This window comes from Yersinia rohdei ATCC 43380, assembly GCF_000173775.1.
Taxonomy (GTDB): domain Bacteria; phylum Pseudomonadota; class Gammaproteobacteria; order Enterobacterales; family Enterobacteriaceae; genus Yersinia; species Yersinia rohdei.
Genome location: NZ_ACCD01000030.1, coordinates 1 through 48,994, shown reverse-complemented (window position 1 = coordinate 48,994; position 48,994 = coordinate 1). Strand labels below are relative to the sequence as shown.

The window sequence follows — 48,994 nt, the reverse complement described above, 5'->3', positions numbered from 1 at the left end:
CCATTACGCCGTTATGCAAGGTTGTATTGGTCGCAGTGGCACCTTTGGCGATATTAAACTGACCGCCATCAATAGAAGTACCTGTCGTTGCGGCATTTTCCGCTAAATTCAAGGTACCGTCTTTGCGGATATAGGTATTAGTAACAATGCTACCTTGAACCACATCAATAGTCCCGCTGACTAAGTCAGTTCTATCCGCCGTGGTATCAGAGGCAATGTTAAATTTACCGTGATTAACCACTGTACCTTCGGTTTTTGCTTTATCTTTCAGTTCAAAGACAGCACCTTGGTTTACTGTGGTGTTATTTGCGGTTTGATGTTCAGATAATGTTAAGACAGTTGCATTATTTAACGTGGTTTTATCGGCGATAGCGCCGTCGGCAATAGTAAATGTGCCGCTATTAACAATGGTGTTCTCTGCTCGCGAGCCTTCTTCCAGGGCAAAAGTCCCACCATTAACAGTAGAGTCGATCACTGTGGCATCTTTCTTCACAGTAACATTACCGTGAGATTCCATGCCTGTGGCTTCAGAGAATGCGTCTAAAATAGCACTCGCGTTTTCTTCAATTTTGGCATTGACAGATTTAGCCAACTCAGCCGCTACACCACTCAAAGTTAGCATGCCACCCTCTTTGACAATGCTATTGGTATCTGTACCGCGGGTGTTGACCAATTCGCCAGCAATCTGAGCACCAAACGAGTTGGCTCCTTCGGCTAATTCTAATTTGCCACGGTTATGGACAATACTTCCTTCAGCAATACCATCTTCTTCAACTTTTTGCGTACCAAGAATAATGCCGTCAACGGATTTGGCGTTGTTTTTGATAGTTTGGGTATCACCAAGTTTAACTTGCTGTTTTTTAGCCAGCTTACCCTCTTCAACATCTAGGGTGGCAATCTGTGGGGTTGCATTAATTATTTTGTCATCTACAGCTTTAATGTGTTGTGCTAGTTCTGTCAGTTTATCTTTAACAGTTTCATTGTTGTTGAGCTCAAGCTGATAGCTCTCATTTTTAGTTTTTTCAGCAGTTTTTAGTTCGTCTAATGAGCCCAAATTACCTATCAATGCCACTGCCGCTGCAGTCTCTTCTTGAGTCTTAAGTTGTTTTTTAAACTCCTCAGCTGAAGGCACGTATTTGCTATAGGCGTCAGTTACTGACTCATAGTTTGCTGTTAATTGTTCAAATTCTGCTTTAGTGTCATCTGGATCAAGATTATTATTATTAATAATATTTTTATATTCATCTGTAACTTCAGTGATGGCAGCCTTCAGTTTATTCTGCAAATCAGTTAAGTCGATGGCACCAAGTTCTGCCATAGGTGTTTGACCATTAAATTTAGTTAACCCCGTTTGTAGCTCTGTAGCAGCTGACTGGACAGTATTTATTGCCGTTTTTAGGTCATCTTGATTTGCGGTACTCATCTTCGCAGTTATTGCATCGATCAGTATTTTTGCTTCTGAATTATCTTCAGTTATCCCTTTAATTGTGGGAGTATCATTTTTTTGTTGAGTTAATTTATCAACCGCATTGTTAACGACTTCTGCCGCTGCCACTTGGCTTTCACGAACCTTATAGTGTTGATTGGCTAATTCATAAGCCTCTTTGGCATCTTTTATAGTAGTATTTTGGTCTAATAGCTCTCCGGCTTCTTTTTCTGATTCTTGTTTTTCCGCTCTCAGTTTTTGAATGGCATCACTATCCGCTGCATTCCACTCAATTTCATCTACGGGCACAGTTTTTATTGTTTCAAATTCAAGCTCATTACCGCCATTACTAATAAATACACCACCTTCTGCGATACGTTTGAAGTCGCCAGTGGGTGTATATATTAAATTTGGATTTTGTGCCGCTATTGCACCACCGGATACCAGTGATGAGATCAATAAAGAAAGTGGTAAAATACGCGTATTTAAAGTCTTACAAGGTTTCATATATATTTTCCTGTTCGCAAATAAGCAATTTATAAATATGTATCTAAACAGTGGTGTGAATTTCGAAATGGAATATAACTAAAATGAAATGCTTGAGTCACTAGCAGAGGTGGTATTTAAAAATAATATAATTTAAACTTAATTTAAGATTTTATTTTAATATTTAATTGATAATATAATTTATCGTAACACAATGATTTTGTTGGATTTATTATTATGTTTTATTGTTTTTTTTAAAATAAAATTATTAATTTATATTGTTCATATTTTGGTGTGGAAATAGTTTAAATATAAAATATTAGCGGTTATTTTCTTTGTGCTTTTATGATATTTTGTCGTTTTTTAATAGTGTTTTTTGTGCTTATCGTTGCTGATAATAACCTACAATGACATTCGCACTGGCGGGGATGAGATATCTTGGGTATTGGGTATTAGATGATGTTAGCTCCGGAGTTATGGGCTATTTTAGCTAACGGGGGCGCTCTAAAATCTATAACACTCTAGTGATTTAGGGACGACGGAGGGGGATTTATAAGCAGAGAGGATAAGTGGATAATCAGACCGGGTAGAAAAAATGTGAATCACGCCCAATACAATAACGAAAAATAATGCGTGCTATATTAAATCCGGTGAATGCTCTGCAACATAACCTGCATCTTTGTTTTCGCCCAGAAAACCCTCTATGACTCTGTTTTACTCAGAGCCATAGAGAAAATATCAATTTAAAAATGGATGATTAAATAAGCTATCACCCCTTCTTTTTCACATGACTAATTCCAGTTTCACCGGAATGTTCTTATAAGCAGGAATGCCACATTGAGGATCAAAATTATCTAATGAAATAAGATTATTAGCCTCTGGGAAGTAAGTGGCTACTGAATGCTCAGCCATATCATAAATAACAACAGTTAGGTTGTCTAAACGCCGGTCTGTTGAGTGATTATTACAATCCAATGCAATGACGTTTACTTTGTCACCTTGTTTGATTCCTTGTTTTGTGGATTCATTTTGGCTGATAAAGATCACGTCACGTTGACCAAACACACCACGATAGCGATCATTCATGCCATATATGGTGGTGTTATATTGGTCATGACTGCGCAATGTTGCCAATATTAATTCACTATTAACCGCAGATTCTGGGTCTTCAATAACGCCTTTTGTCGTCATAAAGTTGGCCTTGCCTGACTCGGTAATCCAATGACGATTAGAGGCGGCATTAGTGAGATGGAAGCCTCCAGGTATTCTGATGCGTGCATTATAATCATCAAATCCTGATAATACCGCCTCCATTGCATCGCGTATCAGGTCATAGTTATTAATAAAATTATCCCAATCAACTTTAGTTTTTGTGATTGTTGCTTTTGCAAGGCCGGCAACAATAGCCGGTTCTGACTTAAGATAAGGGCTAATAGGTTTTAACAGCCCTCTTGAAGCATGCACCATTGACATGGAATCTTCGACAGTAATACTTTGTGCTCCACCCAATTGCATGTCAATTTCACTACGGCCTAATACTGGGAATAAGAATGTATTCTTTGCCGTAAGTAAATGTGAACGATTAAGTTTTGTCGCAATATGTACTGCCATATCTAACTTTTTCATACCCGCATAACAAGCATCACGATCAGGCATTGCGACAGCCAGGTTACCTCCCATACAAATAAGTGCGTTAGCACTGCCCTGATAAATAGCCTTCATGCTCGCCACTGCGGCATGGCCAAAATCACTCGGAGGGCAGAAACCAAAGTGTTTTTCTATATTATCCAAAAATGTCTTACTTGGTTTTTCCGTAATACCTACAGTACGGTCACCTTGCACATTGGAATGCCCGCGTAGAGGACAAATCCCTGCACCATCACGACCTATATTCCCTTTTAATAATAATAGATTGACGAGTTGCTGAATATTTTGAGTGCCATGTTGATGCTGAGTTATGCCCATGCCATAACAAATGATGGTATTTTTTGCTGCAATATAAAAATCTGCTATTTCTTCAATGTGTTCACGAGAAATACCTGATACTCGCAGAATATCATCCCAGTTGCTGGATAAAATATTCTGCTCTAGTTTTTCATAACCATTTGTATGTTCAGCAATAAAATCAATATCTAACACTGAGGGTTGGTTGCTAGCTAATGCGGCATTGTGACGTTCAATAATGCACCGCAAAACACCTTTAATCAGCGCAGTATCACCACCAATACGCACTTTATAGTAATTTTGGGCTAATTTTGTCGATTCCAACGTTAGCATTTCGACAGGATCTTGTGGGTAAGTGAAGAACTCAAGTCCGCGTTCCCGCAACGGATTAATGGCAATAATTTTCACACCAAGTTTGGCCGCATCACGTAATGAACTTAGCATGCGCGGATGATTTGTCCCTGGATTATGGCCAATACAAATAATTAAATTGGCTTTTTCAAAATCTTCTAATAAAACAGTCCCTTTACCAACACCAATTGATGCCGCAAGCCCAACGCTGGTTGGCTCATGGCACATATTTGAACAGTCCGGAAAATTATTAGTTCCATATTCCCGAGCAAAGAGTTGATATAAGAACGCAGCTTCATTTGATGTTCGGCCTGAAGTGTAAAATTCGACAGTGTTCGGGTCAGAGTAACTGCGTAAGTGAGTGCCCACTTGCTGAAATGCTTCATCCCACTCTATTGGCTCGTATTTATCTGTTGTTGAGTTATATTTCATTGGATGGGTCAGACGGCCTTCATTTTCTAAATCATAGTCATCCCACTCTAATAGTTCGGATACTGTGTGTTTGGCAAAAAATTCAGGGGGAGTTCTTTTAGATGTCGCTTCCCAAGCCAATGCTTTTGCACCATTTTCACAGATATCAAATGACGCCGTGTGTTTAGGATCTGGCCATGCACAACCAGGACAATCAAAACCTTCCGGTTTGTTCATATCAAACATTGCAATGACATCATGGCTAATATTCATTTGCCCGCGTAATGCCTCTGCGACCCCTTTTACAGCACCCCATCCGGCGGCTGCACCTGTATAGTTTTCGATTTTTATTTTCATTGTCACGGCTCCATTACTCATAAATATAATTTATTAGTTACTTAAAATAGATTAGTGGGTTTGCTGAGTTAATCGAATTTTTCAGTCAAAAGCTGTGCTCGACCTTGCTGGGTAACCAAACAACCAATTGAAAATTAATATAAATTATTACAACTAAAATTCGGGGGCGTATGGGCTAGTGTTGCGTTAATACATAGCAACCGGTAAGATTTTCACTAAGGTATTTATAGGGCTATAATGAATCACATTCTTTAGGATCAAGGTAACCTCATGACGAACAAGCAAACTAATTTAGACCTTACAGAAAAACAAAAAGAAGAAATAGACATCATGGCGTTGCAAAGAGTTAGAGCGATGAACAGTGATGAATTCTTCTGTAACAGCATTGACCAGAAAGTTCATTCAATGGAAGAACATGTTAGAAACTATTTTCAGTCACGTTTTACGTTCCATTTGAATAAAGAAAAAAGCGATAAATAATTGAGCTTAAAACCGCCCATTTATTTTTAGCTTTATTGCGTTATAGCGAATGTCAGGTAACTTGTTATTTTTAGGATGTTACCTGACAATATAGCTAACAAGAAATGGATAAAACATAATTACTAACAAATTGATTTAATTGCAAAAATATGCTGGAAACTGATGGGTTGGTGCCCTAGGTAATTATTCTGAGTCATATTTATCTTTAACCCGAAACTATATTAATAAAGCCTATAAAAACACGCGCCTGGAAAGGAAGTTAATGGCGCAGTGTAAATTAATAATATTTAAAATATTATAATCTATAAAGGAAAATATATATTAACTCTCATGATGATTTTGCTGTTCAATTTTAATTAAATTGAAACTGTTTTTGAGAAAATAATACAGAATTTCCTTATATATAAACTCCTTCATAGCAATGCTACAATCGCCCGGTTGGATCTTTCAGGGAGCGATGTATGAATTATTTCGGTTTGCAGGGGTGGCAATCAGTGCTTAAAAATTGGCAGGTAACTATTTTGGCCGTAGCAGTCATAATGCTAGCCGCCTGTGATGATGGTAGTAATAAAGAAGCCGCCGATCCGGCGAAGCCTCCTGTCGCCACCGCCAGCCTACCCGTGGTGAAAAAACTCGATACAGCGTCATTGGCAGAGCTGGCAAAACGCCATGCAAATCAGCCACTAACATTACTGGATGCCTCTGAGTTACAACTCGATGGTGCCAGTGCGCTGGTGTTAACTTTTTCCATCCCCCTTGATCCCAAACAAGATTTTGCATCTCGCGTGCATTTGGTAGACAGCGTCACCGGTAAAATTGATGGCAGTTGGGAGCTTTCCGACAACCTCACTGAGCTGCGTATGCGGCATTTGCTGCCGGAGCGCAAGCTGGTGTTAACCATAGACAGCGGGCTAACCGGCATTAATGGCGCGGCGCTTTCGCAATCGCAGCAGCAAAATATCACCACCCGAGATATCAAACCCAGTGTCGGTTTTGCCAGTAAAGGCTCTTTATTACCGGGTAAATTGGCTCAGGGCTTGCCAGTAATGGCGCTCAATGTTGATAACGTCGATGTTAATTTCTTCCGTATTAAACAGAACAGTTTGGCTAATTTCCTGGCGACTTGGCAGAACCGCAGTGCGCTGTCTAACTGGGAATCAGACGAACTATTGAAAATGGCTGATTTAGTTTATACCGGCCGCTTTGACCTTAATCCCGCGGCTAACACCCGCGAAAAACTGTTGTTGCCACTTGCCGATATTAAGCCATTGCAAGAATCCGGTGTTTATCTGGCGGTGATGCAGCAAGCCGGGCATTACAGCTATACCAATGCCGCCACCTTATTTACCCTGAGTGACATTGGGGTGTCGTTGCACAGCTACCATAATAGGATGGATGTCTTTACTCAGGCATTGGCGGGTGGGGCGGCCTTGAAAGGTGTGTCGCTGCAAGTGCTGGATGAAAAAGGCCAAGTGCTGGTTCAAGCCGAAACCGACGGGCAGGGCCATGCACAGCTGGCAAAGAATCCCAAAGCGAAATTACTGTTGGCGGCGCAAAACGGGCAAACCAGCCTGATTGACCTTAATGCCCCAGCACTGGATTTGGCCGAGTTTGATATCGCTGGGCCGGAAGGTTTCCAAAAACAGTTTTTTGCCTTTGGCCCACGGGATTTATATCGCCCAGGAGAAACCTTAATTGTCAATGGGTTACTGCGGGATGCGGACGGAAAACCTCTCACGACTCAACCGGTAAAAGTTGATATTCTTAAACCGGATAACCAGGTGGCGCGCAGCTTTGTCTGGCAGCCACAGGATGGCCTGTATCAATACCAATATGCCATTCCTGAAGCTGGGCCAACCGGTGAATGGTCACTGCGTTTGGATCTGGGTGATAATCAACCGCGGCTGTATAAATTCAAAGTAGAAGATTTCCTGCCAGAGCGCATGGCACTGGAGATTGCCACCCATAAAGAACCTATCGCCACCGACAGCGAAGCCCGCTTTGCCGTGACCGGGCGCTATTTATATGGTGCACCAGCATCCGGCAATCGCCTGCAAGGCCAGCTGTTCTTGCGCCCACTGCGGGAAGCTGTCGCCGCGCTACCGGGTTTTGAATTTGGCTCGGTTACCGAAGAAAATCTGTCGCGCACTCTGGATGAGTTTGATACCACCTTAGACAGCGAAGGCGAAACTGATATTGCGGTGGATAACAGCTGGCAGGACGCGCAATCGCCGCTGAAACTTATTTTACAGGCCAGTTTGCTAGAGTCTGGTGGGCGGCCCGTGACTCGCCGAGCTGAGCAAGCATTATGGCCAGCCAGCGCACTGGCAGGTATTCGCCCGCTGTTCAATAAACAGCAAGTTTATGATTACCGCAGTGACAGTTATAAATCGCAAGCTATGGTAGACCAAGATACCCAAGCTGATTTTGAAATCGTTTATGCCAATGCAAACGGCGACAAACTGGCTGTTAATGATCTGAAAGTAAAACTGGTACGTGAGCGCCGAGATTATTACTGGCAGTGGTCAGAAAGCGAGGGCTGGCAGTCGCTGTTTGACAAAAAAGATCTTATTTTGGCAGAGCAGGCGATAGATATTCCCGCCAACGGCAGCGACAAAATTAGCTTCCCAGTGGAATGGGGCGCTTACCGCCTTGAAGTCAGCAATCCTAATAACCAACTGGTGACTAGCTCCCGCTTCTGGGCCGGTTATAGCTGGCAAGATAATACGGGCGGCAGTGGTGCGGTGCGGCCCGATCAGGTCAAACTGACACTGGATAAACCGGCTTACCGACCGGGCGAAAAAGTGAAACTGCATATTGAAGCACCGGCTGCCGGTAATGGTTATTTGCTGGTTGAATCCAGTGATGGCCCATTATGGTGGCAGGAAGTGACTATTCCAGCTGGAGGCACAGAGGTTGAAGTGCCAATTAATTCGGATTGGAATCGTCATGACCTTTATCTTAGCGCGACAGTGATTCGCCCTGGTGATAAGTCGCAGCAAGCCACACCAAAACGCGCGATTGGTTTGTTGCATCTGCCGCTAGTGGATGAAACGCGCAAGCTGGCGTTGCAATTGGATGCCCCAGCCCGTATTCGCCCGAATCAAACATTAACCGTCAAAGTGAAAGCCAATCGTAGCGGTGCGCCACTGCCAGAAAAAGTGCAGGTTTTGCTGTCGGCAGTGGACAGCGGCATCTTGAATATTACTGATTACGCAACCCCAGACCCCTATGATGCCTTCTTTGGCCGCAAGCGCTACAGTGCTGATCAATATGATATTTATGGGCAGTTGATTGAGGGGCAGGGGCGTTTGGCGAGCTTGCGTTTTGGTGGTGATGGCGATGACGAAGATGCGCTATCGCGTGGCGGTAAAAAACCTATTACCGAGGTCACGATAGTGGCGCAACAAGCCCAGCCGGTGACCTTAAATGCACAGGGCGAAGGCAGCATTGAACTGGCTATCCCTGACTTTAACGGCGAGTTGCGCTTGATGGCGCAAGCCTGGAGTGATGAAGATTTCGGCAAAGCAGAGTCCAAAGTGGTGGTTGCGGCCCCGCTAATTGCGCAACTGGCCACACCGCGCTTTCTTGCCGGCGGTGACCGCACGCAGCTGGCATTGGATTTGAGCAATCTGTCCGGCCAACCACAAACACTGTCACTTCAATGGGTTGCTAGCGATTTACTGGCACTTGATGGTGAGAGAACTCAGTCTGTTTCGCTGGCTAAAGGTGAACGTAAAACGCTGTTGATTCCGGTGCGGGCTTTGCCGGGTCTGGGTCAGGGTGATATTGGGCTGACCATCACCGGCATGGTCTTACCGGAGGAAAAACTGCCAGATTATCAGCATCATTGGAAAATTGGGGTGCGGCCAGCTTATCCGTCACAGACGCGCCATTTCGCCAATGTGCTGCGCAGTGGCGATAGCTGGAGCTTGCCAGCCGAAGCCATTGAGGGGCTGATACCTGAAACCCTGCAAGGGCAATTACTGATAACTAGCCGCCCGCCACTGAATTTGGCCCGCTATATCGCTGAATTATATGCTTATCCTTACGGTTGTTTGGAGCAAACGGTGAGCGGGTTATACCCTTCGCTGTACAGCAATAATGCCCAGCTGACCGCCATGGGTATCAAGGCCGACAGTGATGAAAAACGGCGTAAAAGTATCGATGTCGGTATTGAGCATCTGCTGGGTATGCAGCGCTACAATGGCAGTTTTGGCCTGTGGAGCAATAGCAGCCCGGAAGAGTTCTGGTTAACGGCTTATGCCACTGATTTCCTTTATCGCGCCAGTCAGCAAGGCTACAGTGTGCCGGCGGCGGCATTAACCGCTGCCAATAATCGCTTGCAGCGTTATTTACAAGACCCAAGTCAAATTGAAATTCGCTATAGCGAACAAGACAAACATACCCGTTTTGCGGTGCAGGCTTATGCCGGTTTAGTATTGGCGCAGCAGCAACAGGCATCACTGGGTGCATTGCGGCAACTGTATACCCGCAGCAATGATGCGCGCTCCGGCTTGCCGCTGGTGCAACTGGGGGTAGCACTGAAATTAATGGGTGATATGCCGCGAGCTAAAGAAGCCATTAATCAGGGGCTGAAGACTCACCGCAGTGATAAAGATTATTGGCTGGAGGATTACGGCAGTGCTCTGCGCGATGATGCGCTGATTTTGGCGCTGTTGACTGACAATAACCTACTGCCACAAGAGCGCGACTCCCGCCTGTTGGCGTTATCCAATGCGCTGGTGGGCCGTAATTATCTGTCTACACAAGAGAGTAACGCACTCTTCCTGGCGGGACGCACCCTGATTAATGGTGCTGAAACGCCGTGGCAGGTGACAATTGCACCGCAGTTAGCGCCGCTGGCAGGCAGCCCGACATTGACGCAAAATGCCGCACTGACTCAAAACTGGTCAGCATCACAACTGGCTGACGGGATGCAATTACAAAACCCGGGCGATGTCACCTTGTACAGTCGCCTGGATATCGTCGGGTATCCACAGCAGACGCCAGTCCCTTTCAGTAATAATTTACATATCACCCGCAGTTATATTGGGCTTGATGGTAATCCGTTGCAGTTATCACATCTTAAAAGTGGCGAACTGGTTCTGGTACACTTAGACGTCTGGGCCGATAAACGGGTGCCGGATGCATTAGTGGTGGATTTACTGCCCGCCGGACTCGAGCTGGAAAACCAGAATTTGGGCGACAGTAGCGCCAGTCTGGGGGAAAGTGCCAATAGTGTGACGGAGTTATTGCAGGATATGCAGCAATCGGATATCAAACATCAAGAGTTCCGTGATGACCGCTATGTTGCTGCGGTGAATGTTGATGCTTATCGCCACACGACCTTGCTCTATCTGGCGCGCGCGGTGACGCCGGGAGTCTATCAAGTGCCCGCACCACAGGTGGAATCCATGTATGTCCCGGATTGGCGGGCGCTCGGAAGCACTGTGTTGCAGCTTGAAATTTCTAAGTAAATACTGACTTCCCTGGTGCGGCTGATGGTCGGTCACCGCACCAGTTTGGGACTTAATGTTATTGATGCGCAACGTTTTTTTCTCTCGCCATCGCCGCAAAATTTGGGCGCTGGTGTTCATTGTTATGCTTATTCCGGCGGCTTTGTGGCTGGCAGATAAATGCTGGCCGCTGCCCTTGACGGAGGCTCAGGTGGCCCGGGTGGTTGTGGCTGAAGATGGCACGCCATTGTGGCGCTTCGCCGATGCTGACGGAGTCTGGCGCTATCCGGTTGCCCTACCAGATGTTTCCCCTTATTACCTGCAAGCACTGCTAACTTTTGAAGACCGCTGGTTTTACTCGCACCCTGGCGTAAACCCTTTGGCGTTGGTTCGAGCCACTTGGCAATATTTGCGCGCCGGTAAAATCCTCTCTGGGGGTAGCACGTTATCAATGCAGGTTGCCCGCCTGATTGACCCACATCCCCGCACTTTGACTGGTAAATTACGCCAAGTTTGGCGAACCATGCAGTTGGAATGGCATTTTTCTAAAGATCAAATTCTTGAAATTTATCTTAATCGCGCCCCTTTCGGCGGCACATTACAAGGAATTGGTGCTGCCAGTTGGACATATCTTGGCAAACCGCCCTCACAATTGACGCCAGCAGAAGCCGCACTACTGGCGGCACTGCCCCAAGCCCCAAGCCGCTTACGACCAGACCGCTACCCACTGCGGGCCAAAGCCGCGCGGGATAAAGTTTTAAGCCGGCTGGCTGATTATCAGGTCTGGTCGGCAGAACAAGTGGCTGATATAAAACAAGAAGATATCTGGCTGGCACCACGTCAGGTGCCGCAACTAGCGCCATTATTGGCCCGCCGCGTGACCCGTGGTAATCAGCGGGAAGTTATCCAGACCACTGTTGATGCGGGGTTACAGCGGCAATTAGAAGATATGGCGGCGGGGTGGCGTCACCAGTTGCCAGAGAAAACCTCCCTAGGATTACTGGTGGTGGAAAACAGCACGATGAATGTCCGAGCTTATCTCGGCTCGGTCGATTTTGAGGATAATAGCCGCTTTGGTCATGTGGATATGGTCAGCGCCTGGCGTTCGCCGGGATCGACATTAAAACCCTTCTTATATGCGATGGCATTGGATGATGGGCTGATTCATGCCGAATCACTGTTACAGGATGTGCCGCGCCGTTTTGGTGACTATCGGCCCGGTAATTTTGATACTGGGTTTCATGGCCCGGTCAGTGCCAGCGAGGCACTGGTTCGCTCACTGAATCTGCCCGCAGTGCAATTACTGGAGTCTTTTGGTCCAAAACGCTTTACAGCTAATTTGCGCAATGGCGGTTTAAATTTACGTTTCCCTCCACACAGTGAGCCGAGTTTGGCGGTGATCCTTGGGGGGACTGGTGCGCGCTTGGATCAGTTAGTGGCCGCCTACAGTGCTTTTGCTCGTGGTGGAATGGCCGCCACATTACGTTTTGAGCCACAACAGCCAGTGCAGGAGCGGCGGTTATTCTCCGCCGGAGCCGCATGGATTACCCGACGGATTATGGCGGGTGAGGCGCGGCCGTTACCGGATGATATTTTACCGGCTATTGTCCCGTTGGCGTGGAAAACCGGCACCAGCTATGGCTACCGTGATGCCTGGGCGATAGGTATTAATGCCCGTTATACCCTCGGTGTCTGGGTTGGGCGGCCTGATGGCACGCCAGTCGCCGGTCAATTTGGTTACGCCACCGCCATCCCTATCCTCAATCAGGTCAATAACCTGCTGATGACCCGCTCTCAGCAAGCTGTTCAGCAGTTACCACGCGATCCCCGACCCTCATCTGTTAGTCGGGAAGAAATTTGCTGGCCGGGCGGCCAACCATTGGCCATCGGGGACAGTAATTGCCGCCAGCGGCGTCAAAGTTGGGTTCTTGATGGGACGCTGCCCCCGACAATGCCCGCTCCAGGGCAGGAAAATCTGCAAGGGAGCCAACTCAGCCTGTGGCTAAATGCGCAAGGGCTGCGAGTGGCAGCCGATTGCCCGGATGCAAAACCTGTGCAATTAACATTATGGCCACTGCCACTTGAGCCGTGGTTGCCGCCGACAGAGCGCCGCAGCCAGCGGTTACCCGCCGCCAGTCGCGAATGTCCACCTCAAGGTAATCTCAATGTGGCTCCACTGCTTATTTTGGGCATCCGTGACGGTGCGGTAGTGAAACGCCTACCGGGCCAACAGAGTCTTGACCTTCGTTTGACGGCTCAAGGAGGCCGAGGGCAACATTGGTGGTTTTTAAATGGAGAGCAAGTTGCAGTAACAGAAAATAATCAATCATGGGTGCAAAAGTTATCTGCGCCCGGCGCTTATCAGCTCAATGTATTGGATGACAGTGGTCTGGTCAGTAATCTGACCTTTAGGTTGGAGTAGCAGCCGGTTTCGATTGAGTTAATTGCACGCCACAGCGATTCAGCTTTGGGAATCCAATATCACCCGTGAGCCCATCAGGTCTTGTGAAAAAACCGGTGTTAAGTTTATTCCTACGTGGTAATTATTTGCATTCCTGCCGCTATTTTATTGCGCCTAACTTCAAGGCAGAAAACTGATTTTTATGAGAATTGTGAGTTGTGCATAAAAATAGGCAATTAAGATAAATATTTTTTAATGAAATGTTGTAATTCCCGTATGCAAGCGCCAATCACACACATATAATCGGCGGCCACTGTACAGGGTCGGCATAATTTTGTAATAAAGGAACTGTCCGTCAGCCGAGTTTAACTGCTGTTAAGAGAGTTATCGCGGCGGGTTCCAAGTCCGGTCAATATTATATACCCAATAGGTTTCGAGAAGCAGATTGGCGGTAACCGAATGATTCCAATGAGTTGATGTAATTCAATGAGTTGGGGTTGATGGAAACCAAAAATCCTCTATATTGAAAGACGATGGGTAGAAATCCAATAGAGGTTATCATGGCTTTAGAACGTACTTTCTCCATTATTAAACCAAATGCTGTTGCCAATAATGACATTGGTGCCATCTATGCGCGTTTTGAAAGTGCTGGTTTCAAAATTATTGCTGCCAAAATGTTGCATTTGACCAAAGAACAAGCTGAAGGCTTTTACGCTGAACATAAAGGTCGCCCATTCTTCGATGGTCTGGTTGAGTTTATGACTTCTGGCCCAATTATGGTTCAGGTTCTGGAAGGCGAAAATGCCGTTCAACGCCATCGCGATATTATGGGCGCAACTAACCCAGACAATGCACTGGCCGGTACTCTACGTGCTGATTTTGCTGATAGCTTCACCGCGAATGCGGTACACGGTTCTGATGCTGTTGAATCAGCTCAACGTGAAATTGCTTATTTCTTCGCCGCAGATGAAATTTTTCCTCGCAGCTAATTAATTGATTCAGTTTAGGAATGGCTGCTATTTAATCAACTGAAACAATAAAGTTGGCCAGGCCCCTTTCTAAACATGGAATCCATGCATTAAAATTCGTACAATGCCGCGCCCTGGTGGAGACATCTCTGCCGGGGCGTTCTATTATTTATTCATCATCGCCGTTTCGAAAGCCGTACCCGGTTTAAAGCGCAGCGCCGTAAAGTGTAACAACGAGGCCACGACAACTCATGTCTGAACAATTATTAACTGCATCAATGCCGACTGATGCTGCTCCTCTGTCTGACAGCGCGGTTGAAACCGCAGCTCCTGTCACCGGCAAAATCAATCTGCTTGATTTAAATCGTCAGCAAATGCGCGAATTCTTTGCCAAAATGGGCGAAAAGCCTTTTCGTGCCGATCAGGTCATGAAGTGGATGTATCACTATTGCTATGATGATTTCGAGCAAATGACCGATATTAATAAAGGGCTGCGCGCCAAGTTACAGCGTGTAGCAGAAATCCGCGCACCGGAAGTGGCGGAAGAACAGCGCTCAACAGATGGCACTATCAAGTGGGCCATTAAGGTGGGCGATCAGCAAGTCGAGACGGTGTATATCCCTGAAGGTGAGCGCGCCACATTGTGCGTTTCATCTCAAGTCGGTTGTGCATTGGAATGTAAATTCTGCTCAACTGCCCAGCAAGGTTTCAACCGCAACCTGCGAGTCTCTGAAATTATCGGCCAGGTATGGCGAGCGGCGAAGATTATCGGTGCATTAAAATCAACCGGAACCCGGCCAATCACCAACGTGGTTATGATGGGTATGGGCGAACCATTGCTGAACCTGAATAACGTGGTACCCGCGATGGATATCATGATGGACGATTTTGGCTTCGGCTTATCTAAACGTCGTGTGACGCTATCCACTTCAGGTGTGGTGCCTGCACTGGATAAATTGGGTGACATGATTGATGTGGCGTTGGCTATCTCGCTGCATGCACCGACAGATGATATCCGCGATGAAATCGTGCCTATCAACCGCAAATACAATATTGAAACCTTCTTGGCTGCGGTTCGTCGCTATTTAGCAAAATCCAAAGCTAATGGCGGGCGAGTTACGGTTGAATACGTTATGCTGGATCACATCAACGACAGTACTGAGCAAGCTCATCAACTGGCTGAATGTTTGAAAGACACACCTTGTAAGATTAACTTGATTCCATGGAACCCGTTCCCAGGGGCACCTTATGGCCGTAGCTCCAATAGCCGGGTGGATCGTTTTTCTAAAGTATTGATGGAATACGGTTTTACGACCATAGTCCGTAAGACTCGTGGCGATGATATTGATGCGGCATGTGGTCAGTTGGCCGGTGAAGTGATTGACCGAACCAAGCGGACATTGAAAAAGAAAATGGCGGGTGAACCTATTGCTATTAAAACAGTCTGATTTTTAATGCCGATTATTTGTGTATAACTATTTGTTATTAAACTTATAATTTGTAAGCTAATCAGTGCTGAAAAATTATTTAACCGTCAGATATAGGCATAATATGAGTGCCTGTTTATCTGGCGTTTAAAGTTAACGGGTATCTTCACATATAAGGACAATTAAGAAAGCATGAAGCTGACAAAACTGTGGAGAGTTTGCCTGATAGCAACTGTATTGGCGGGTTGCTCCGGTTCATCACCAGAAAATGCAAGCCAACCGGCGGCAGGGCAGACACGTTTACAATTAGGTTTAGAATATCTGGCGCAAGGTGATCTTAAGGCCGCGCGGCAGAATCTTGAAAAGGCTGTAGCAGCGGATCCACAGGATTATCGAGCTCAATTAGGTATGGCTTTTTATGAGCAACGTATCGGTGAAAACGATGCGGCAGAGCAGCGCTATCAACAAGCAATGAAATTGGCGCCTGGAAATGGCACTGTACTGAATAATTACGGTGCGTTTCTGTGTAGTTTAGGGCAGTATGTACCGGCCCAACAACAGTTTAGCGCCGCGCTGTTGTCACCTGATTACGGTCAGGTTGCAGATAGTCTGGAAAATGCGGGATATTGCTTTTTACGGGCAAACCAAAATGATCAGGCTCGAGTACTCTTGAGCCGAGCATTGAAGTATGATCCGGACAAAGGCGAGCCGCTGCTTGCAGAAGCTCAACGGCATTTTGGAGAAGGGAATCGCGCCCAGGCGCAATTATTACTGGATGTTTATCAACATGTACTTCCAGCCAGTGCTGAAAGTTTATGGTTACAAATTCGTTTCGCCGCGCTAGCAGGCCGTCAAGATAGTGTTCAACGCTATGGCAAGCAGCTTGCGCGAAGTTTTCCTCAATCCAAACAGTACCAGCACTTTCTAGCTAATGAATACTGAAGCCTCCCAAGATCAAACTGTTCCAGAGACGACAGGTGTGCGCCTGCGTCAAGCCCGCGAAGCACTAGGGCTAACTCAGCAGATGGTTGCAGAACGTCTGTGTTTGAAAGTATCCACAATCCGTGATCTTGAGGAGGATAAAGCGCAAGCTAATCTCGCCTCAACATTCCACCGTGGTTACATTCGTTCTTACGCTAAATTAGTTCATCTTCCTGAAGATGAACTGTTGCCAATACTGGCAAAGCAAGCACCAATCAGAGCGGCAAAAGTCGCCCCAATGCAAAGTTTCTCATTGGGTAAAAAGCATAAAAAACGTGATGGCTGGTTGATGAGTTTCACCTGGCTTATTGTGTTGGTTGTGCTCGGTCTGACTGGGGCATGGTGGTGGCAAAATCATCAGGCACAGCAAGCAGAAATAGTCACTATGGCTGATCAATCTTCTGCCCAATTGTCGCAAAATGGCGGGCAATCTGTGCCGCTGGCTGATGATAATAGCGATCCTGAGGCCTCTGCGGATGCCCAGGCTCAGGCTGCCAATAACCCGCCTTCTACTCCAACAGCAAATGGTACTGCGCCTGTGACCAACAGTGCAGCACCAGCGGATGCGGTGAATAACCCTGTCGGCACAACAGCCCCTCAAGGAACAAGTTCAGCGGAATCTGTCGTTGTTTCTCCAAGTCAGGCGCCATTGCCTGATGTTTCTACCCCGCAATCGCCCTTACCTACAGCAGACGCTGGGGTGAATGGTGCTACATCATCTGTGGGTTCATTAGTCATGAACTTTAAAGCTGACTGTTGGTTACAGGTTGTTGATGCGAGCGGAAAGACATTGTTTAGCGGTATCCAAAAAGGGGGCGCGACCCTCAATCTGTCCGGTAAAGCTCCTTATAAGTTAACCATTGGTGCACCAGGTGCATTAACGATTACCTATCAGGGGAATCCAGTAGATTTGAGTAAGTTTATTAAGGCTAATCGCGTAGCCCGCCTGACTGTCGGTGTAGAGTAATATTGTGTTTTTGACAAACAACGTCGTGGTTCTAACAAAGCATTATTGCGGTTTTGAAAGACGACTTCGTTGCAAAAACTACACGACTGTAAAGGAGAGAGTGTAATGCATAACGAATCCCCAATTATCCGACGTAAATCTACCCGGATTTACGTCGGTAAAGTGCCCATTGGTGATGGCGCACCGATTGCAGTGCAATCGATGACCAATACCAAAACCACGGATGTTGATGCGACTGTTGCCCAAATTAAGGCATTGGAACGTGTCGGCGTGGATATCGTGCGAGTCTCAGTACCAACTATGGATGCGGCTGAGGCATTTAAGTTGATTAAACAGCAGTCAAATGTTCCGCTGGTTGCCGATATTCACTTTGACTACCGTATTGCCTTGAAAGTTGCGGAATATGGTGTTGATTGTCTACGAATCAATCCTGGAAACATCGGTTCCGAAGAGCGAATTCGGTCTGTGGTTGATTGCGCTCGTTACAATAATATCCCTATTCGTATTGGTATTAATGGTGGATCACTGGAAAAAGATATTCAGGAAAAGTATGGCGAACCTACGCCAGAAGCCCTGCTTGAATCCGCGATGCGCCATGTCGATATCCTTGATCGTCTCAATTTTGATCAGTTTAAAATCAGTGTAAAAGCCTCCGATGTTTTCCTGGCTGTTAACTCCTACCGTCTGTTGGCCAAACAAATTAATAATCCATTGCATTTAGGGATAACTGAAGCTGGCGGAGCGCGCAGTGGCTCAGTTAAATCTGCGATCGGTCTAGGTTTGTTGCTGTCCGAAGGGATTGGCGATACTTTGCGTATTTCACTGGCAGCAGATCCGGTTGAAGAAGTTAAAGTCGGTTTTGATATTCTTAAATCTCTGAGAATTCGTTCCCGTGGGATTAACTTTATTGCGTGCCCAACCTGTTCCCGCCAAGAATTTGATGTTATTGGTACGGTAAATGCGTTGGAACAGCGGTTAGAGGACCTGATTACCCCGATGGATGTTTCTATCATTGGTTGTGTAGTTAATGGGCCGGGTGAGGCGTTAGTGTCAACCATTGGGGTCACTGGCGCACGTAATCATAGTGGTTTCTACGAAGATGGCGTTCGCCAAAAGGAACGTTTTAATAACGAAAAAATGATTGATCAGCTAGAAGCGAAAATTCGTGCCAAAGCATCAATGCTTGATGCAAATAACCGAATTGTTATCAATATGCTGGATGATAAATAAACGTTATTAGCGATGTATTGTAGAACAGAGTGAAAAAAGCGGGCGTGGCCCGCTTTATATTGCGCCAATAGAGGTAACAAATTGTCGCCATTGAATATATGGACGGCAAACCTCTATAATCGGCTTTATTTTTTGCACTATGCCCAATGTTATTGGTGTTGTTGCTCAAACTGCGGCAACATCAAGTCAACCGGTATAAAACTACAGAGAACAGACGTGGCAAAGAACATTCAAGCCATCCGTGGTATGAACGACTACCTGCCAGCCGATACGGCAATATGGCAGCGGATTGAAGGCATCTTAAAGCAAGTGCTGGCAGGCTACGGTTACAGCGAAATCCGCATGCCGATTGTAGAGCAGACCCCGTTATTCAAACGCGCAATCGGTGAAGTTACCGACGTGGTTGAGAAAGAGATGTATACCTTCGACGATCGCAATGGCGAAAGTCTGACACTGCGTCCGGAAGGGACGGCAGGGTGCGTACGTGCCGGTATTGAACATGGTCTGCTGTACAATCAGGAACAGCGTTTGTGGTACGTCGGCCCAATGTTCCGCTATGAGCGTCCGCAGAAAGGCCGCTACCGCCAGTTTCATCAGATGGGGGTGGAGGTTTTCGGTCTGCAAGGGCCTGATATTGATGCTGAATTGATTCTCTTGAGTGCCCGTTGGTGGCGCGCTTTAGGGATTTCAGAACATGTGAAACTTGAGCTGAACTCCATTGGGTCATTGGATGCGCGCGCAGATTACCGTGAAGCGCTGGTGGCCTTCTTGGAACAACATGTTGAGGTGCTGGATGAAGATTGTAAGCGCCGCATGTACAGTAATCCATTACGAGTGCTGGATTCCAAGAACCCGGATGTACAGTTGTTGCTTAATGATGCACCTAAGCTATCTGACTATCTGGATGAAGAATCCAAACAACATTTTGCGGGCTTGTGTGAACTTTTAGACCAGGCCAGTATCCCATATACCGTCAATGAACGTTTAGTTCGTGGTTTGGATTATTATAACCGCACGGTATTTGAATGGGTTACCAGCAGTTTGGGCGCGCAGGGCACAGTTTGTGCTGGTGGGCGTTATGACGGGCTGGTTGAGCAATTAGGTGGACGTGCAACCCCTGCTGTAGGTTTTGCTATGGGACTGGAACGTCTGGTTCTATTGGTGCAGGCGGTTAATCCTGAATTCAAAGTACCTGCGACAGTTGATGTATATCTCATCTCCTCAGGTGAGGGGACACAAAGTGCTGCAATGCAACTTGCTGAGCATTTGCGTGATGAGTTAGCAACGCTAAAGTTAATGACTAACTACGGCGGTGGTAATTTCAAAAAGCAAATTACCCGCGCTGATAAGTGGGGTGCCCGTGTTGCTTTAATACTTGGCGAAAGCGAAGTCGCGGCACAGCAAGTGGTCGTAAAAGATTTGCGAAATGGTGAACAAGAAACGCTGGCGCAAGCGGATGTTGCTGCGCGTCTGGCTTTGATGTTGGGTTAAGGAGAGAGACACCGTGGAAGTCTATACCACTGAAAATGACCAGGTTGATGCAGTGCGCCGTTTCTTTAGTGAGAATGGTAAAGCGCTGGCCGTGGGTGTGGTGCTCGGGATTGGTGCATTAGTGGGCTGGCGTTACTGGCAGAGTAATCAGAATACTGCCATGACGGAAGCCTCCTCTGCCTATCAGCAAGCCAGTGATGCTCTGTCAGCGAATAGTGCTGATGGTGTTGCTCTCGCTGAAAAATTTGTTCAGGGCAATAAAAATAACTACGGCGTATTGGCTGGGTTGGAACTGGCTCACCATTTTGTTGAGCAGAACGAGTTTGATAAAGCAGCACAACAGCTCACCCAAGCATTGGGCCAAACAAAAGATGAAAACTTGCTGTCGCTGATTAATCTGCGTCTTGCCCGTTTGCAACTGCAATTGAAAAAACCAGACGAAGCATTAAAAACACTGGATGCGGTGCAAGGAGAGGGTTGGACAGCAATGGCTCAAGATGTTCGTGGCGATGTATTATTAAGCAAAGGTGACACCGCAGGTGCGCGCGCAGCTTACAGTAAGGGCATCGAATCAAATGCATCTCAGGCGCTGCAAGCTTTGCTACGCATGAAATTGAATAACTTGTCCAACTAAGGGGTATTCCCATGCAATTGCGTAAAACACTCTTAGTAGGACTGGTTTCTGTTGCCCTATTGAGCGGTTGCTCACTTTTTAATAGTGAAGAAGATGTGGTTACCATGTCGCCACTGCCAAAAGTTGAGAACCAATTCACACCAACCAAAGTGTGGAGCACCTCTGTTGGTGGCGGTGTCGGCGATTATTACTCTCATCTGCGTCCTGCATGGCAGGGAACATCTGTCTTCGCCGCAGACCGTAAAGGTCTGGTAAAAGCGATGGAGGCAGACACCGGTAAGCAAATTTGGCAAACCGACCTGTCAGAGAAAACTAACTTCCTCTCCAGTAACCGTTCTGCGATGTTATCTGGTGGCGTAACAGCTTCTGGTGCGCATGTGTATGTTGGCAGTGAGAAAGCAGTGGTGTATGCGCTGAATTCTGACGATGGCCAAGTGGCATGGCAAACCGTGGTTGCGGGCGAAGCATTATCACGCCCAGTTGTCAGTGATGGCGTGGTGTTAATCCACACCTCAAATGGCATGCTGCAAGCGCTGAATGAATCTGACGGCGCTATCAAGTGGACATTAAATCTGGATACCCCAGCTTTGTCTCTGCGCGGTGAATCTGCTCCTGCGGTAGCATTTGGTGCAGCAATTGTTGGTGGCGACAATGGTCGTGTCAGTGCCGTGATGATGGAACAAGGCCAGTTAATTTGGCAGCAACGTATTTCCCAAGTGACAGGGACTACTGAGATTGACCGTCTGAATGATGTTGATACTACGCCGGTTGTTGTTGATGGTGTGGTTTATGCATTGGCATACAATGGCAATTTGACTGCCTTGGATTTGCGTTCTGGTCAAATTCTGTGGAAACGTGAAATGGGGTCAGTTAATGACATCATTGTCGACAGTGGCCGCATTTATCTGGTTGACCAAGATGACCGCATTATTGCCTTGAAAGCTGATGGCGGAGTAACCCTTTGGAGTCAAAGCGATTTATTACATCGTAACTTGACGGCTCCAGTGATGTATAATGGCTATCTGGTTGTAGGTGATGCCGAAGGTTATCTGCACTGGGTGAATACCGATGATGGCCGTTTTGTTGCTCAACAGAGTGTCGATAGCTCTGGCTTCCTGAGTGCACCAGTGATTGCAAGCGATAAGCTACTGGTTCAGGCGAGAGGCGGCACGGTGTACGCATTCACCCGTTAATTCTGACTTAGCGCCTGGTAACAGGCCAGTTATACCCCAAGTCATTGGAGTTGCAGCCAAGGCAGCAAACGAATGACAAATTGGTTGTAAACCGATTTGAATTGCGTTTGTGCTGGCCCATGAATATCGACAAACTGGCTTAGGTCAGTTATTCGAGTGAGTGAGCGCCGCTAATACCGCTGTAATTTCAAGGACGAAGGGTCTAAAGCGGCTCCTGAGATTCAGGGGCCGTTTGTCTTCTAAAAAACTGCGCTGTTGAATGTGAGATACAGCGCTGTAATGATTTGAAAATTAAGTAATGAGGCTTCAACAATGATACCTGTCATCGCGCTGGTCGGGCGCCCGAATGTGGGTAAATCCACACTATTTAACCGCTTAACGCATACCCGAGATGCGTTAGTTGCGGATTTTCCCGGGCTAACGCGTGACCGTAAATATGGTCGTGCCGAGGTCGAAGGTCATGAGTTTATTGTTATCGATACCGGAGGTATTGATGGCACAGAAGATGGCGTAGAAACTAAAATGGCCGGCCAATCGTTATTAGCGATTGAAGAAGCTGATATTGTGCTGTTTATGGTCGACGCCCGTGCTGGATTGATGCCAGCGGATCAGGGGATTGCTCAACATCTGCGCAGCCGCGAGAAAGCGACTTTTCTGGTTGCGAACAAAACTGATGGTATTGACCCAGATACAGCAACAGCTGATTTCTATTCATTAGGCTTGGGTGAAGTTCATGCTATTGCTGCTTCCCATGGCCGTGGTGTGACTCAGCTGATTGAAGATGTTATGGCTCCTTATATGGATGCCGAAGAGCCAGAAGTAGAATTAACCGACGAAGAAGCTAATGCTGCCTATTGGGCTGCACAGGAAGAAGACGAAGACGCTATTCCTGAAGATGAAGAGGATGATTTTGATCCACTGAGTCTGCCAATCAAGCTGGCCATTGTCGGGCGTCCTAACGTAGGTAAGTCCACACTAACCAACCGTATCCTCGGTGAAGATCGTGTGGTGGTTTATGATATGCCGGGCACAACGCGTGACAGCATTTATATTCCAATGACCCGCGATGAGCGCGAATATATTCTGATTGATACTGCCGGTGTGCGTAAGCGCGGCAAGATAACTGAAGCGGTTGAAAAATTCTCGGTTATTAAAACCTTACAGGCCATTGAAGATTCCAACGTTGTGCTGTTGGTTATTGATGCCCGTGATGGGATTTCGGATCAGGATTTGTCTCTATTAGGCTTTATTCTTAATAGTGGGCGCTCACTTGTTATTGCGGTCAACAAATGGGATGGCATGTCTGAAGAAGCCCGTACACAGGTTAAAGATATGCTAGACCTGCGTCTTGGTTTTGTTGATTTTGCCCGTATTCACTTTATTTCTGCTTTACATGGCAGTGGTGTGGGTAACCTGTTTGAATCCATACAAGAAGCTTATGATTGCTCTACCAAGCGAGTGGGTACTTCCTTACTGACCCGTATCATGCAAATGGCAGAAGAAGACCATCAACCTCCTTTAGTACGTGGTCGCCGCGTGAAGCTGAAATATGCTCATGCCGGGGGATATAACCCGCCGATTGTGGTTATCCACGGTAATCAGGTGACTGACTTGTCAGACTCTTACAAACGCTATCTGATGAATTACTTCCGTCGTTCACTGAAAGTAATGGGTACGCCAATTCGTATCCAGTTTAAAGAGGGCGAGAACCCGTTTGCAGGCAAACGTAACACGTTAACGCCAAATCAAATGCGTAAACGTAAACGTTTGATGTCGCATCTGAAAAAAGCTAAGTAATAGCAGCAAAGCGCGGGTTATCCGCGCTTTTTGCATTTTGGATGTTATATAACAGTAAACGGTAGGGGGTGAATGTCAGCCATGTCTTGGGAAACCTGGAGTTTTGCATTTAGTGTAACCGTGCCTAGCTTATTGATGATGTTACTCGGTGTGCTATTACGGCGTTTTGGTTTGATGGATGACCGCTTCTGTGATGGCGCGACCAAATTAGTTTTCAATCTGGCGCTCCCCTGCCTGCTATTTTTCAGTGTTGCCACCAATCACGTCAGCTTGCTGGATAACTTGCCTCTGGCTATCTATGGCGCAGTTGGCACCTTAGTCACCTTTTTATTGCTTGAAATCGCCGCTAAGCGGCTGGTAAAAGACCCACGAGAGCGAGGTGTCTTTGTGCAGGGCGGTTTTCGGGCCAATACCGCGATTATGGGCTTGGCTTTTGCTATGACCGCTTATGGCGCTGAGGGGGTTGCTCTCGGGTCGATGTATCTGACGGTGACAGTATTATTGTTCAATATGTTATCGGTAATAACACTGACCCGCAGTTTGCAAACCGGGCAGGGCGGGGCAATCAGCAAAATGGCATTATTGCGCAGCATTGTCACTAACCCATTGATTATTGGGTTGCTGTGCGGTGTGGTTTATGCTCAAACCCACTTACCTATTCCTCAAGTGATTGTACAAACTGGCAGCTATATCTCAGCTTTGGCACTTCCGCTGGCGTTACTCTGTACTGGCGCGAGCCTCGATTGGCATGCCATGTTCCGATCTTCTAATGTGGCAGCATTATCCTCGGTGGCAAAACTCTTCGTGGTGCCTATATTGATGACTGTGGGTGGGTTATTTATGGGATTCCGAGGCGCAACCTTAGGGATCATTTTCTTGTTTTCGGCTACCCCAACCGCCGCTGGTAGCTATGTCATGACCCGTGCGATGGGGGGAAATGCGGTGCTTGCCGCAAATATTATTGCACTCACCACCGTCGGTTCATTCTTTACCACTGCGCTGGGTATCTATTTCTTGCGCTCGTTGGGTGTGATGTAAAATTCAGGAGGAATTTATGGCGGCGTTATGTCCGGTTTGTCAGCAGGTAATGGAGCAAGTGAGTGACCACTTTCATTGCTCTCACTGCCACGGCTACTATCGACAGGAGGCTGAATGCCCTGATTGTGGCAAGCCACTGCAAGTATTGAAAGCTTGTGGTGCTGTGGATTATTTTTGTCAGCATGGTCACGGGCTGATTTCGAAAAGTCGCGTCCACTACAGTTATCTGCCGAGGGTGTGACCGGGTTTGTTTGGCCAGCAAAAAATCGTGCTGGCCTGGTGGTGCTAAGCTGTTTTATTGCGGCGCTGTTTTACGACTCGGCAGCTTTACGCTGGCGTGGTTTCTTGGGCGCATCATTTTTTGCCATAGCGTTTTTTGTCACCTTAATCTGAGTGATTTCACTTTCTACCCAGCCATCTTGCAGCCGGGTCGTGAGCTTATCACCGGCATGCACTTGTTGGGTGGTTTTGAGTACCGCGCCCTTTGGGGTCTGGGTGACACTGTAGCCACGGGCCAGTGTTGCTAATGGGCTGACTGTCTCCAGTTGTGAACAGGCGATGCCAAAACGCTGGCGATAGCCGTTTAACTGGCGTTCCAGAGCTTGGTGTAAACGGTATTCTTGCTGTTGCACCCGCTGGTTATAGCGGTGGATTTGCCCTTGTGGTTGAACCTGAATCAAACGTTGCTGAAGCCGTTCAGTGCGCCGATATAGTTGGCGAATTTGAGCCTGTGCGCTCTCTGCTAACCGGCGTTGCAGTTTTAATAACAGCGTTTGCTGGCGAGCTAAACGCAAATGCGGATGCTGCTGCTGAAGCCGATGTTCAAGGCGAGTGAATTGCTGGCTACGTTGCGCCAGATAGTAATCCATCGCCATTTCCATCCGCTGTTGCTGGCCCTGAATTTGTCTCATCAGCTCTATTTGGTTACGGCTGACTAACTCAGCGGCAGCGGACGGAGTCGGGGCGCGCAAATCAGCAACAAAGTCCGCGATGGTGACATCGGTTTCATGGCCGACAGCACTGACAATAGGAATGTGGCTGTTAAAAATGGCGCGGGCAACCCGCTCATCATTAAAACTCCACAAATCCTCCAGTGAACCGCCGCCACGCCCGACGATTAACACATCACATTCAGCGCGCAGGTTAGCCAATTGGATAGCTCGCACTATCTGCAACGGCGCATCAACGCCTTGTACTGCGGTGGGATAAATAATAACCGGCAGTGAGGGGTCACGACGTTGTAAAACTTGCAAAACATCGTGCAAAGCGGCACCGCTGGATGAGGTAATCACCCCGACCTGCTTGGCTGGGCTGGGGAGTGCTTGCTTGTGAGTTTGGTCAAAAAGCCCTTCTGCGGCCAGTTGCTGTTTAAGCTGTTCAAACTGTTGTTGCAGTAATCCGTCACCGGCAGGTTGCATGCTTTCGGCAATTAATTGGTAGTCACCGCGCGGTTCATACAGGGTAATTGATGCCCTGACCAAAACTTGCTGGCCATTTTGCGGGCGAAAAGTGGTTCGGCGATTAGTGTTGCGGAACATCGCGCAGCGCACCTGCGCCCGGTCGTCTTTTAAGGTGAAATACCAGTGACCCGATGCCGGTTGAGAGAAATTGGAAATCTCGGCCGTGAGCCAAATCTGGCCCATTTCCATTTCCAGCAGTTGCCGTACCGTCTGATTCAGGCGGCTGACAGTAAAAATTGTTGACGTAGAAGATTGCGACATGTGACCTGGATCAAGTTTTTAAACAAGCACTTAATTGATCGATATTACCTTCCTCAAACCACTTAGCAAGAAAAATAATGAGAAAGTGCTGGAGGCAACCGATTACGCTCTGTATAATGCCACGGCAATATTTTATCTTTTTACATTCACCTTGGTGAGATATTGCCCATGCTACGTATCACGAAAGAAGCTCTTACATTTGACGACGTTCTCTTGGTTCCAGCCCACTCCACAGTCTTGCCTAATACGGCAGAACTTGGTACTCAACTGACTGCAACTATCCGCCTGAATATCCCGATGCTGTCCGCAGCAATGGATACTGTTACCGAAGCTCGTCTGGCCATTGCGCTGGCACAAGAGGGCGGTTTAGGCTTCATCCACAAAAATATGTCTATTGAACGCCAGGCTGAAGAAGTCAGTCGGGTGAAAAAACACGAAAGTGGCGTAGTGACCGAGCCACAGACTGTGACTCCAACCACAACCCTGCGCCAAGTTAAAGAACTGACCGCCCGTAACGGTTTCGCCGGTTATCCGGTAGTAACCGAAGATTACGAGTTGGTTGGGATCATTACTGGCCGTGATGTTCGCTTTGTTACCGACTTAGAGCAACCTGTGACTGCGGTTATGACACCGAAAGATCGCTTGGTTACTGTCAAAGAAGGCGAAGCCCGCGAAGTTGTGCTGCAAAAAATGCATGAAAAGCGTGTCGAGAAAGCATTGGTTGTTGACGACAGCTTCCACCTGCGCGGCATGATAACCGTAAAAGACTTCCAAAAAGCAGAACGTAAGCCGAACGCCTGTAAAGACGAACATGGCCGTTTGCGTGTGGGTGCTGCTGTTGGTGCGGGTGCCGGTAACGAAGAGCGTATTGATGCTCTGGTGGCTGCTGGTGTTGATGTGTTACTGATTGACTCATCTCACGGCCATTCCGAAGGCGTTTTACAGCGTATCCGCGAAACGCGTGCTAAATATCCTAACCTGCAAATCGTGGGCGGTAACGTCGCGACAGGGGCTGGAGCTAAAGCTTTGGCTGATGCCGGTGTCAGCGCGGTCAAAGTGGGTATCGGCCCAGGTTCAATCTGTACAACCCGCATTGTTACTGGCGTTGGTGTTCCGCAAATAACCGCTATTGCTGATGCGGTTGAAGCGCTGGAAGGCACTGGTATCCCGGTGATTGCGGATGGCGGCATTCGTTTCTCTGGTGATATCGCTAAAGCCATTGCGGCGGGGGCTTCTTGTGTCATGGTCGGCTCTATGCTGGCGGGTACTGAAGAATCTCCGGGTGAAATCGAACTCTATCAAGGCCGTTCATTCAAATCTTACCGCGGTATGGGTTCGCTGGGTGCGATGTCCAAAGGCTCTTCAGATCGCTATTTCCAGACCGATAATGCAGCCGATAAATTAGTCCCTGAAGGTATTGAAGGGCGTGTGGCGTACAAAGGTCTGTTGAAAGAGATTGTGCATCAGCAAATGGGGGGCCTGCGCTCATGTATGGGGCTGACTGGCTGTGGCACCATCAACGAGTTACGTACCAAAGCGGAATTTGTCCGTATTAGTGGTGCGGGTATTCAAGAAAGCCATGTGCATGATGTGACGATCACGAAAGAATCCCCTAATTATCGGATGGGCTAATTTCAGTGGCTTGAACCGGCGAGTTTGGTCATCGTCCGCTGCTAGCAGTGCTTATTGACCTTGTGTCAACTGTACATGCTGTGTGGCGGGCGTTAACCAACGGTTTGGTTTCGCTCACTGGTATACTTTCAATTATTTGATTTTATTAAAAACCCTGGACTTGCCTCACATGACAAAAAATATCCATAAGCATCGCATCCTTATTCTTGATTTCGGCTCGCAATACACCCAATTGGTGGCGCGTCGTGTTCGTGAAATCGGAGTCTATTGTGAACTATGGGCGTGGGACGTGACCGAAGCCCAAATCCGTGAGTTTAATCCCAGCGGTATTATTCTTTCCGGTGGCCCCGAAAGTACCACTGAGAATGACAGCCCACGCGCGCCTGATTATGTGTTCACCGCAGGTGTTCCGGTGCTGGGTGTGTGCTACGGCATGCAGACGATGGCTATGCAGTTGGGCGGCAAAGTTGAAGGTTCAAATCAGCGCGAGTTCGGTTATGCGCAGGTTGAAATTAAAACTGACAGCGCACTGATTCGTGATATCAAAGATGCCATCAATCCTGCCGGTGAAGCGGTATTGGATGTTTGGATGAGTCATGGTGACAAAGTCACGGCGATCCCTGCTGATTTTGTGACAGTTGCCAGCACTGATACTTGCCCGTTTGCCATTATGGCCAATGAAGACAAGCATTTTTATGGTGTGCAGTTCCATCCTGAAGTGACCCATACCAAGCAAGGCCAACGTTTGTTAGAACGTTTTGTGTTGGATATATGCGCCTGCGAAGCATTGTGGACTCCCGCGACCATTATTGAAGATGCAATTGTTCGCCTACGTGAGCAGATTGGTGAAGACCACGTGATTCTTGGTCTGTCCGGTGGTGTAGATTCATCCGTCACCGCTATGCTGCTGCATCGTGCCATTGGCAACCGCCTGACTTGCGTATTTGTTGATAATGGCCTGCTGCGATTAAACGAAGCCAACCAAGTATTGGAAATGTTCGGCGATAAATTCGGTCTGAATATTGTCCATGTGGCGGCTGAAGATCGTTTCCTGACCGCATTGGCGGGGGTTGATGAGCCAGAAGCAAAACGTAAAATTATTGGTCGCGTGTTTGTCGAGCTATTCGACGAAGAAGCTTGCAAGCAAGAGCAAGTTAAGTGGCTGGCACAAGGCACAATCTACCCAGATGTGATTGAGTCTGCGGCCTCTGCTACCGGTAAAGCACATGTCATCAAATCTCACCATAATGTGGGCGGCTTGCCGAAAGAGATGAAACTTGGGCTGGTAGAACCGCTGAAAGAACTGTTTAAAGATGAAGTGCGAAAAATTGGTCTGGAACTGGGCCTGCCGTACGACATGCTGTACCGTCACCCATTCCCAGGCCCTGGTTTAGGGGTGCGAGTCCTTGGCGAAGTGAAGAAAGAGTATTGTGATTTACTGCGCCGCGCCGACGCCATCTTTATTGAAGAGCTGCATAAAGCGGATCTGTACAATAAAGTCAGCCAGGCCTTTACCGTCTTCCTGCCGGTTCGTTCTGTCGGGGTGATGGGCGATGGGCGTAAATACGACTGGGTTGTTTCACTGCGAGCTGTTGAAACTATTGATTTTATGACGGCACATTGGGCACATTTGCCATATGACTTCCTGGGCCGTGTTTCAAATCGTATTATTAATGAAGTAAATGGTATTTCTCGCGTAGTTTACGATATCAGTGGTAAACCACCTGCGACTATTGAGTGGGAATAAATCCCTTTTCTTGATAAGAAATTTCATCTGATATAAACGAAGCCCTCGAGATATTCTCGGGGGCTTTTTAGTTTGTGTGTCAGTTGTGATAAAAACGAAATCTTTGTTTTTATAATAAATAACCCATAAAAAATGGATTTATTTCTAATGAATTATTCTATTAATTAAAATCTCTGTATGTGAGTATGAAAAGGTAAATCATGACGTATCCACTCATGCAAAAATAGCATGTCTCTACATACTTCTTCTTTAAAGGTGAAGCATGAATAGAAACTGTAATATAGGTAAGCTGTGTTATGTGGTGATATTTATCTCTTTCAATGTAATGTCTGATAGTTTTCATGCTGAGAATGTCTGTTTTTACTCTGGAGATAATTATACTGAAAAAGGTGACTCGAGAAAGTTTTGTGTCCCAATTTACACAGAGGATGAATGGCTATTTAGGCAATGGAATAATAATATATCCTCTATTAAAATCCCACCCCATATTAGAGTCGATATCTTTAGTGATTTTTCATTCACTGGACAATCAGCCTCACTTTACCAAGACACTAATTCGGCGGATTTGAGAGCTAACGGGTTGATTGCGAATATAAGTTCTTATCGCGTATTGCCTAAGAATTTATATCCTGACGACAAGCGGATTTCTTTTAAGTATAACTCTAACTTATTCTCGGAAAAATATTTTGGCTATAATTATTATGCAAGTCGTGGGCATAGTATTATCTTAACCAGAAAAAAAACACCCATAGATATCGATGGGCGAAGCTCCTCAATATTTTATAGCCATAGTGGGCAGATAATGACGGCATTTTCTGGCGAAGGCTTTGATCGTAATATCTATTGCTTGCATCCAGAAAGTCTGAGGAAGGGGGGGAGAGCCGCCGATGTGGGATTTACTTATTGTGATATTGCAAATCCTGGGCAGAGCTGGCTGCCAAAAAAAATAAATGAAAAGTTCGTTTTGGTGAATCAGGGGACAGAGACTAACTTATCACTAGATAATAATGGTTTTTATATTGATTTAACGCTCGTAAATAATTCTGCTAATCACTTGCCAGGCCGGAATAGACAATATCATCAACCAACATCTCATATGAATGCAGACAGTATATGGTTTGATGAAGAGTATATTGAAAATCTTAAATCATCTGCAGTTAGACCCTTCCTACAATATAAAGAAACACTCGAAGTAGTAGATGAATTAGAATATCGTGATGTTGTCGTACAGCATTTGAATGAGCCAGATGATATTAATCTCTATTTGGGAGGGAAAGGTTACGAAGAGGATATTTACTATAATGCTGAGAATAATTATTTAATCGCTTACAACAAGTTATCTGATGGGCGGGCATTAACAGAAGCATCCTGTCTGTCATTGATTAATATCGGACTTGCACCTTACTCATCTGTTTTTTTTACCTATAGCCGCAGTAGTTACAGTGATTACTCTATTGGCTATCGTTGTGATAATGCCACTTCTTATCATATGCACTCACACCGGTGGTATTTTATCACTGATAGTGATCATCGCTACTTAGTCAATGGGCATGAAAATAAGGTTTTACATTTTTATCTAAATGATAAACCACAAAAAATGAATTTTCGTGGTGTTTTGACCGGGCCTAAATTAGGTGAGCGCATTGGCAAAGTAATTAATTTCAGTGAACGAAACTCACAGGATGCCATATTTATTAATAATCAGGGATTACGTTATGCACTGGATGTGGAAGCCGGGGTTTGTGGGCTGACAGGGGCAAGTAGTGGTCATGGCACTTATTGTGGGGCACTGAATACATCCTGGTCTGCAACCGATGCCAGGGTACAGAGTTCCCATCTTCATCATTTCTATATTCCTTGGTTGCTAGCACAAATAGTGACTAAGTTGCAGGAGGGGGCAGGGGCAGATGAGACTGATGCATTTCTGCAAAAAATTGAGGTGCTGCAAAAACAGGTTGAAAAAAATAGTCAGCCACCAACCGATAACAAAATTTTACGGCAAACCAAAGTATTATTAATTGAATTTTTGCACACTTATAACTTAATTAAATACACTGAGATATGGCATCAAGTCGCTTATGTCCTTAATCGTGTTGATGCTTTTCTTGAGCTGGATAAGAGCTAGATAATATGGTGGAGGAATATATTTATTTTTAATTTTTCTTGCTGTTTGTATTTGCGCGATATTATTAAAATAAAACTAAATGTTTAGTGCTTTAATTTGTTGGTAAATATAACAGATGATGTTGTAAAATTATTGTGCGGTGAGTGGTAACATTTATCGATCTTTTAAAATAAGGGAGTTTAAGCTCCCTTATTTTTTGTTGGTTTATCGATGCGGTGAGATGATAGTTGTTAAAATAGCGGAGATTTTGGTGAAGAATCTACTGATAAAATTATCATTTTCTTTGTTTTCTTCTAAATTTAGGACTATGGGCTTATCAAGTTCTCCCATTTCTAGTTGTGGATTTGGTGTTTCACTTATTAAGTCTTTATTATCTGTTGCTGTTATAACTATCGCCTCCATATTACTATGGTTTGATGTTTTTACTAGGTGTTCTGTCGCTGATTGAGCTTTTGTAACATCAGTTTGAATAGCTACATCAGCTTGAATAGCTACATCAGTTTGAGTAGCCACATCAGTTTGAGTAGCTACATCAGTTTGGACAGCCACATCAGCTTGAATAGCCGCATCAGGTAAAATGTTGTTAATAAAGTTCTTTAAAGTTTGTAGACTACTACTTGCTGTTTCTTTGTTTAGCACCGAAAAATCAAACTGATGAGTATTTTGGATCTCTTTTGCTAGCTCAGCCTTGTTATGAATATCATTTTTCCCTGAAAAATACTCAACAAGCCGAGTGGCGGTATTAACTGATTTATTTTGCACTTCGTCATCAGCAACATAATTAAGGTTACCGCAAATGTTCATAATATGAATCATTGCTGCTTTTTCTATGCTGTTCTTTTTGTCTTGGTCACCATTTTCATAGTGAAATTTTAATTCATTAACAGCATTGTTCTTCAATAATGTTTCTGGTGAGTTAGACCAAGTTGATTGAGCCATAGGTGGCCTATCTGATGATATTGCTGTTGTAAAGTCTGCCATTTTTAATATCCTTTTAACTGGTCAAGTTTTTACTATAGCATTGACCTTTTCCTTAAATAAATATTTCACTTTATAAATCAGTGCTTAACCTTATTATGTTTTTTGGTAAATGTTATCGATATTAAACTTATTTAATTTTTACAATATGTCTCTATTTTATAATTTTTGATGTAAATCCAAAGCATTTATTGCCATCGCTGATGAGCTGAATTTTCTCTTCAATATCTGTTTGGTGTTAAAAACAGGAAAATGACGTCAGATTTTTATAGTTGTTTTATATAATACTTAAGACTTTATGCTACCTTGTGGAAAACACTGAATAATGCCAGCCTAGGGGCGTTGCGGTGCCGCAGAGCACCACATTCTTGGCGGCTGGTTAGGAGGAGTATGTACGTTCAACTCACTGTTTTCTCTTCAATTATGACCTTTAACACCCCATTTTTGACCATAAAAAATACCAATATAAGTGCTGGGGTGAATTTATGAAGCGAATTAATGCACTCACTATTGCCGGAACTGACCCAAGCGGCGGTGCCGGTATTCAAGCTGATCTGAAAACCTTCTCTGCATTACAGGCCTACGGCACCAGTGTTATCACCGCATTAGTGGCGCAAAATACCCGTGGCGTGCAGTCGGTCTATACCATCGAGCCGGCTTTTGTGGCGGCCCAATTAGATTCTGTATTGAGTGACGTGCGGATAGATAGCGCCAAAATAGGCATGCTGGCAAATGCCGCTATTGTTGAGGTGGTTGCCACACAGCTACGCCGCTATCCCATCCCATTTGTGGTGTTAGATACCGTGATGGTCGCCAAAAGTGGTGACCCGTTGCTGGCACCAGAGGCGGTTGATGCGGTACGCCAGCTGCTGCTACCTAAAGTTTCCTTAATTACACCCAATTTACCGGAGGCAGCAACATTACTCGGCTGTCAGCACGCCAAAAATGAGCAAGAAATGTGTGAGCAAGGGCGGGCACTGTTGGCTTTAGGTTGCCAGGGCGTGTTGATGAAAGGCGGGCATCTGAGCGGCGAAGACAGCCCAGACTGGTTGTTTACCGCCCAAGGAGAACAGCGTTTTGTTACTCCTAGAATTGCGACCCGAAATACCCACGGCACCGGTTGCACCTTATCCGCGGCACTGGCAGCATTGCGGCCACGGCACACCAACTGGGCCGAGACCCTAAATGCCGCCAAGCAGTATCTGCAAGGCGCGCTGGAGCAGGCCGATACCCTCGAAGTTGGTGAGGGGGTCGGGCCGGTGCATCATTTTCATCAATTCTGGTAATCCCCTTCGCCCTTGACGCGGCGGCGGTGTTAGCGGCATTCGTGCGCCCGAATCACTTACTTGAGTAAGCTCATCGGGACTTACTCACTGGCTGCCTTGCCGTCACGCCAATGTCTTTGGGGATGTTATTTGCCCTTAGTCATTCTTACTGGGCCAGCAAATAGCGCTGAGCCATTGCAAACATCGCGATGGCGCGCTGTAGATGATTGGCATCAAAACGGTTAAGCAGGTAGCTGTCGGCTCCTTTGCGTGGGCGAATGCGCAATGAAAGTTTCGGCTCGCCAGTTTCATCCTTGATAAGGTCGAACTGGTAGGTGCCGATGTCTTTTTCATCCTCTCGCCAGGAAATCTGTACCGCAGGTAATGGATTTTCCGCCGTCGGTTTCCTGATGGCGAAAAAGTATTCACCGGCCCAGAACCCGGCGTAATCCCCGTCAGCTTGTAAATGTTTGGTTTTGAAAATCGGGGCGGAAATAAGCTGGCTAATGGCATCAACAGTGATTTCTTGCTGTGTTTGCTGCCACAATGGGGCGTCATTTTCTAACTGCCAGCAGGCTGCACCCAGATAATCATTAAGTTCACGCCAATCATTATCCCATTGTTGCCGTAACTCTTCGTCGAGCACATTGCGATATTGCTGCATACCGCTGGGTTGATCTCCCAGGGCTTCGTAAGTGATTAACTCCATCGTGCGCGGTTTGCGGCGAAAACTCATCCACAGCACCATTTTAGGAATACGAAACTCAATCGACTGAATACTTAACCGATAGCTATCGCCTTTATTCACCACAAAACCATTGGCGGTGCCGCGTTTATTCTGATAATTCCGTATCACCACCACGCTATTTAACCCCATCCAGCCGGTAACATAGTGTTCGCTGTCAGAGTTAGCGACATCCAGGTCAATCACCATCTGGATGATTTTATCACTCTCAAGTTTGCTAAGCGGATGGACATCTCCGGCAGAGTAATACAGCGTCTTGGGTGCTTCGGGTAACTCAAGGGTTAACATGGCATGGCCTTTATCGGAAGTTTGTGCACGAGAGAGTTAGCGGCTCATCGTTATATGGTTTATAGCTTACCTCAAGCTGTCATACAGATTGTGGTATAACGAAAATTAGGATGAAAATTCGTGCTATGGATCAACTTTTCCTCCCGTTGAGGGTCATAGACATGCAAACTAATATCACGCCTGCAAATTTACCATTCAATGTCTGGCGAGTAGATTAATCAGATAATAAGGATTTTCGATAATGAAAGGTCATAAAACCGGCCATTGTCTTGCTGCTGCGGTGATACTCACTGTCAGTTCTTGGGCGGTGGCACAACCCGCCACCCCTGTTGCGCCACTACCTCCTCAAACAGTACCAGCCAAACTCCTTGCGACCACTGGCGACCTTATGCAACAGCCGGTGTATAAAAATAGCTGGCAAAAAATGGTAAAGAGTCAGAAAAACTTGCCGACATGGGCGCGTAAGGGCGTCGGAACATCCGCCCCTTATGAAGTAATAAATTGGCAAGGGCAGCAGTATAAAGTGGGGCGGATCTGTAAACCCCATGATTGCAGCAATAATTTTATGTGGGTTGCATTTAGCCGGGATAAAAAACAAACTATGCAAGCATGGGGCATGCGCGTTTCGGTAGATGATAAACCCCAAGCGCTTGATAATCCGAGCCAGTTTGCCACTTATCAATGGCTGGGCCGCCCCAGTGAGCATGTTCAGCTCATGCTGAAAAAACAGTTACAACAAGACCCTAACTGGCACTAACTCATTGTCATGCTTTTTAAAAAAGTCTGTATCTTATAGATTGCGAGTTGCAGGAGGGCGGCAAAGGACATTACCCCAATGACTTTACAGCCTCATGTGAGTCTGGGTTATTGGATGTCGCCAGCACTCCTGCAATGTCAACATGAAGAAAAGTATCAGCCCACTCCGGCCTGATGTAAGTCATGCAGATTGATAGCGCCGACCAGCTTCCCATCCAGATTTACCACAGGTGCAGCACTGATATGATGCTGGTGCAGTGCTTCCAGTGCTTCACCGGCGCGCCATTGCTCGGGTAATCGGTAACCCGGGCGGGTAATGGCGGGTTCGAGAGGTTGTTGCAAGGTGCCCCCTTTGACCAACCAGCGGCGTAAATCGCCATCGGTGAAAACACCCACTACCCGCTGCTGTGGATCGCAAACTGCTACCAGTCCTAATCCGGTGCGGCTTAGCTCCAGCATAGCTTCCATGACAGTGTCGGACTCTTTGACCACCGGCAAGCGCTCACCGGTTCTCATTAAATGATGGACTCGGTTAAGCAATCGGGCACCCAAACTGCCGCCGGGGTGGGAGCGGGCAAAATCGTCAGCATTAAATCCACGATGGCGCATTAATGCCATGGCCAGCGCATCTCCCATCATCAATGTATTGACGGCGCTGGAGGTCGGCGCTAATCCCATTGGACAAGCTTCGTGTTCAACACTGATATCCAGCACACAGGCTGCGCCCTGTGCTAAGGGTGATTCTTTACTTCCGGTAATGGCAATCACCGGAATGTGGCTATCTGCCAATAACGGCAGGATCATATCTAGCTCTTTGGCCCGGCCCGAATAGGAGATAAAAATCAACACATCTTGCTGGCCAATCATGCCCAAATCACCGTGTAATGCTTCGGCAGGATGCACGAAAAAGGCCGGAGTGCCGGTGCTGGCCAATGAAGAGGCGATTTTTTTGCCAATATGACCGGATTTGCCGATTCCAGAAACAACGGCCTTGCCAGTGCAAGCCAACAATAATTCACAGGCGCGCACAAAGTTGTCATCTAATCGTGATAACAAGCGCTGTGCTTCGGTCAGTTCAATTTCCAGTGTTTCTCGGGCATAGGTAAGCAGTGGGTTAGTCATCTTTATCAACCAGAATGATGTTAATGCCCTTATCCTGTAGTGCCTGCAAGTATTCGTCACTGATACCTTTATCTGTAATCAGGGTATCGACGGCACTGAGTGCGCATACAACATTTGGGCTTTTACGGCCAAATTTGGAAGAATCGACCAGGAGAATGATGCGACTGGCGGCGTGACACATCGCGGTGCTGACATGATAAACTTCGTTAAACGTGGTGACACCGGCATTAAGATCAACACCATCTGCGCCAATAAACAGCTTATCAAAACTAAACTTATCAAAAGCAGATTCTGCCAGGCTACCATGAAAAGAGGCGGAGCCTTTACGGTAAGTCCCGCCCGGCATCAAGATTGTCTGATCGTTATCCAACTCAACCAGTTCGTTGACGATATGCAAACTGTTGGTCATCACCGTAATATTGTTGAATTGTGTCAGGTGCGGCACCATTTGCAGTACGGTGCTGCCGGCATCAAAAACCAGGCTATCACCGTCTTTAATCAATTTACTGGCAGCTTTAGCAATTTGTTTTTTCTTTTCGGTATTAATATGCGTTTTACGATCAATGGGTTGCTCAATATCGTCGCGATTTAAGACCACCCCTCCGTAAGTGCGGATCACCGCCCCTTCATGTTCTAGACTGGTTAAATCTTTACGGATAGTGGTGCCCGTAGTTGAAAAATGCTCGGCGAGTTGATCGACTGCCGTTTTACCGTGTTGCTGGAGATATTCCAGGATAGCGACTTGTCGCTGCTTTGGTTTCATAGCGATACCTGCTCAAGTATTTTCATTGCCCCTTTTTCAGGTATTACTTTCACATGAAAAAGAATAGCTTTCATTGTGAAAATATCATGATTTCGGTTTAATCGCTAATGATAGTGCAGTTTGACATGCAGTATCCGCAGGGAAGATCACATCCGGGATTAAATCCTGTTGATGTAACCCATGAAGGTGAGTTAGTGGGCGCGGGCGGGCAAAAACACTGATTCCGCGCATGATCATGCTGTCACTGACGCGCATATTTTCATCAAAAGCCAGCGCCATCACTACTCTGGGTTTAAAACGCCCACCAGAACGGCCAACACCAACCGATTTACTGTGCTGGCATAACCGGTCAAAAGCACGATTAAACTGATTGATTTGCCACCAACCAAGCAAGCTTTGCAGTACCCAGGCGATGATGACAATGGTGATTAGTGCAGATGTGGGAGTCATATCTCTCTCTTTGCTTTTGGTGTTCCCGAATCACCGGTGCGAGTCAGTAATTCGGGATTCTCCGGCGGCTGGGTTAAAACATAACCTGCCCACCCGTGATATTAATTGATTGGCCGGTGCAATATGCCGCTTTATCACTGGCGTAGAACAACAAAGTATTTAATACATCTTGATAATCGCAGCCACGTTTTAGCGGCACTTTATCGGTATAGTATTTCTCAACTTCGTCAGTCTTAATGCCCAACTTTGCAGCGTATTGTGGCAAAAGAGACTGGAACATCGGCGATTTAAGCAAATTACCCAGCATCAGAGAATGCACCGTGATACCGTAATCAGCCAGATCCAGTGCCAATGATTGTGTCAGGCCGACACCGCCAAATTTTGCAGCACTGTAACCAGAGTTGTGTTTGCTGCCCACTTTACCTGATTTGGAATTGATTTGGATAATACGCCCAGCAATACCATCACGAATCATCAGACGGGAGAATTCACGGGCACATAAAAAGTAACCCACCAGGTTTACTTGCAATGAGCGGTCAAAATCATCCAGCGGGAAATCAGTAATAGGTGCGGCTTTGGCAATACCGGCGCTGTAAACCAGTAAATCAGTTTGATGAAAGCGCAGGTCGACGGCTTTTGCCAGCATTTGTACGCTATTTTCATTAGTCGCATCAACCTGGAAACCTTGTGCGCTGCCGGCACCATATTCCGCATTAATCTGAGCGGCTACCAACTGGGCATTATCTGAATTTAAATCAGCAACAGCCACTTTATAACCGGCTTCTGCCAGACCCTGGCATAAAAATGCCCCTAAAGTTTGCCCACCGCCGATAACTACTGCTACTTGTGTCATATACACCTCCAATGCCTTTGGTACTTAACGTTGCGCTGGTGAATGGTTACCATGCTACAACGCCAGTGACCTTGGGTATAACTCAATAAATTAACGAATAAATTTCAATGAACTGCCGACAGAAATATCACTGGGTGTTGGGCCTGCGACATGAATGGATCCGGGGAACTCAGGTTGCTCATCACCATTAAAACGAATAGTGACGTGGCCCAGTTCGCGCAGATTCTGGGTGGCAACTTCCCCCACCGCCGTGATGACATAGCGCTGTTGTGCTAATTCCATGATGTTTCCTGCCTGTAATTCCCCATCGGTAGTGCTGTGCTGGTGAATAAAACAGAACTCTTCAATATCTTTGGGCGCGCCTTCACGGAAGGTGATGAGCATGTCATCCAACAGCGCCTCGCGGGCGCTGTCACCGATATTGATAATTGTTGTCTGATAGATAGTATTCATACGTAATCCTTAACCGTTGAATGTATTACAGAAATTTTGTTTGAATCTGGTTGCTGTTATTAGTTTTACTGATAAATAAAGGCTGAGGCGGCCCAGGCAATCAATACTGTTGGTGCCCCTGTCAAGAAGCGTCCCACCAGCACTGATGGAACCCCGACCCGCACGGTATCTTGCTTTGCTTCCGCCAAAGACAGGCCCACCGGGATAAAGTCACACGCCGCCTGAGCATTAATCGCAAATAACGCTGGCAGGGCTAATTGTGGTGGGATATTCCCCAAACCAATTTGAACCCCAACCAATACGCCGATGACTTGCGCAATAACAGCCCCTGGGCCTAAGAAGGGTGATAACAATGGGAAGGAGCAGATCAAGGCTAAGAGCACCAACCCGATTGGGCTGCTAGCCAAAGGTGTTAAGCCGTGGGCAATAAAATCACCCAAGCCAGAGGCCATGATGATGCCGATTAATGCCGACACAAAAGCCATAAAAGGCAGAATGGTTTTCAGCACCGTATCAATGGTGTCACGACCGGACTGGAAGAACACGGCAACGACAGAGCCCATGCCCATGCCAACTTTTGCCAGCAAACCATCACTTTGTTCGGTGATTTTCTTACTGGTGTCGTAATCACGCGCCCCTTTGGTGGCGGTGGTTTCGGCGGCTTTAGGTGCCACTGGTGCTGAACCAGCAGCCACAGCAGGGTCAGTTGCAGTCACTTTGTGGATGTTTTTCTCACGCACTCCGGAAACATAAATATCTTCCAGTATGTATTGCGCCATCGGCCCGGATTGACCAGTCGAATGGATATTAACTGTCGGAATACGGCGCTTAGGATAAAGGCCGCAGCGCAAGGTGCCGCCGCAGTCAATAATAGCGACCGCGATTTCCTCTGCTGGAGGCTCGCCTTCTTTAAATCCATCAACCGCTTCCCAGCCCGTCAGTTCGCTGATGAGGTCGATAATGGCCGGACGGGTACCGGCGGTGATATAGACAATTTTTTTACCTGGGACGATTGGTAATATTAATGGGCCACCCCAGCCGCCTTCGCCTTTTTCAATCCGGATAAATTCACTCATGATCTGCTCCACACGTTAAGTATTTAACTTAAATATCAAAGTTGTACGGTGCGATCCAAACGGATGCCCATCTTGCGTTCAAAGATAGATGTCGTCAGATCAGTAACCCAGCCACGGAAGAAGTTGGTGAACAACCCGACCAAGAAGTAGCTCACCGCCAGTGGGCCCAATGGCAGCCCCAGTGTGGTTAAGCCGCTGGCGATACCGAGGAAGACGAACAATTCACCTGGGTTAATGTGTGGGAACAAACCATTCATTGAGTGACAGCTATAAGAGGCCGCTGCGTAATAACTTGGTTTGTACTTTTCTGGCATAAAGCGCCCAAGACTTAATGTCATTGGGTTACAGAATACAAAGGTACCGATCAGGGGGAGTAATAAATAACGGGAGACGGGGTTGCCCGCGCAACGTTGTGCTAATCGTTCAATTCTGTCCTGACCGACAAACTTAATCAGGGCATTCATAATAACCAACAAACTGATTAATAAAGGTAAAATCCCGGTGACCATGCCAACAAAAACTTCTCCCCCTTTTTGGAAGAGACCGATAAACCATTCGGCTCCATGGGTGATAAGTTCAATCATTTTTCTTCTCCTGTAATCGAGGTTATGGCTGTTTTTTATAAAAATAAATATCATGTTCTGTGTGATAAAAGAGTTCAAAATGCGAGGTGTCAAAATGAACTTCAGCATCTTGTCTGTCGCCATGTGCACTACCATAATCATTTTTTAGATCTATTTATCGCATATAGATCACACTTTGAAAGATAAATCTTTCAAATAATGAATTTAAAATGAAAGAAAAAAAGATTGAAATGAAAGATTTTGTGGGGAAAAGTAAAGAAAATAGAGCTAATACACTGTCGATGCGGGGTTTTATACCAATAGGCGAATTAATAAAGTAGAGGATAATCAGGGGCTAGCCAATGCCAGCCCATGTCAAATTCATTACCCTAGCAAATCACAATTGGGTGGAAGACGGCATTGAATAGCATTGGGGATGACTTCAATGCGAAAATGTTTACCTGAGAGGGGCTCACCATCCAGATTAAAGGTGATGTCGTGAGGGGCTGTGATGTCGAGCCAAGGTAAGGATGTTTCAACCACATTTTTGTTTTTCTCACCACTAAACACGCTGGCGAGCAAGGCGGGCAATAATTCTTCGGCGGTGAGTAAACGTAATTGCAGCAGGCCATCATTAATCAGTGCATCCGGGCAGAGCGGTTGCCCGCCACCGGCTTGCCGGCCATTGCCTATCCCTATCACTAAGGCATCACCAGACCATGCGAAATCAGGGCCACGTATTTCACAGCTGTCTGCTTTAATGGCATCCATGCGCATCAGGCCATGAATAAAGTAAGATGCGCCGCCAAGCACTGCTTTGAGTTTGTCGGGCGTTTCGGTAGTGATGCGGGTGCCAAAGCCACCGGTCGCCATGTTGATAAAATAGTGCTCGCCATTAACTTGTGCTAAATCGATATCAACCGCTCGGCCTTTAACCGCCAATTGCATTGCATTTTCTATTGGCAGTGGAATATTACAGCTGGTGGCAAAATCGTTGGCGGTACCCAATGGTAAGATACCCAAACTGGGGCGGTTAGCGGCGGGCACGGCCATCAGCGCATTTGCCACCTCATTGATTGTGCCATCTCCACCACCGGCAATGACAGTATCGACACCCAGTTCGGCAGCTTCTTTAACATACCGCTTTGCATCTCCTTGTTCCCAAGTGACGCGAACATGCAGTGTTAGCCCTTCTTCGCGCAAGTTTTTGACGGCATTACGAACATCCAGATTTCCCGATTCCTTACCATTAAGGATTAGAAGTGTATGTGGCATTGGCGTCATAACTTGCTCCAGATCATTTCTACAATAAGGATAACAATACTCCATACTTGTTTAATTTACCTATTAGATTATTCCAGAAATAGCCGTAAGTATTACAGCTAGTTTGGCGTAATAAACGCAGGTTTAATTTCGCTGGGGATATTTTTTGCGAGGGAATATTTATTATGCTGCGTGAAATAATTGATAATATTAGAGTACGTTATTATTAACGAATCGCTTAATAAATACCATTAATAATAAATCAATGAAAAACAATGAGTTGAAATGCCAAAAGAAAAGGCCAGCCCAAGGGAGATTGGGCTAGCCAAGGAGGTGGTTCCTAGTCTTGCTTTAAACCTTTTTTAGTTCTTTATTGTACTCGAACCATGCTACCCCAATGTAATTATAATTGATGTGATCCATTTCTAATATTTGCTAAAAATGCCACCTTGGTGATGGCATTATTTTTTATTGTTTTTTGTTACGCTTTTTCATGGGGATTTCGGCTATTTGTCCCATTTAGATTACGTATCAGTAAGCCATATTCTACATTAATATCCTCTGGGATCGGCAAATACATGATATGCCCATTACCCGGCGCAATATCGGCTGGCTGGCCTTTTTTATCCTGCATGCTTTCGAGTGTAAACTGGATATTACCGCCTGGCGTCATCAGTTCGACGCTGTCACCGACAGAGAATTTGTTTTTAACCACGACTTCAGCCAGGCCATCACGGCGCACACCAGTAAATTCCCCGACAAATTGCTGACGTTCTGAAACTGAATAGCCATATTCGTAGGTTTGCTGTTCTTCGTGCACATGGCGGCGCAGAAAGCCTTCGGTATAACCCCGGTGAGCCAGACCTTCCAATGTGGTCAGTAAGGTGGGGTCGAACGGCTTGCCAGCAACCGCATCGTCGATAGCGCGGCGGTATACCTGGGCGGTACGCGCGCAGTAATAAAACGATTTAGTCCGGCCTTCAATTTTCAGCGAATGCACGCCCAACTGAGTTAAGCGCTCTACATGCTGAATGGCACGTAAATCTTTGGAATTCATGATGTAAGTGCCATGCTCATCTTCAGTCGCCGTCATATATTCGCCGGGGCGCTGGGCTTCTTCAATCATAAATACTTTGTCAGTTGGCGCGCCAATTCCCAGGGTCGGTTCGACATTTTTTACCGCAATTGGCTGGTGGATATGCACAATATTGCCAATTTCGTCTTCTTTCCCTTCCTGGACATTATATTCCCAGCGGCAGGCATTGGTGCATGTCCCCTGATTTGGGTCGCGTTTATTGATGTAGCCGGAAAGCAGGCAGCGGCCAGAATAGGCCATGCACAGTGCGCCGTGGACAAAAATTTCCAGTTCCATATCCGGCACTTGTGCGCGGATTTCTGCAATTTCTTCCAGTGATAATTCGCGGGAAAGAATCACGCGCGTTAATCCCATTTGCTGCCAGAATTTGACGGTAGCCCAGTTGACGGCATTCGCTTGTACTGACAGGTGGATATCCATCTGTGGAAATGCCTCGCGCACCAGCATAATCAGGCCCGGATCAGACATAATCAGTGCATCTGGCCCCATATCAATCACCGGTTTTAAATCGCGCAAGAAAGTTTTCAGTTTGGCGTTATGGGGGGCAATATTCACCACCACATAGAAGCGTTTACCCAATGCATGGGCTTCCTGAATACCTAAGGCCAGATTTTCGTGGTTGAATTCATTATTTCGCACTCGCAGGCTGTAGCGCGGCTGGCCGGCATAAACCGCATCCGCACCATAGGCAAAGGCATAGCGCATGTTTTTCAGTGTACCGGCGGGTGATAATAATTCCGGTGTAAAAGGCGTGTTTGATGCAGGGGTAGATAAAGGCATAAATAGCGGCTCTCAGTCTGAGTTCAAGTCAGAACCACGCCCGAAGGGGTGGCTAAAAGCTCGGGATTGTAATCGGGTTTAAGCAGAAAAACAGCCATTGCACAATCTTTGTAAGGTTTAAATGATCTGGATCAATTTAACCGATTTTGAGTGATTTTCGCGGCGAATAAATCAGCTGTTTTTTGAGTGTGGGACGCCATAAGATGCGCGGTCAGATGCCCCGCGCAGCTATTTTTAGGTAAAAAATGTAGGTAACAATATCGGTAAAAATGTCGGTAAAACGCTATCCAATGATTAAAAATTACTGTGTCAAATCTTTGATTGTGGTGGTCGGGCCATTTTTCATTACTGAGGCGATACCATTTTTAGCCGCAGTGTCGGAACTGTAGGATTCACTGATACCAATAACCTGATGATTTTTGGCTTTTAATACGAAATACGGCTCATTTTTGGTGTTGTGCTTTAGCTCATACTGACTTTCATGCGGGGAATTACTTTGCACTGAGGATATCCCATTGTCAGCCGAGGCTCTGCTGGCATACATCTCACTGGAGAGAATGATTTCACCATTGCTGGCTTTCAGATTGAAATGGTATTGCCCATTCTTGGCTTTTTTAATTTCATAGTGACCCATGGCCATAGTTTTGCTCCTATTGGTGGTGGTGACTCTAATCAGTGTAGTCAAGGGCTCCTGCACCACCAACATAATGCAAACTTAGCGCAGCTTAATTACAGCAACCGGCAGATTTCTGCCTCCCAGCGATACCCCATACCATAGACTGCGCGGATAAAGGGTTTTTCACCATCAAGAGCTTCCAGTTTACGCCGCAAGTTTTTGATATGGCTGTCAATAGTGCGGTCGGTAACCACGCGGTAATCGTCATACAGGTTATTTAATAATTGTTCGCGGCTAAACACATGGCCGGGTTGAGTGGCTAATATTTTCAGCAGACGAAATTCTGCTGGGGTCAATTCCAGCATGTGCCCTTGATAGCTGGCTTGAAAGCGGGATTCATCAATTATCAGTGTGGCGGTGTCGCCCGCTTGTTCTGGTTGCTGTTGGCAGCGGCGCAAAATAGTTTTGACCCTTGCGACCACTTCCCGTGGGCTATAAGGTTTGCAGATATAATCATCGGCACCAATCTCCAGCCCCAGTAAGCGGTCAATTTCTTCTGTTTTTGCTGTAACCATCATGATGGGGACATTAGAAAAACGGCGAATTTCACGGCAAATGCTGATGCCATCAAGACCCGGCAGCATTAAATCCAGCAAAATAATCGATGGCGGGGCTTGGCGCACTGCATCAATGACCTCGGTGCCTTTGGTCAGCCACTGCGTGCGGTAACCGGCAGCTTGCAGATAGTCGACCAGCAACTGCCCGAGCTTAGGCTCATCTTCAACAATTAATACATAACCAGACAGACTGGCAGACTGCAGCGGTTCGTGCATTACCATGAATTACCCTATGGAAGTGAGTAGGGGAAAGACTACCGTAATACGTAGGCCACCCAAAGGTGAATGTTCCGCGCTGATTTTACCGCTATGGGCTTCAACAATATTGTGGCAAATCGCCAAACCCAGCCCCGAGCCGCCGCTGGCGCGGTTGCGCGAGCTTTCAGTGCGATAAAAACGCTCAAAAATGCGCTGTAATTGCTCGTCACTCAGCCCGGGTTTCGTGTCCTGCCACACCAGAATTAATTCTTCTTCTTGTAGCTGGGCGCTAATTTCCAACACCCCGTCTTGGTTAGTGTAGCGCAGACTGTTTTCCAGCAAGTTATGAAACAGTTGGTTGAGCCGGTCGGGGTCACCAAACATGATGGCGTGTTCAGGTAGGTGGGCGGTGATGGTCATGTTTTTGTTCTGAAAGCGTCCGCGATAACTGGCGATGGCAACTTGCAATAGCCGTACTGCATCCAACTGGGTTTTGCGGTAAGCCAGTGCACCGCGATCAGATAGCGATAACTGGTGCAGGTCATTGACCAGCTTGGTCAGGATTGCCACTTCCGCTTGTAACGAAATCAATGACTCCGGTGTTGGCTGGCGCACTCCATCCTGTAATGCTTCCAGCTCACCGCGCAGCACCGCCAGTGGGGTGCGCAACTCATGGGAAACATCGGCCATAAAGTCGCGTCGCATTTGTTCATTTTTTTCCAGCGAACTGGCCAACTGGTTAAAATCCTGAGCCAGACGGCCCAGCTCATCACGGCTGCTAACGGCCACCCGAGCACTGAAATCACCCGCAGCCAGTCGATGGGTACCTTCCACCAGACGTTTGACGGGAGCCAACATCCCACGGGATAAAATCCAGGTTACGGCTGCGGCCAGTAAGGTCGATAAGGCGACAATTATCCAACTGGTTTGGCGCTGTTGTTTATCAAAGTTAATGTCTGCATTGCGGGTCAGTTTTTCCGGCGGGGTAGATATTACCCAGCCAACCACTTGTTTATTCACAGTTATTGCCCTGCGTCTGGCATCATTTGGCAAACGGTCACTGTGCCCGACCAGCAGATTTTGGTGATTATCAACCACCCAAAATTGAGAGCGCCACCCACGCGGTGGCAGGCCGCGATTGTTATCACCATTTTGTTCAAAAGAGCGCATTATCTGATAAATAACTTGGTCATTGTTACGCAGAAAATTCCAGTTGCCGTTGTGCTGGTACTGCACTTCGAGGGCATCTGCTAGCATATTGATCCGCTGTTCATTGCTTTGCTTTATATAATCGATAAAACCGCGCTCGAAGCTGGCTCTGATACCCCAATGCATAGTAATCAACACCAGCATGCAGGTGGCAAATATGGCCATAAACAGTTTTCCGGTAATGCCGATTCTCATTGTTTTTCACCTGTTTTATCGGTTGGTCGGCTGCGGGTCAGATTGCGGTTAGTGCCATTATCCGGTGGCACGCGGTTAAATATCAGTGCTGGCAGGGCAATAATGATGGCCATGCACAGATAGCTGTATAAAAATGCACTGTGGGTTGCAGGGGTGTTGGTTGTCACCTGATGATTGGCGAAAATACCCAGTAATATCCCGGCGGTGCTGACCCCTAAGCTCATGGATAACTGCATTACCATCGACAACAGGCTATTGCCGCTACTGGCCAGCCGATTGGGTAAATCTTTCAAGGTTAAGACATTCATCGTAGAGAAGCGCAATGCATTAAGCACTCCCTGGAAAAATAGCACTACCGGCAGCAGTAACGTCCACCCCATTAGGGCGACCATTGGCAAACTTAAACTGACCACCGCCAGCAACAATGTGGCGTAGACCAGCACCCGCCGGTAGCCAAACCGGTTAACCACGCGCACAATAATCCGCTTCATCCCCATGCTGCCGATAATCATTGGGATCATCATTAATCCGGCATGGAAGGGGGTAAATCCCAGCCCAATTTGTAAAAATACCGGCGTCATAAAGGGCAGCATGGCGCTACCGATACGGGCGCTCATACTGGCCATCAGGCCAAGAGAATAAGATTTATTTTTGAACAGCCGCAATGAGAACAGGGCCGAACTGTTGCCACGGGCATGCCACCAGTAACCCAACAGCGCCGATATTCCGCAAAGTACCAAACCCGCAATTGCCAGTGGGGGTAAGCCCAAGCCATTGTGGCCATCCAACGCCAGTGTCAGGGTTGCCATGCCGATAGCCAGCATGAGAAAACCACTGATATCAAAACGCCGAGTGCGGGTGGTGTAATTGGGCATCAACAGCAAAGTAGCCACTGCGCCAATCACCCCGACCGGTAAGTTGATCAGAAAAATCCAGTGCCAACTGGCGTATTCTACTAAAAACCCCCCCAGTGCCGGGCCAACCAATGGCCCAATTTGACCCGGCAGAGTGACAAAGGCCATCGCCGACATATATTGCTCACGCGGGACGATTTTCATCACGGTCAGACGACCAACCGGCACCATCATGGCACCGCCAATTCCCTGCAGGACGCGAAAAGAAATCAACTGATTCAGGGTTTGTGCTTGCGCGCACAACAGTGAACCGAGGGTAAACAAAATAATCGCCGAGAAGAAAACCCATTTCACACCAATACGATCAGCCAGCCAACCACTGGCGGGCAGCATTACCGCCACTGTCAGAACATAAGAGACAATAACCGACTGCATGCGCAGCGGATTTTCGCCCAGACTGGCCGCCATTGATGGCAGCGCGGTGTTGACGATGGTGGTGTCCAGCGTTTGCATGAAGAAGCCGAAGGCAACTATCCATAACTGCCAGCGTATACTCGTCATCTTCCAACCCGCTGATGCGTTGGCCGC

At 46.7% G+C, this 48,994-nt stretch carries 37 protein-coding genes; 19 read left to right on the top strand and 18 right to left on the bottom strand.

The features are described 5' to 3' along the window. Together YROHD0001_RS02915 and YROHD0001_RS02920 are read right to left on the bottom strand one after the other, a co-directional pair. Positions 1–1,933: AIDA repeat-containing protein (locus tag YROHD0001_RS02915; protein ID WP_004716165.1), on the bottom strand; the 1,933-nt coding region annotated here is incomplete at its 3' end. 762 nt (positions 1,934–2,695) lie between these two features. Next, the gene (locus tag YROHD0001_RS02920) at positions 2,696–4,975 is read right to left on the bottom strand and encodes an FdhF/YdeP family oxidoreductase (RefSeq protein WP_032817880.1); all 2,280 of its coding nucleotides are present in this window, start codon (positions 4,973–4,975) and stop codon (positions 2,696–2,698) included. Between the two features lie 270 nt (positions 4,976–5,245). Between YROHD0001_RS02920 and YROHD0001_RS0118540 the strand changes: the two genes are divergently transcribed. The 14 genes from YROHD0001_RS0118540 (at position 5,246) to YROHD0001_RS02985 (ending at position 25,282) form a co-directional block, all read left to right on the top strand. Beyond that, positions 5,246–5,455, top strand: a complete 210-nt coding sequence (locus YROHD0001_RS0118540) for a hypothetical protein (RefSeq protein WP_032817877.1) — start codon at positions 5,246–5,248, stop codon at positions 5,453–5,455. 461 nt (positions 5,456–5,916) lie between these two features. Further along, on the top strand, positions 5,917–10,935 hold the full coding sequence (locus YROHD0001_RS02925) for an alpha-2-macroglobulin family protein (protein WP_004716161.1): 5,019 nt from the start codon (positions 5,917–5,919) through the stop codon (positions 10,933–10,935). 64 nt (positions 10,936–10,999) lie between these two features. Continuing rightward, positions 11,000–13,336, top strand: a complete 2,337-nt coding sequence (pbpC, locus tag YROHD0001_RS02930) for a peptidoglycan glycosyltransferase PbpC (protein ID WP_032817890.1) — start codon at positions 11,000–11,002, stop codon at positions 13,334–13,336. A gap of 539 nt (positions 13,337–13,875) precedes the next feature. Further along, a complete protein-coding gene (gene ndk / locus YROHD0001_RS02935) occupies positions 13,876–14,304 on the top strand; it encodes a nucleoside-diphosphate kinase (RefSeq protein ID WP_004707890.1) in 429 nt (142 codons plus the stop codon). Between the two features lie 257 nt (positions 14,305–14,561). Further along, positions 14,562–15,731 (top strand): dual-specificity RNA methyltransferase RlmN, encoded by a 1,170-nt coding sequence (gene rlmN / locus YROHD0001_RS02940; protein ID WP_390620185.1) that lies wholly within the window; start codon positions 14,562–14,564, stop codon positions 15,729–15,731. 171 nt (positions 15,732–15,902) lie between these two features. After that, positions 15,903–16,652: a type IV pilus biogenesis/stability protein PilW gene (gene pilW / locus YROHD0001_RS02945; protein ID WP_004716157.1), complete on the top strand. Its 750-nt coding sequence runs from the start codon at positions 15,903–15,905 to the stop codon at positions 16,650–16,652. Next, on the top strand, positions 16,642–17,658 hold the full coding sequence (gene rodZ, locus YROHD0001_RS02950) for a cytoskeleton protein RodZ (RefSeq protein WP_032817874.1): 1,017 nt from the start codon (positions 16,642–16,644) through the stop codon (positions 17,656–17,658). Before pilW ends, rodZ begins: the two co-directional genes overlap by 11 nt. 105 nt (positions 17,659–17,763) lie before the next feature. Then, complete coding sequence (ispG, locus tag YROHD0001_RS02955) at positions 17,764–18,888, top strand: flavodoxin-dependent (E)-4-hydroxy-3-methylbut-2-enyl-diphosphate synthase (RefSeq protein ID WP_032817873.1); 1,125 nt, start codon at positions 17,764–17,766, stop codon at positions 18,886–18,888. 216 nt (positions 18,889–19,104) lie between these two features. Further along, entirely contained in the window at positions 19,105–20,379 is a 1,275-nt protein-coding gene (hisS, locus tag YROHD0001_RS02960; RefSeq protein WP_004716154.1) for a histidine--tRNA ligase, read from the top strand. 13 nt (positions 20,380–20,392) lie between these two features. Then, complete coding sequence (locus YROHD0001_RS02965) at positions 20,393–21,013, top strand: YfgM family protein (protein ID WP_004716153.1); 621 nt, start codon at positions 20,393–20,395, stop codon at positions 21,011–21,013. Positions 21,014–21,024: 11 nt separating this feature from the next. Beyond that, positions 21,025–22,206 (top strand): outer membrane protein assembly factor BamB, encoded by a 1,182-nt coding sequence (bamB, locus tag YROHD0001_RS02970; protein ID WP_004716152.1) that lies wholly within the window; start codon positions 21,025–21,027, stop codon positions 22,204–22,206. Between the two features lie 312 nt (positions 22,207–22,518). Then, a complete protein-coding gene (gene der, locus YROHD0001_RS02975; protein ID WP_004716151.1) occupies positions 22,519–24,003 on the top strand; it encodes a ribosome biogenesis GTPase Der in 1,485 nt (494 codons plus the stop codon). 81 nt (positions 24,004–24,084) lie between these two features. Next, positions 24,085–25,041: an AEC family transporter gene (locus YROHD0001_RS02980; RefSeq protein WP_032817888.1), complete on the top strand. Its 957-nt coding sequence runs from the start codon at positions 24,085–24,087 to the stop codon at positions 25,039–25,041. Between the two features lie 16 nt (positions 25,042–25,057). Beyond that, on the top strand, positions 25,058–25,282 hold the full coding sequence (locus tag YROHD0001_RS02985; protein ID WP_004716149.1) for a zinc ribbon domain-containing protein: 225 nt from the start codon (positions 25,058–25,060) through the stop codon (positions 25,280–25,282). A 70-nt stretch (positions 25,283–25,352) separates the two neighbouring features. On the opposite strand, the gene xseA is transcribed toward YROHD0001_RS02985, so the two are convergent. Then, the gene (gene xseA / locus YROHD0001_RS02990; RefSeq protein ID WP_004716148.1) at positions 25,353–26,762 is read right to left on the bottom strand and encodes an exodeoxyribonuclease VII large subunit; all 1,410 of its coding nucleotides are present in this window, start codon (positions 26,760–26,762) and stop codon (positions 25,353–25,355) included. A 168-nt stretch (positions 26,763–26,930) separates the two neighbouring features. Here xseA and guaB point away from each other — a divergent pair, with 168 nt between their 5' ends. From guaB to YROHD0001_RS0118535, 3 genes are all read left to right on the top strand, one after another. Continuing rightward, on the top strand, positions 26,931–28,394 hold the full coding sequence (guaB, locus tag YROHD0001_RS02995) for an IMP dehydrogenase (RefSeq protein ID WP_032817870.1): 1,464 nt from the start codon (positions 26,931–26,933) through the stop codon (positions 28,392–28,394). Between the two features lie 169 nt (positions 28,395–28,563). Continuing rightward, positions 28,564–30,141: a glutamine-hydrolyzing GMP synthase gene (gene guaA / locus YROHD0001_RS03000; RefSeq protein ID WP_032817869.1), complete on the top strand. Its 1,578-nt coding sequence runs from the start codon at positions 28,564–28,566 to the stop codon at positions 30,139–30,141. Between the two features lie 262 nt (positions 30,142–30,403). Continuing rightward, positions 30,404–32,266 carry a hypothetical protein gene (locus YROHD0001_RS0118535; RefSeq protein WP_032817865.1) on the top strand — a complete coding sequence of 621 codons (1,863 nt, stop codon included), beginning with the start codon at positions 30,404–30,406 and terminating at the stop codon, positions 32,264–32,266. Positions 32,267–32,470: 204 nt separating this feature from the next. Here the strand turns inward: YROHD0001_RS0118535 and YROHD0001_RS03005 are convergent, their stop codons facing one another. Next, complete coding sequence (locus YROHD0001_RS03005; RefSeq protein WP_032817862.1) at positions 32,471–33,247, bottom strand: hypothetical protein; 777 nt, start codon at positions 33,245–33,247, stop codon at positions 32,471–32,473. A gap of 482 nt (positions 33,248–33,729) precedes the next feature. Between YROHD0001_RS03005 and thiD the strand changes: the two genes are divergently transcribed. Next, positions 33,730–34,530, top strand: a complete 801-nt coding sequence (gene thiD, locus YROHD0001_RS03010) for a bifunctional hydroxymethylpyrimidine kinase/phosphomethylpyrimidine kinase (protein WP_004716143.1) — start codon at positions 33,730–33,732, stop codon at positions 34,528–34,530. Positions 34,531–34,675: 145 nt separating this feature from the next. Here the strand turns inward: thiD and YROHD0001_RS03015 are convergent, their stop codons facing one another. After that, a complete protein-coding gene (locus tag YROHD0001_RS03015; protein ID WP_004716142.1) occupies positions 34,676–35,542 on the bottom strand; it encodes a hypothetical protein in 867 nt (288 codons plus the stop codon). Positions 35,543–35,783: 241 nt separating this feature from the next. Here YROHD0001_RS03015 and YROHD0001_RS03020 point away from each other — a divergent pair, with 241 nt between their 5' ends. Then, the gene (locus YROHD0001_RS03020; protein WP_004716141.1) at positions 35,784–36,299 is read left to right on the top strand and encodes an inhibitor of vertebrate lysozyme family protein; all 516 of its coding nucleotides are present in this window, start codon (positions 35,784–35,786) and stop codon (positions 36,297–36,299) included. A 155-nt stretch (positions 36,300–36,454) separates the two neighbouring features. Here YROHD0001_RS03020 and gutQ read toward each other — a convergent pair whose 3' ends face one another. From gutQ to mdtD, 13 genes are all read right to left on the bottom strand, one after another. Next, the gene (gene gutQ / locus YROHD0001_RS03025; RefSeq protein WP_032817860.1) at positions 36,455–37,420 is read right to left on the bottom strand and encodes an arabinose-5-phosphate isomerase GutQ; all 966 of its coding nucleotides are present in this window, start codon (positions 37,418–37,420) and stop codon (positions 36,455–36,457) included. Next, positions 37,413–38,183, bottom strand: a complete 771-nt coding sequence (srlR, locus tag YROHD0001_RS03030) for a glucitol operon DNA-binding transcriptional repressor SrlR (protein ID WP_004716138.1) — start codon at positions 38,181–38,183, stop codon at positions 37,413–37,415. The genes gutQ and srlR overlap by 8 nt, the downstream gene beginning before the upstream one ends. An 84-nt stretch (positions 38,184–38,267) precedes the next feature. Next, positions 38,268–38,633, bottom strand: coding sequence for a transcriptional regulator GutM (gutM, locus tag YROHD0001_RS03035; RefSeq protein WP_004716137.1), 366 nt, complete (start codon positions 38,631–38,633; stop codon positions 38,268–38,270). A 73-nt stretch (positions 38,634–38,706) separates the two neighbouring features. After that, positions 38,707–39,486, bottom strand: a complete 780-nt coding sequence (gene srlD / locus YROHD0001_RS03040) for a sorbitol-6-phosphate dehydrogenase (protein WP_032817857.1) — start codon at positions 39,484–39,486, stop codon at positions 38,707–38,709. Between the two features lie 90 nt (positions 39,487–39,576). Next, on the bottom strand, positions 39,577–39,939 hold the full coding sequence (gene srlB / locus YROHD0001_RS03045; RefSeq protein WP_004716134.1) for a PTS glucitol/sorbitol transporter subunit IIA: 363 nt from the start codon (positions 39,937–39,939) through the stop codon (positions 39,577–39,579). A 65-nt stretch (positions 39,940–40,004) separates the two neighbouring features. Further along, on the bottom strand, positions 40,005–41,015 hold the full coding sequence (srlE, locus tag YROHD0001_RS03050) for a PTS glucitol/sorbitol transporter subunit IIB (protein WP_032817854.1): 1,011 nt from the start codon (positions 41,013–41,015) through the stop codon (positions 40,005–40,007). A gap of 35 nt (positions 41,016–41,050) precedes the next feature. Next, positions 41,051–41,599 carry a PTS glucitol/sorbitol transporter subunit IIC gene (gene srlA, locus YROHD0001_RS03055; RefSeq protein WP_004716132.1) on the bottom strand — a complete coding sequence of 183 codons (549 nt, stop codon included), beginning with the start codon at positions 41,597–41,599 and terminating at the stop codon, positions 41,051–41,053. A 363-nt stretch (positions 41,600–41,962) separates the two neighbouring features. Next, positions 41,963–42,853, bottom strand: coding sequence for a lipid kinase YegS (gene yegS / locus YROHD0001_RS03060; RefSeq protein ID WP_072087070.1), 891 nt, complete (start codon positions 42,851–42,853; stop codon positions 41,963–41,965). 469 nt (positions 42,854–43,322) lie between these two features. Further along, a complete protein-coding gene (gene trhP / locus YROHD0001_RS03065; RefSeq protein ID WP_004716130.1) occupies positions 43,323–44,717 on the bottom strand; it encodes a prephenate-dependent tRNA uridine(34) hydroxylase TrhP in 1,395 nt (464 codons plus the stop codon). A gap of 301 nt (positions 44,718–45,018) precedes the next feature. Then, a complete protein-coding gene (locus YROHD0001_RS03070) occupies positions 45,019–45,357 on the bottom strand; it encodes a YegP family protein (protein ID WP_032817850.1) in 339 nt (112 codons plus the stop codon). An 89-nt stretch (positions 45,358–45,446) separates the two neighbouring features. Beyond that, positions 45,447–46,166, bottom strand: coding sequence for an envelope stress response regulator BaeR (gene baeR / locus YROHD0001_RS03075; RefSeq protein ID WP_032817886.1), 720 nt, complete (start codon positions 46,164–46,166; stop codon positions 45,447–45,449). A gap of 9 nt (positions 46,167–46,175) precedes the next feature. Beyond that, positions 46,176–47,552, bottom strand: coding sequence for an envelope stress sensor histidine kinase BaeS (gene baeS, locus YROHD0001_RS03080; protein WP_032817847.1), 1,377 nt, complete (start codon positions 47,550–47,552; stop codon positions 46,176–46,178). After that, entirely contained in the window at positions 47,549–48,967 is a 1,419-nt protein-coding gene (gene mdtD / locus YROHD0001_RS03085; RefSeq protein WP_032817883.1) for an MFS transporter, read from the bottom strand. Before mdtD ends, baeS begins: the two co-directional genes overlap by 4 nt. Between the last annotated feature and the right edge of the window lie 27 nt (positions 48,968–48,994).

What these genes read in the sequence shown, in the direction of transcription:
- YROHD0001_RS02920 (WP_032817880.1), bottom strand. Translation starts at nt 4,975, where the DNA reads ATGAAAATAAAAATCGAAAACTATACAGGTGCAGCCGCCGGATGGGGT.
- YROHD0001_RS0118540 (WP_032817877.1), top strand. Translation starts at nt 5,246, where the DNA reads ATGACGAACAAGCAAACTAATTTAGACCTTACAGAAAAACAAAAAGAA.
- YROHD0001_RS02925 (WP_004716161.1), top strand. Translation starts at nt 5,917, where the DNA reads ATGAATTATTTCGGTTTGCAGGGGTGGCAATCAGTGCTTAAAAATTGG.
- pbpC (WP_032817890.1), top strand. Translation starts at nt 11,000, where the DNA reads ATGCGCAACGTTTTTTTCTCTCGCCATCGCCGCAAAATTTGGGCGCTG.
- ndk (WP_004707890.1), top strand. Translation starts at nt 13,876, where the DNA reads ATGGCTTTAGAACGTACTTTCTCCATTATTAAACCAAATGCTGTTGCC.
- rlmN (WP_390620185.1), top strand. Translation starts at nt 14,562, where the DNA reads ATGCCGACTGATGCTGCTCCTCTGTCTGACAGCGCGGTTGAAACCGCA.
- pilW (WP_004716157.1), top strand. Translation starts at nt 15,903, where the DNA reads ATGAAGCTGACAAAACTGTGGAGAGTTTGCCTGATAGCAACTGTATTG.
- rodZ (WP_032817874.1), top strand. Translation starts at nt 16,642, where the DNA reads ATGAATACTGAAGCCTCCCAAGATCAAACTGTTCCAGAGACGACAGGT.
- ispG (WP_032817873.1), top strand. Translation starts at nt 17,764, where the DNA reads ATGCATAACGAATCCCCAATTATCCGACGTAAATCTACCCGGATTTAC.
- bamB (WP_004716152.1), top strand. Translation starts at nt 21,025, where the DNA reads ATGCAATTGCGTAAAACACTCTTAGTAGGACTGGTTTCTGTTGCCCTA.
- der (WP_004716151.1), top strand. Translation starts at nt 22,519, where the DNA reads ATGATACCTGTCATCGCGCTGGTCGGGCGCCCGAATGTGGGTAAATCC.
- YROHD0001_RS02980 (WP_032817888.1), top strand. Translation starts at nt 24,085, where the DNA reads ATGTCTTGGGAAACCTGGAGTTTTGCATTTAGTGTAACCGTGCCTAGC.
- YROHD0001_RS02985 (WP_004716149.1), top strand. Translation starts at nt 25,058, where the DNA reads ATGGCGGCGTTATGTCCGGTTTGTCAGCAGGTAATGGAGCAAGTGAGT.
- xseA (WP_004716148.1), bottom strand. Translation starts at nt 26,762, where the DNA reads ATGTCGCAATCTTCTACGTCAACAATTTTTACTGTCAGCCGCCTGAAT.
- guaB (WP_032817870.1), top strand. Translation starts at nt 26,931, where the DNA reads ATGCTACGTATCACGAAAGAAGCTCTTACATTTGACGACGTTCTCTTG.
- guaA (WP_032817869.1), top strand. Translation starts at nt 28,564, where the DNA reads ATGACAAAAAATATCCATAAGCATCGCATCCTTATTCTTGATTTCGGC.
- YROHD0001_RS0118535 (WP_032817865.1), top strand. Translation starts at nt 30,404, where the DNA reads ATGAATAGAAACTGTAATATAGGTAAGCTGTGTTATGTGGTGATATTT.
- YROHD0001_RS03005 (WP_032817862.1), bottom strand. Translation starts at nt 33,247, where the DNA reads ATGGCAGACTTTACAACAGCAATATCATCAGATAGGCCACCTATGGCT.
- thiD (WP_004716143.1), top strand. Translation starts at nt 33,730, where the DNA reads ATGAAGCGAATTAATGCACTCACTATTGCCGGAACTGACCCAAGCGGC.
- YROHD0001_RS03015 (WP_004716142.1), bottom strand. Translation starts at nt 35,542, where the DNA reads ATGTTAACCCTTGAGTTACCCGAAGCACCCAAGACGCTGTATTACTCT.
- YROHD0001_RS03020 (WP_004716141.1), top strand. Translation starts at nt 35,784, where the DNA reads ATGAAAGGTCATAAAACCGGCCATTGTCTTGCTGCTGCGGTGATACTC.
- gutQ (WP_032817860.1), bottom strand. Translation starts at nt 37,420, where the DNA reads ATGACTAACCCACTGCTTACCTATGCCCGAGAAACACTGGAAATTGAA.
- srlR (WP_004716138.1), bottom strand. Translation starts at nt 38,183, where the DNA reads ATGAAACCAAAGCAGCGACAAGTCGCTATCCTGGAATATCTCCAGCAA.
- gutM (WP_004716137.1), bottom strand. Translation starts at nt 38,633, where the DNA reads ATGACTCCCACATCTGCACTAATCACCATTGTCATCATCGCCTGGGTA.
- srlD (WP_032817857.1), bottom strand. Translation starts at nt 39,486, where the DNA reads ATGACACAAGTAGCAGTAGTTATCGGCGGTGGGCAAACTTTAGGGGCA.
- srlB (WP_004716134.1), bottom strand. Translation starts at nt 39,939, where the DNA reads ATGAATACTATCTATCAGACAACAATTATCAATATCGGTGACAGCGCC.
- srlE (WP_032817854.1), bottom strand. Translation starts at nt 41,015, where the DNA reads ATGAGTGAATTTATCCGGATTGAAAAAGGCGAAGGCGGCTGGGGTGGC.
- srlA (WP_004716132.1), bottom strand. Translation starts at nt 41,599, where the DNA reads ATGATTGAACTTATCACCCATGGAGCCGAATGGTTTATCGGTCTCTTC.
- yegS (WP_072087070.1), bottom strand. Translation starts at nt 42,853, where the DNA reads ATGCCACATACACTTCTAATCCTTAATGGTAAGGAATCGGGAAATCTG.
- trhP (WP_004716130.1), bottom strand. Translation starts at nt 44,717, where the DNA reads ATGCCTTTATCTACCCCTGCATCAAACACGCCTTTTACACCGGAATTA.
- YROHD0001_RS03070 (WP_032817850.1), bottom strand. Translation starts at nt 45,357, where the DNA reads ATGGCCATGGGTCACTATGAAATTAAAAAAGCCAAGAATGGGCAATAC.
- baeR (WP_032817886.1), bottom strand. Translation starts at nt 46,166, where the DNA reads ATGCACGAACCGCTGCAGTCTGCCAGTCTGTCTGGTTATGTATTAATT.
- baeS (WP_032817847.1), bottom strand. Translation starts at nt 47,552, where the DNA reads ATGAGAATCGGCATTACCGGAAAACTGTTTATGGCCATATTTGCCACC.
- mdtD (WP_032817883.1), bottom strand. Translation starts at nt 48,967, where the DNA reads ATGACGAGTATACGCTGGCAGTTATGGATAGTTGCCTTCGGCTTCTTC.